This is a genomic window from Pseudomonas sp. RA_15y_Pfl1_P11, from assembly GCF_963970975.1.
Taxonomy (GTDB): Bacteria; Pseudomonadota; Gammaproteobacteria; order Pseudomonadales; family Pseudomonadaceae; genus Aquipseudomonas; species Aquipseudomonas tritici.
Genome location: NZ_CAXAOY010000005.1, coordinates 285485 through 341880, shown reverse-complemented (window position 1 = coordinate 341880; position 56396 = coordinate 285485). Strand labels below are relative to the sequence as shown.

57 protein-coding genes, 1 tRNA gene and 1 pseudogene (2 of these 59 running past the window's edge) are annotated in these 56396 nt (G+C 59.6%); 45 read left to right on the top strand and 14 right to left on the bottom strand.

Annotation, left to right across the window (positions count from 1 at the left end; genetic code table 11):
- The 5 genes from AACY44_RS09075 to AACY44_RS09055 all read right to left on the bottom strand — a co-directional run.
- Positions 1-1706, bottom strand: the 5' portion of a protein-coding gene (locus AACY44_RS09075) for an alkaline phosphatase family protein (protein WP_339496826.1). It extends 187 nt beyond the left edge of the window; the window shows 1706 of its 1893 coding nt (coding positions 1-1706); the start codon lies at positions 1704-1706; its stop codon lies beyond the left edge, outside the window.
- A gap of 112 nt (positions 1707-1818) precedes the next feature.
- Entirely contained in the window at positions 1819-2025 is a 207-nt protein-coding gene (locus AACY44_RS09070) for a hypothetical protein (protein WP_339420667.1), read from the bottom strand.
- A 176-nt stretch (positions 2026-2201) separates the two neighbouring features.
- Positions 2202-4445, bottom strand: coding sequence for an ATP-binding protein (locus AACY44_RS09065; protein ID WP_339530069.1), 2244 nt, complete (start codon positions 4443-4445; stop codon positions 2202-2204).
- Entirely contained in the window at positions 4442-5056 is a 615-nt protein-coding gene (locus tag AACY44_RS09060; RefSeq protein ID WP_339420665.1) for a biliverdin-producing heme oxygenase, read from the bottom strand. Before AACY44_RS09060 ends, AACY44_RS09065 begins: the two co-directional genes overlap by 4 nt.
- Before the next feature lie 195 nt (positions 5057-5251).
- The gene (locus tag AACY44_RS09055; RefSeq protein WP_339420664.1) at positions 5252-5632 is read right to left on the bottom strand and encodes a response regulator; all 381 of its coding nucleotides are present in this window, start codon (positions 5630-5632) and stop codon (positions 5252-5254) included.
- A gap of 178 nt (positions 5633-5810) precedes the next feature.
- On the opposite strand from AACY44_RS09055, the gene AACY44_RS09050 reads away from it, so the two are divergent.
- The 3 genes from AACY44_RS09050 to AACY44_RS09040 all read left to right on the top strand — a co-directional run bounded on the left by AACY44_RS09050 (position 5811) and on the right by AACY44_RS09040 (position 8920).
- Complete coding sequence (locus tag AACY44_RS09050) at positions 5811-6194, top strand: c-type cytochrome (RefSeq protein ID WP_339420663.1); 384 nt, start codon at positions 5811-5813, stop codon at positions 6192-6194.
- A gap of 44 nt (positions 6195-6238) precedes the next feature.
- Complete coding sequence (locus AACY44_RS09045) at positions 6239-8281, top strand: hypothetical protein (RefSeq protein ID WP_339420662.1); 2043 nt, start codon at positions 6239-6241, stop codon at positions 8279-8281.
- Positions 8282-8353: 72 nt separating this feature from the next.
- A complete protein-coding gene (locus AACY44_RS09040; protein WP_339420661.1) occupies positions 8354-8920 on the top strand; it encodes a hypothetical protein in 567 nt (188 codons plus the stop codon).
- Between the two features lie 3 nt (positions 8921-8923).
- Here AACY44_RS09040 and AACY44_RS09035 read toward each other — a convergent pair whose 3' ends face one another.
- Complete coding sequence (locus tag AACY44_RS09035) at positions 8924-9394, bottom strand: hypothetical protein (RefSeq protein WP_339420660.1); 471 nt, start codon at positions 9392-9394, stop codon at positions 8924-8926.
- A gap of 611 nt (positions 9395-10005) precedes the next feature.
- Between AACY44_RS09035 and AACY44_RS09030 the strand changes: the two genes are divergently transcribed.
- The gene (locus AACY44_RS09030; protein ID WP_339420658.1) at positions 10006-10641 is read left to right on the top strand and encodes a LysE family translocator; all 636 of its coding nucleotides are present in this window, start codon (positions 10006-10008) and stop codon (positions 10639-10641) included.
- 6 nt (positions 10642-10647) lie between these two features.
- On the opposite strand, the gene AACY44_RS09025 is transcribed toward AACY44_RS09030, so the two are convergent.
- Entirely contained in the window at positions 10648-10977 is a 330-nt protein-coding gene (locus AACY44_RS09025) for a hypothetical protein (protein ID WP_339435966.1), read from the bottom strand.
- A 147-nt stretch (positions 10978-11124) separates the two neighbouring features.
- Between AACY44_RS09025 and AACY44_RS09020 the strand changes: the two genes are divergently transcribed.
- On the top strand, positions 11125-11559 hold the full coding sequence (locus tag AACY44_RS09020; RefSeq protein ID WP_339420656.1) for a hypothetical protein: 435 nt from the start codon (positions 11125-11127) through the stop codon (positions 11557-11559).
- A gap of 89 nt (positions 11560-11648) precedes the next feature.
- Here AACY44_RS09020 and AACY44_RS09015 read toward each other — a convergent pair whose 3' ends face one another.
- Positions 11649-12029: a cupin domain-containing protein gene (locus AACY44_RS09015; protein ID WP_339420655.1), complete on the bottom strand. Its 381-nt coding sequence runs from the start codon at positions 12027-12029 to the stop codon at positions 11649-11651.
- Between the two features lie 238 nt (positions 12030-12267).
- On the opposite strand from AACY44_RS09015, the gene AACY44_RS09010 reads away from it, so the two are divergent.
- Genes AACY44_RS09010 through AACY44_RS08970 form a run of 9 tightly spaced genes read left to right on the top strand, consistent with a single transcriptional unit; the run spans position 12268 to position 20903 of the window.
- Positions 12268-13479 (top strand): methyl-accepting chemotaxis protein, encoded by a 1212-nt coding sequence (locus AACY44_RS09010; protein WP_339530067.1) that lies wholly within the window; start codon positions 12268-12270, stop codon positions 13477-13479.
- A gap of 9 nt (positions 13480-13488) precedes the next feature.
- Entirely contained in the window at positions 13489-13857 is a 369-nt protein-coding gene (locus AACY44_RS09005) for a response regulator (RefSeq protein WP_058423391.1), read from the top strand.
- Between the two features lie 23 nt (positions 13858-13880).
- On the top strand, positions 13881-14168 hold the full coding sequence (locus AACY44_RS09000; RefSeq protein WP_339456619.1) for an STAS domain-containing protein: 288 nt from the start codon (positions 13881-13883) through the stop codon (positions 14166-14168).
- A 40-nt stretch (positions 14169-14208) separates the two neighbouring features.
- Positions 14209-16248, top strand: coding sequence for a chemotaxis protein CheA (locus AACY44_RS08995; protein WP_339435967.1), 2040 nt, complete (start codon positions 14209-14211; stop codon positions 16246-16248).
- A 29-nt stretch (positions 16249-16277) separates the two neighbouring features.
- Positions 16278-17936, top strand: coding sequence for a methyl-accepting chemotaxis protein (locus AACY44_RS08990; RefSeq protein WP_339530064.1), 1659 nt, complete (start codon positions 16278-16280; stop codon positions 17934-17936).
- Positions 17937-17975: 39 nt separating this feature from the next.
- A complete protein-coding gene (locus AACY44_RS08985; RefSeq protein ID WP_339420649.1) occupies positions 17976-18515 on the top strand; it encodes a chemotaxis protein CheW in 540 nt (179 codons plus the stop codon).
- Between the two features lie 9 nt (positions 18516-18524).
- Complete coding sequence (locus AACY44_RS08980) at positions 18525-19334, top strand: CheR family methyltransferase (protein WP_339470722.1); 810 nt, start codon at positions 18525-18527, stop codon at positions 19332-19334.
- Positions 19331-19864, top strand: a complete 534-nt coding sequence (gene cheD, locus AACY44_RS08975; protein WP_339435968.1) for a chemoreceptor glutamine deamidase CheD — start codon at positions 19331-19333, stop codon at positions 19862-19864. Before AACY44_RS08980 ends, cheD begins: the two co-directional genes overlap by 4 nt.
- Complete coding sequence (locus AACY44_RS08970; RefSeq protein ID WP_339420646.1) at positions 19827-20903, top strand: protein-glutamate methylesterase/protein-glutamine glutaminase; 1077 nt, start codon at positions 19827-19829, stop codon at positions 20901-20903. Before cheD ends, AACY44_RS08970 begins: the two co-directional genes overlap by 38 nt.
- A gap of 194 nt (positions 20904-21097) precedes the next feature.
- Here AACY44_RS08970 and AACY44_RS08965 read toward each other — a convergent pair.
- Positions 21098-21182 (bottom strand) — tRNA-Leu (locus AACY44_RS08965).
- A 108-nt stretch (positions 21183-21290) separates the two neighbouring features.
- On the opposite strand from AACY44_RS08965, the gene queA reads away from it, so the two are divergent.
- The 6 genes from queA to AACY44_RS08935 all read left to right on the top strand — a co-directional run bounded on the left by queA (position 21291) and on the right by AACY44_RS08935 (position 27365).
- The gene (queA, locus tag AACY44_RS08960) at positions 21291-22340 is read left to right on the top strand and encodes a tRNA preQ1(34) S-adenosylmethionine ribosyltransferase-isomerase QueA (protein WP_339496822.1); all 1050 of its coding nucleotides are present in this window, start codon (positions 21291-21293) and stop codon (positions 22338-22340) included.
- A gap of 5 nt (positions 22341-22345) precedes the next feature.
- Positions 22346-23461 (top strand): tRNA guanosine(34) transglycosylase Tgt, encoded by a 1116-nt coding sequence (gene tgt / locus AACY44_RS08955; protein WP_339420694.1) that lies wholly within the window; start codon positions 22346-22348, stop codon positions 23459-23461.
- A 43-nt stretch (positions 23462-23504) separates the two neighbouring features.
- Positions 23505-23843 carry a preprotein translocase subunit YajC gene (gene yajC, locus AACY44_RS08950; RefSeq protein WP_003175975.1) on the top strand — a complete coding sequence of 113 codons (339 nt, stop codon included), beginning with the start codon at positions 23505-23507 and terminating at the stop codon, positions 23841-23843.
- A 62-nt stretch (positions 23844-23905) separates the two neighbouring features.
- The gene (gene secD, locus AACY44_RS08945; protein ID WP_339420644.1) at positions 23906-25774 is read left to right on the top strand and encodes a protein translocase subunit SecD; all 1869 of its coding nucleotides are present in this window, start codon (positions 23906-23908) and stop codon (positions 25772-25774) included.
- Between the two features lie 9 nt (positions 25775-25783).
- On the top strand, positions 25784-26698 hold the full coding sequence (gene secF / locus AACY44_RS08940; RefSeq protein WP_339420643.1) for a protein translocase subunit SecF: 915 nt from the start codon (positions 25784-25786) through the stop codon (positions 26696-26698).
- A gap of 124 nt (positions 26699-26822) precedes the next feature.
- Complete coding sequence (locus AACY44_RS08935) at positions 26823-27365, top strand: glycine zipper 2TM domain-containing protein (protein ID WP_339435979.1); 543 nt, start codon at positions 26823-26825, stop codon at positions 27363-27365.
- Positions 27366-27588: 223 nt separating this feature from the next.
- Here AACY44_RS08935 and suhB read toward each other — a convergent pair whose 3' ends face one another.
- Positions 27589-28404 (bottom strand): type III secretion system regulator SuhB, encoded by an 816-nt coding sequence (gene suhB, locus AACY44_RS08930; RefSeq protein WP_003175971.1) that lies wholly within the window; start codon positions 28402-28404, stop codon positions 27589-27591.
- Between the two features lie 145 nt (positions 28405-28549).
- On the opposite strand from suhB, the gene trmJ reads away from it, so the two are divergent.
- The 21 genes from trmJ to AACY44_RS08825 all read left to right on the top strand — a co-directional run bounded on the left by trmJ (position 28550) and on the right by AACY44_RS08825 (position 47338).
- Positions 28550-29320, top strand: a complete 771-nt coding sequence (gene trmJ / locus AACY44_RS08925; protein WP_065874520.1) for a tRNA (cytosine(32)/uridine(32)-2'-O)-methyltransferase TrmJ — start codon at positions 28550-28552, stop codon at positions 29318-29320.
- 2 nt (positions 29321-29322) lie between these two features.
- Positions 29323-30108 carry a serine O-acetyltransferase gene (cysE, locus tag AACY44_RS08920; RefSeq protein ID WP_339435980.1) on the top strand — a complete coding sequence of 262 codons (786 nt, stop codon included), beginning with the start codon at positions 29323-29325 and terminating at the stop codon, positions 30106-30108.
- Between the two features lie 287 nt (positions 30109-30395).
- Complete coding sequence (iscR, locus tag AACY44_RS08915) at positions 30396-30887, top strand: Fe-S cluster assembly transcriptional regulator IscR (RefSeq protein ID WP_065874522.1); 492 nt, start codon at positions 30396-30398, stop codon at positions 30885-30887.
- A 49-nt stretch (positions 30888-30936) separates the two neighbouring features.
- Positions 30937-32151, top strand: coding sequence for an IscS subfamily cysteine desulfurase (locus AACY44_RS08910; protein ID WP_339420553.1), 1215 nt, complete (start codon positions 30937-30939; stop codon positions 32149-32151).
- 99 nt (positions 32152-32250) lie between these two features.
- Complete coding sequence (gene iscU, locus AACY44_RS08905; protein WP_003175965.1) at positions 32251-32637, top strand: Fe-S cluster assembly scaffold IscU; 387 nt, start codon at positions 32251-32253, stop codon at positions 32635-32637.
- Between the two features lie 28 nt (positions 32638-32665).
- Positions 32666-32989 (top strand): iron-sulfur cluster assembly protein IscA, encoded by a 324-nt coding sequence (gene iscA / locus AACY44_RS08900; protein ID WP_003175963.1) that lies wholly within the window; start codon positions 32666-32668, stop codon positions 32987-32989.
- Between the two features lie 8 nt (positions 32990-32997).
- Positions 32998-33519 (top strand): co-chaperone HscB, encoded by a 522-nt coding sequence (gene hscB, locus AACY44_RS08895; RefSeq protein WP_049711633.1) that lies wholly within the window; start codon positions 32998-33000, stop codon positions 33517-33519.
- Between the two features lie 51 nt (positions 33520-33570).
- Positions 33571-35433 carry a Fe-S protein assembly chaperone HscA gene (gene hscA, locus AACY44_RS08890; RefSeq protein ID WP_339420554.1) on the top strand — a complete coding sequence of 621 codons (1863 nt, stop codon included), beginning with the start codon at positions 33571-33573 and terminating at the stop codon, positions 35431-35433.
- Between the two features lie 3 nt (positions 35434-35436).
- A complete protein-coding gene (fdx, locus tag AACY44_RS08885; protein WP_015885743.1) occupies positions 35437-35778 on the top strand; it encodes an ISC system 2Fe-2S type ferredoxin in 342 nt (113 codons plus the stop codon).
- A gap of 14 nt (positions 35779-35792) precedes the next feature.
- A complete protein-coding gene (gene iscX, locus AACY44_RS08880) occupies positions 35793-35993 on the top strand; it encodes a Fe-S cluster assembly protein IscX (protein WP_032879605.1) in 201 nt (66 codons plus the stop codon).
- 92 nt (positions 35994-36085) lie between these two features.
- The gene (gene ndk, locus AACY44_RS08875; RefSeq protein WP_003175956.1) at positions 36086-36511 is read left to right on the top strand and encodes a nucleoside-diphosphate kinase; all 426 of its coding nucleotides are present in this window, start codon (positions 36086-36088) and stop codon (positions 36509-36511) included.
- Between the two features lie 29 nt (positions 36512-36540).
- Positions 36541-37689, top strand: coding sequence for a 23S rRNA (adenine(2503)-C(2))-methyltransferase RlmN (rlmN, locus tag AACY44_RS08870; RefSeq protein ID WP_049711635.1), 1149 nt, complete (start codon positions 36541-36543; stop codon positions 37687-37689).
- Positions 37690-37701: 12 nt separating this feature from the next.
- Positions 37702-38460, top strand: coding sequence for a type IV pilus biogenesis/stability protein PilW (gene pilW / locus AACY44_RS08865; protein WP_339470735.1), 759 nt, complete (start codon positions 37702-37704; stop codon positions 38458-38460).
- Entirely contained in the window at positions 38460-39440 is a 981-nt protein-coding gene (locus AACY44_RS08860; RefSeq protein ID WP_339435981.1) for a RodZ family helix-turn-helix domain-containing protein, read from the top strand. The genes pilW and AACY44_RS08860 overlap by 1 nt, the downstream gene beginning before the upstream one ends.
- Positions 39441-39442: 2 nt before the next feature.
- Positions 39443-40552 (top strand): flavodoxin-dependent (E)-4-hydroxy-3-methylbut-2-enyl-diphosphate synthase, encoded by a 1110-nt coding sequence (gene ispG / locus AACY44_RS08855; protein ID WP_339435982.1) that lies wholly within the window; start codon positions 39443-39445, stop codon positions 40550-40552.
- Between the two features lie 23 nt (positions 40553-40575).
- Positions 40576-41865: a histidine--tRNA ligase gene (hisS, locus tag AACY44_RS08850; protein ID WP_339530061.1), complete on the top strand. Its 1290-nt coding sequence runs from the start codon at positions 40576-40578 to the stop codon at positions 41863-41865.
- A gap of 41 nt (positions 41866-41906) precedes the next feature.
- Entirely contained in the window at positions 41907-42548 is a 642-nt protein-coding gene (locus AACY44_RS08845) for a YfgM family protein (RefSeq protein ID WP_339420559.1), read from the top strand.
- The gene (gene bamB / locus AACY44_RS08840; protein WP_339420560.1) at positions 42541-43692 is read left to right on the top strand and encodes an outer membrane protein assembly factor BamB; all 1152 of its coding nucleotides are present in this window, start codon (positions 42541-42543) and stop codon (positions 43690-43692) included. Before AACY44_RS08845 ends, bamB begins: the two co-directional genes overlap by 8 nt.
- Before the next feature lie 134 nt (positions 43693-43826).
- The gene (gene der / locus AACY44_RS08835) at positions 43827-45296 is read left to right on the top strand and encodes a ribosome biogenesis GTPase Der (protein WP_049711641.1); all 1470 of its coding nucleotides are present in this window, start codon (positions 43827-43829) and stop codon (positions 45294-45296) included.
- Between the two features lie 114 nt (positions 45297-45410).
- Positions 45411-46559 carry a pyridoxal phosphate-dependent aminotransferase gene (locus AACY44_RS08830; protein WP_339420561.1) on the top strand — a complete coding sequence of 383 codons (1149 nt, stop codon included), beginning with the start codon at positions 45411-45413 and terminating at the stop codon, positions 46557-46559.
- Entirely contained in the window at positions 46547-47338 is a 792-nt protein-coding gene (locus AACY44_RS08825) for an amidohydrolase (RefSeq protein WP_339420562.1), read from the top strand. The genes AACY44_RS08830 and AACY44_RS08825 overlap by 13 nt, the downstream gene beginning before the upstream one ends.
- Before the next feature lie 198 nt (positions 47339-47536).
- Here AACY44_RS08825 and leuA read toward each other — a convergent pair whose 3' ends face one another.
- From leuA to AACY44_RS08805, 4 genes and pseudogenes are all read right to left on the bottom strand, one after another.
- Positions 47537-49216 carry a 2-isopropylmalate synthase gene (gene leuA, locus AACY44_RS08820; protein ID WP_339427489.1) on the bottom strand — a complete coding sequence of 560 codons (1680 nt, stop codon included), beginning with the start codon at positions 49214-49216 and terminating at the stop codon, positions 47537-47539.
- Positions 49217-49540: 324 nt separating this feature from the next.
- Positions 49541-50362 (bottom strand): peptidoglycan DD-metalloendopeptidase family protein, encoded by an 822-nt coding sequence (locus AACY44_RS08815; RefSeq protein WP_339435985.1) that lies wholly within the window; start codon positions 50360-50362, stop codon positions 49541-49543.
- Between the two features lie 3 nt (positions 50363-50365).
- A complete protein-coding gene (gene xseA / locus AACY44_RS08810) occupies positions 50366-51745 on the bottom strand; it encodes an exodeoxyribonuclease VII large subunit (protein WP_339420565.1) in 1380 nt (459 codons plus the stop codon).
- Positions 51746-51755: 10 nt separating this feature from the next.
- A pseudogene (locus tag AACY44_RS08805) lies at positions 51756-52103 on the bottom strand (LysR substrate-binding domain-containing protein); the annotation flags it as partial.
- A 42-nt stretch (positions 52104-52145) separates the two neighbouring features.
- Here AACY44_RS08805 and AACY44_RS08800 point away from each other — a divergent pair.
- From AACY44_RS08800 to guaA, 4 genes are all read left to right on the top strand, one after another.
- Entirely contained in the window at positions 52146-52913 is a 768-nt protein-coding gene (locus AACY44_RS08800; protein ID WP_339420566.1) for a sulfite exporter TauE/SafE family protein, read from the top strand.
- Positions 52914-53057: 144 nt separating this feature from the next.
- Complete coding sequence (locus AACY44_RS08795; RefSeq protein ID WP_339420567.1) at positions 53058-53606, top strand: sugar ABC transporter ATPase; 549 nt, start codon at positions 53058-53060, stop codon at positions 53604-53606.
- Between the two features lie 104 nt (positions 53607-53710).
- Positions 53711-55180, top strand: a complete 1470-nt coding sequence (gene guaB / locus AACY44_RS08790) for an IMP dehydrogenase (protein WP_339420568.1) — start codon at positions 53711-53713, stop codon at positions 55178-55180.
- An 81-nt stretch (positions 55181-55261) separates the two neighbouring features.
- A protein-coding gene (guaA, locus tag AACY44_RS08785) for a glutamine-hydrolyzing GMP synthase (RefSeq protein ID WP_339420569.1) crosses the window boundary here: on the top strand, positions 55262-56396 show its 5' portion. Its footprint extends 443 nt past the window's final position; 1135 of the gene's 1578 nt are visible here — the first part of the coding sequence; it begins with the start codon at positions 55262-55264; its stop codon lies beyond the right edge, outside the window.

Genomic DNA, 56396 nt, shown 5'->3' with positions numbered 1-56396 from the left:
CAGTTGAGCGGCGAGCGCGGCGAGTATAGCCAGCGATTAAGGCGGTCGAACCACTCCAGCAGGCGGGGTGGGAATTCGTTCTTGATACCGCTGCTGGTGATCTGCCAGATCCTGGGGCCGGCGTTGCGATGGCGGATCAGCACTTCGTAGACGAACGAGTAGTGCACGTCACCGGAGAGGATCACGTAGTTACCCGGCGTGCGGGAATGACGGAAGATATTGAGGATTACTTGGGCGGCTCCGCGATGGGCCATCCAGTTTTCAGCATCCACCAGCAAGGGGTGGCCGCACCAACTGAACACCTTCTGCACTGTCTCGATCAACTTGACGCCGAAGATTGGCGCGGGCGAGACGATGATGACCGAGGGGTGATCCAGCAGTTCCTGTTGCAGCTCGCTCAAGGCCTCCCAGTCCAGCAGCCCGGAAGGTTGTTTGAGGGTGAACTCGCTGCGCCAACGGCGAGTGCGGGTGTCGAGCACCACCAGGGCGGGGGTGGTGGGCAGTACGTAATGCCAGCGCTGGAATTTCAGCAACGTTTCGAGCAGTTCATCCTGCGCGCCCGCGTCCAAATGATTGGCTTTGGGCTGAGCCGTGAGGGCTTGGGTTTGGCTGACCAGTTCGCCAAACGCGTCCGGTTGGTTGCCCCAGCCCTGGCACAGCAAATAGGCAAGCAGGGCGTTGCCGATGATGCGCTTGGAGAAAGGGTGGCCGTAGGCAGTCTCCTCCCATTGGGCGCTAAGGTTCCAGTCGTCGGTGATGTCGTGATCGTCAAAAATCATCAAGGTCGACAGGTGGGCGAATACCCGCGCGACGCCCTGTAGGCCGTCGCGAAATTTATTGATCTGTACCTGTTCGCGCGCGTAGCGCTGGTGTCTTTCTACGTTCAGTTGCGCAGGTTGAGGTGCAATCAACGTCCAGGGCGTGGGCGACCATACCAGCAAGTACATTGCGATGACTTCAGCGAATGTCACCAGATGATTGTCGGCGGTGCTGCTGGTGAAGATGGGCTTTTTTACACCACCAAAGAAGCGTTCGCGCAGGGTTTCGTTGCTGTCCAGTGCGGGCAGCAAGTCGGCGCGATGGTAGTAGCTGGCGCTGTGCCTGTAGAGGCTGGCGCTGTCATCGACCACGGCGCCCTCCAGGTATTCATCGAACAGGCCCAGGCGTGCGATCAATGAATGTATTGCCCGCAGCATCGGCCCGGCCACATCATCGGCGTAGACCTGATCGCCGCTCATCATCAGCAAGGCTGGGCGATCGGTTGGGGTGTGGGCGTCTGCCAGCAGGCGGTCGACACACAGCAAACCCTCGTCGGCACTGTGATGGGGTTTGCGGCATGAGCCGTGCACCAACTGGTGGATACGGCTGTGCAACACGAAACTCGGAAGGTGGGCGTTGGCGTACAGCAGGTGCGGTGCCCAGTCAGCAATGCCGGTGCTGTCGAACAACAGGTCGTAGTCGATCGCCACGTCCAGGGGCAGTGCATCGTCCAGTGACACGTCGATCAAATGGATAAATGCCTGGCGCCCTACTGCCACAACCTGGCACTGGTTCAGGGTGATCTCCAGTGTCTGAGTTGGCAGATGCAATTTCAGCGTCAATTCAAGTGCGCGGCTTCCCACCAGCCACAACACCAGGCGACGAGGTTCGAGACGCCGCAGCAGTGGGCCGGCCAGTACGGCGGGCAGTGTGTCGGGATGCGGCATGCAGGCAAGAATTCCATGCAGGGTGAGCCGGCAAGATTAACCCAGTGAATGTCATCGTTTTGTTAAGGGAGAGCGTACGGAGGGCCGTGCACTGCCCTCCGTGTAAGACCGGTTAAAGCAGGCGACCTTGCCCCAGGCTGTCTATCCCACCGCCGTTTTTGCGTCGACGGTCATTGGCTGTCGTACTTGCAGGGTCAGCGGCATGCAGTTGCGTTTGTGTGTCGTCAATACTGCGCTTCCTGCGTTGGGCCTCTGCATCATCCTTCTGCAGCGGTGGGTAGTGAAAGTGGCCCATTGAGTGGTTGATAGCGTTAAGCATGGATGTTTCCTTCTATTGGGTAGAGGATTCTCCGCTTGTGAGAGCGAAGTGAGACCAACCTTATAGAGGGCGAAACGGGCCAGCTATAAACGCGCTGATGCAAGATATGACTGACGTGGGTAAACGCGCTTCAGACGTCATCAGAGGCGCACCGCCGCTCTCACGGTTTTACCGTGTCAGGTTGGCGAGACTTCAATTAACTTCGGCACCGTGAATCGGAACTCACTGCCACGACCCAATTCACTTTCTGCAACGATCCTGCCGCCATGGGCCTGCACGATACCTTGCGTGATGTACAGTCCCAGGCCGCTTCCGGTCGGGTTGTTCTCCGCCTGGGTCCAGTAGCGATCGAACACGTGAGGCAAGTGCTCGGGTGCAATGCCTTCACCGGAGTCGCGCACCGAGAAGACGATGGCGTCGTCGGTGCTCATGGCGCTGATACCGATGTTGCCCTGGCGCGGGGTAAACTTGATGGCGTTGCCGATCAGGTTCGACAGCACCTGAAACAGGCGCTCGGGGTCGCCGTTGATCAGTAGGCCAGACTCGGCGTTGAACGACAGGTCGATGCCTTTTTCCATCGCCAGCGGTGCGAGCAGGGCGTAGGCCTCTTCAAACATCTGGCTCACGTCGAGCACCACCAGCTTGACCACATAGCGTCCGGCCTCGATTTTCGAGGTGTCGAGCAAATCTTCCAGCAGCACATTCATGCGCGCGGTCGCCTGTTGCATGGTGTCGATGGCCGAGGAAATCCGCCGTGAGGTGTGGGGACCATCGGAGCTGAAGGCGTTCTGCATCATGCCGCAGAGCATGGAGATAACCGTCATCGGGTTACGCAAGTCGTGTGACACCACTGCCACCAGCTCATCGCGGGCGCGCACGGCTTGTTGTTCGCGCAGTACCTGGCGAGCCAGGTCGGTTTCCAGGGCCGAGCGACGCAGGTCGTTGGCGGCGAAAAGGTCGCCATGGCTCCATTTGGAGGAGATGCCAGCCATCTCGACTTTCCAGATTTCAAACGAGGTACGTGGGCGAAGGCGTAGGCCTGCGTCGGAATTTTCCAGGTTCAGTGGCTTTTTTGGGTCGCCGCTCCAGTGGATGTTCTCTTTGACTTCCGGGCGAAACCACAGCAAACCGTTGTCCACCGGCTTCGGCAGGCTCAAGGCCAGGACACCGCTGGCCACTTGCTGGTACTCGGAGGCCGGCGGATACACCGACGCCAGGTGATGACTGGCGAACACCGGCTCGCTGCTCATCTGCAACCATTTGTGCAACGCACGGATCTGCGCTGGTTCCGGGCAATTGCCATAGCAGCGCAGTTGCTTGTCTTCGATGATCGCGACGCCGCCGGACACGGTCAGGTCCATCAGCAAGCGCGGTTGCTGGGCCAGGCCCCCGAACACGCTTTCTTGCGACGCTTTCATGGCTTGATCCAGCAGCGTCAGGGTCTCGACTTTCTCTTCACGCTGACGTGTCAGGTCCAAGGCCTCCATGGCGCTGATCTGCAACGACAAGACCTGGCCGATAGTCTGGCAGGCGGTGCGCAGGTCATTCGGCACCATCAGCGGTTCGCGGTTGCCGCAGCTGATCAGCCCCCAAAGCTTGTCGCCTTTCATCAGCGAGATGCTCATGGACGACAGCACGCCCATGTTCTGCATGTACTGGCAGTGAATTGGAGACACGCTGCGCAGGGTGGCGAAACTCAGGTCCAAGGGCTGGTCGGAGTCAGGGCGCAACTTGGGCAACAGCGGCACCGGCTCGTAGGCGGCGTTCGGGATGATGCGCAACCAATTGGTGCGATACAGCTCACGGGCCTGCTCCGGGATGTCGGACGCGGGGAAGAACAGCCCGTTGAACAGCTCCATGGACGGTGCCGACGCTTCGGCGATCACCTGGCCGTGACCTTCGTCTTCGAAGCGGTAGATCAGCACGCGGTCGTAGCCGGTCATGGCCTGGATTTCAGTCACGCTGATTTCGTACAGCGCTTGCAGGGTTTTCGCCGACTGCAAACGCTGCAGCATTTTGCCCAGGTCACTGGTGCGGCCGCTCAGTGCCCGTGGGCGGAAGTCCTTGACCCGTGGTTCGAACTCCAGCACCAGCACATTCTGATGGCGGTGCAGCAGGCCTTCGAACTCCGCGCCGTTGAGCGTGACGTGCAGAGGTGCAGCGTCGAAAAACGTATTGTTTTCGGCCATGGCGCCGACGGCGTTGGCGTGCTCGGTGCCTATCAGCGTGTGCAGCGGCTGGCCCAGCAGCGCTTCGGGTGCGTGCCCGAACAACGTGTCGACGTTGGCACTGACCTGGATGATATTCATCTCCGGCTCGGATAACGTCAGCAGCGCACCGTGGGGTTGGATCGCACCCGGAAAGCGGATGGGCTCGTCGGCACAGTTGGTAAGCAGCTCTTCAAAATCTTCGGTTTTCATAGCAGTACCTCCTGGCTGTCGAGCCATTGCTCAAAGCAGCTGAATGTCGAACGGGCAGCATCCACCGCGCGCTGTTTGGCGCGGGCATCCAGCGGCAGGCGTCCCAGGTAATCGAGAAAGTCTTTCCAGCGCCGACCTGTCTCGGCACCGTATACATCGAGAAACGCGCCACCGTTGTCGGCATTGACGTGCAGACGCTGGGCCATTTCCCGGCGCAGCACTTGGCCGCCGAGGGTCGCGCCTTCCAGCACGTACAGGGCACCGAGGCAGGCGGCGGGGGTGTCGAGGGTCGGGAGTTTGGCGCAGCGGGGCAAGGCGTCAATAGCCTGCTCATCCAAGCCCAGAGCGTTGAGGTCATTCAGTAGCGTCGGCGTTTTCGTACGCAACCCCTGGTCGAAGCCTTCAGGGATCAAATCGCATTCGTACAGCGCCGCTTCCATTGGCCCATAAAACCCGTAATACGCCTGCAATAAGCGCTGATACCAATCGGCATCCATGCGCTCGGAGAAAAATGGCAGGCGCTTTTCCAACGTCATATGCAGCAGGGCTGTCCCTGTGCGCAACGTTTCCAGCAAAGAGGGCGCGCCAACGTCATGGGCCTGTGAATGCATTCAGTGAGCTCGAACTGTGGGCCTCTCGGCCATGAATGACGCATTTAAATGGGCGACAATTCTACACAACTAATGGCGGGCAGATTTACGCGCAAAGCGAACAGGCTGACCAGCGGATCAGAAAAGTCACTGCTTGTTTATTCAGAGACCACAGTGCATACGGTGAAGTTCGGCTGAAATGATGTCGCGACGCCATCAATGCATGGGCAGCCCCTGCTGGGTCAGCGCCGCTTGCACACAGTCGATCAGGTGCTCAGTGCTCCAGGGTTTGGGCAAGAAGCGGACCGACCCACCTAGCTGTGCTGCAATACTGGTGTTTCCGGACGTCAACACCACCGGCACCGTTGGCCACCGATGCGCGACCACTCGGCTCAAGTCATAACCGTTGAGCAAACCTGGCATCTGCACATCGCTGACGATCAGGTGCACCGGGTCATCCTCGCGCTCCAAATAAATCATTCCCTCATCCGCCGAAGGAAATGACGTCACGACCGCCCCAAAATCTTCCAGTACATCCACCATCAACGTCCGAATGATTTCGTCGTCTTCCAATACTAATATCGATGGCTGAGCCATGATCGTTACTCCACCATCAGGGTTCATAAGGTGGAGTGGGTCAGGAATGTAAGAGTTTCGATGCAAAGGTTTTTTGCCGATGGATGGTCATGTTGTGGCACGGTTTGGTGCACTGGGCTGGCTAGCAGGCATAATTGCACCACCGTTGCTGCCAGCAGCACTCGATGTGGAGCACCCTATGAAATATACCGCCTCACTGGCGCTGATTCTTGCCGCTGGTATGTCCAGCCCCCTGACCTATGCTGCGGGCGACGCCGAAGCTGGCGGCAAACTTTTCACCAAGACCTGCGGCGGCTGCCACAGTGTCGGCGAGGGCGCACGCGGTGGTTTCGGCCCTGAACTCAACGGCATCATCGGCCGACCTGCGGGGATTACCACTGACTATCAGTATTCCGATGCGATGAAAAACTCCGGTGTGGTCTGGACCCGGGACAAACTCGCCGCCTACATCGAGGCGCCGAAGAAGGTGGTAAGTGGTACGCGGATGATCTTCTGGGGCATTAGTGATCAGGAAAAAATCGAGAACATCCTGGCGTACCTGGAAACCTTCCAGCCCAAGTGATCGAAGCCTACGGGCGCCACCTTACAAAACCCAGAGGCACGCTGATGGACCGGCAACTGCTCAAGCTCGCCCGCAACAAACAGCTGGCGCACCCCGCGATGCTCGACGAGTTCGACATCAACGATTGGATTGCAAAGTATCAGGCGCTTTATCCAGGGCACAGCCTCGAAAGAGGCTTTCTGGAAGGTGCACGCTGGTTGAACAGCCAATTTAAACGGGTGCAGAGCAGCCGTCTGCACTATTCGTTCAGTACAAATGAGCCGCTGACATATGACGCGCTGATCAGCGCACATATCGGGGCGGCCAATCACTTCTTCTGCGCAATGGCCGCCGAGGCGCTGCAGGCCGTCAAGGCCAACCCGGTAGCGTCCCTTGAAGAGCACCTTTCATTCCGATCTTCGTTGACTAACGGTGAGTCCGGCCTGCCACCGGATCATCTCAATATGTTGCGCCTGGATTCGCTCTGCGGGCCGATCTGGGATCTGTATCAAAACCGCCATGACTTGCGTGTGCTGTTCCCCGACAATTGCCCGCATATGCTCAGTGCTATCAACTTTTTTGCCTATGAAAGCGATTTGGTGCAACTGACCCATAGTTTCAAAAAAATCTGGCAGGAGTTGTTGTACGGCGGCATGGAGTTTTTTGCCGATTCCAAAGGCGTTCTACTCTCGTCTGCGTCGGAGCATCTGGATCTGGTCAAAGTGATTTATGAATACCGCCGTGATCACCACAACGGTACCAACGGTCTGAGAATTTCCGGTGAAATTCAGCAGGGCCGCCAAACCTATGCGCCTCAGCTTGGGGGGCAGCGCTATATCAAATGCGCCGGCACTGGCGCGTTGTCGATCGGCAAGTGGTCTGAATTAAGCGACAGCGTCCAGACAGCCGCGCTTTATGCGTACCTGTCGCCGTATTACATGATCGACGAGTACCTGCATCCTTTGTTCGATGCTTCTCCCGAGCCCGCTATAAAAAGTATCGAGTGCCAGAACCTGCTGCATATCTGGCTGCACCTTTCGGTGATCGCGGCTCAACTTAAAGAACACTATGCTCAGATGTCTGCGCCGCAGCAGTGGGAAGATCTGCTCAAGCTGTGTCCGCGGTTCTCCCGTGAAACGCTTGCGGCGCGGCTTGCAGAGTGCACTGGGCTCGCGTCTGAACAGGTCGATGCGGCCATTGATCTGCTCATTTATGAGGCCAAGAGCCTGCAGCATGACCTGTGGTCGCGACCGTTGGTGAAGGTGGATGACGACGTGCTGATTCCGATCAGTGCGCCGTTGACGGCCAGCATCTCCAGGAATTTTGATATCTGGCTCAACATCATCGACCCCAAAGGCAAGCAGCGCGGACGATTGTTTGAACGTTACCTGCTCGCGGTGTTGGAAGATTGTCGCAGAACCAACCCGATCATGGCGGACTTGAAGTGGTTGGGGGCGGTTAAGTTCAGAGGAACGTCCAACGTTGTCGAGGAGATCGACCTGGTGTTCTCGTTTGGCAGGCTGCTGGTGGTGTGCGAACTGCGCAGTCGGCGAGCACCGATAACGCCGCTGGATTACCACAATGATTTTTCCGATAACAATGGCATCACCCATAAAACCCGGCAGGCGCGCCGAAAAGCCCAACATATTCAGCAAGCACTGGGGGCATTTTGCAGCCAGTATTTTCCTCACCTCAGCGACGCGTCCGCAGTCACTGTGCTGCCGCTGGTGATCGTCAGTGGTCCTTACCACGCCGGTTTTGCATGTGACGACGTGCCCATTCTGGACGCCCACTTGCTCAGGCATTTTCTCAAGGATGGCGAAGTTCGGTTTGGAGGGCGTGCGGACTCCGATACCGCGTACGACTACGGGTATGCCCTGTATAACGATGTCGAAGGCGCACAGCGTGAGTTCGCAGGTTATGCTGCGAGCCCGGCCTTGATCAGGATTTACCGAGCCATGGCCCAGCCCCGTCTGCACCGGTACCCCCTGCGGGGCGAGCAGGCTCAGCCGGTGCGGAGTCTGTTCTACGAGCTTTCAGGTTTCAGCTTCGAGGAACAATTGGCTGTAGCGCAGTCGGTTTCAGGCGGCAAGCTGCGCAAAATTTAAGGTGACAAAGTGTGGAACATTCCCAGTGAACCCTAGTCTCTTCATCACCCTCATTCGATAAGGACATCCCCCGTGAAGCGAGTCGCGCTGCTCTCCATCGCCCTGGCCCTGGGCGCCTGCCAATCCAACCAACGCGACTCATCGCCCAGCCTGCTCAAGGACGGCATTCAGTTTCGCCAGAAAACCGTGGCTGTGGATGCGGAACACGCCAAGGTCATCATGAAGTCCAGTGGCGGCACTCCCGCCGTCGACTTCTCGATCAGCCGCGAAGGCGACCCCGACTCACGCATGGAAGCCCTCGGCAAGGTGATGGACACCGGCGAAGGCAAGGTCTTCAACTGGATCGCCAAGCTCAACCAAACCGTCGCCAGCGCCACGCTCAAGCGTTTTCCACAACTGGAAATCCAGGCCGACCCCGGCAAGAAACTCACTGTATCGGGTTACGCGAACGACACCCGCACCGGTTACTACTACACCTGCGGGCCGGAGATAAATACGTTCCGCCCGGAGAAGGCAAAAGTGTATCTGGTGGAATTCCAATTCAAGGGCTCGGGGTGTGAGCAGCATGTGTATGACGTGACGGATCCGGCGAATCGGGTACCGGTGGCTGAGGCGGGGAGTGGGGTTAAGTCGGGTTGAGGGTTAGCCGTGGTGCGGTAGACCCTGCGGGCATACCACACCGTTGAGGGTGTGGGTGCAGCAGTTGCAGAAGGAGGGCATCTGCTCGGGCGTCAGCTGTGGGTTGACCTTTTGCAGCAGGCCGTCCTCGTCGATATACAAGCCGCTGTAGTAGCTATTCTCATCCGTTCTGACGTAGTCCTGCTTGTCGCTTTCATGTAGCGCGACCATCCAGAACACCGGATCCGGACGATCCAGGCGGGCGTTGGCTTCGCTGAACACCTGATCCCATGGGTGGCCGACTTTGGAGAGGAGAAAGCGGTATAGCGGGGTGTAATCAAAGCCGTGTCGTTGATGGCTGTGCATCGAACCGCGATTTGATGGTTTGTTTTTTTCGCTTTTGGTGTGCCGCTCATACCGGTAGGCGCGACAACTGCCGTGGCGCACGCCATGGGTTCGGGTGTTGACCGAGCGATAGAGGAGGGGCTTTTGCATGGATGGCCTCATTGTTTTCTTTCACTGCCTTAAAGGTTGACCTTTGGAACGGACGGCGGTTAACGGATTGGTTGAGCTATCCGCGTATTCAACTAGGGTTTTCGATTGAAGGGACGTTTTCGGATTATAACGAGTCCAGGGAGATATGGTTTTGGAAGGTCGCCTGAAGGTGGTTAAGGCGTTGATGTTTGTTGTGCTGGTGGTTGCGGTGGCGCTTGGGGTGTTTAACGGGGTGGTAGTGGCTATATCGGCGTATTTTGGGCCGTTTTATGACGGGGATGCGGACCAGAATCGGAATTTTGGAACCTGGTTGGTGGGGAATGGCGTAGTGGTTGTCGGGGCGGTGGTGGGTGGGGTCGGTTGGTATCGCAGGAGACGGGGTGATGAGCTGACTAAGCGGAAGTAGAGGCTGAGTCGGAATCGGTCGATGGCAGTGTTTCGAATATTTCGATTTTCGTTTGTTTCGATCATGTCCTGCCTCGCGGGTGTATGCCGTTTTGCTCACGGATCTGTATCTAACGCGCGCATTTTGAACGCCCTACCATGGCGGCCAAGCCGTCAACCTTGGCCAAATGTTTCGCGTCGACAAACTACACCCCAGGAGCCCAACAATGCCTGAACTGTCCAGTTGGCTGGCCTATGCGCTGATTTCACTCGGCATGGTGCTCACGCCCGGTCCGAACATGATTTACCTCATTTCCCGTTCGATCTGCCAGGGCCGCACGGCCGGGTTGATTTCCCTCGGCGGCGTGGCGTTGGGGTTTCTGGTTTATATGTTGTGCGCCGCCTTGGGCATCACGGCCCTGGTCATGGCAGTGCCGTTTGCCTATGACGCGCTGCGCTTTGGCGGGGCGTTGTACCTGGCCTACATGGCCTGGCAGGCGATCCGGCCGGGTGGGCGTTCGCCGTTCCAGGTGCGGGATCTGCCCAAGGACAGCCCGCGCAAGCTGTTCACCATGGGCCTGGTGACCAACCTGCTCAACCCCAAGGTGGCGGTGATGTATTTGTCGTTGCTGCCGCAGTTCATCGACCCGAACGGTCATGGCAGCGTGTTGATGCAATCCCTGGTACTGGGCTTTACGCAGATTTTTATCAGCGTGAGCGTCAATGCGGCGATTGCGGCCATGGCGGGTTCGATCGCGGTGTTTTTCGTTGCCCGGCCGGGTTGGCAGGTGGTGCAGCGCTGGCTGATGGGATCTGTGCTGATGGGGCTGGCGGTGCGGATGGCGGTTGAAGGGCGGCGGTAGGGTGCCTCACTGGATGTCTTTGAGGTAATCCTGCAGGTGGGTCAGTGGCCCGCGCAGTTCATCCAACTGAGCCGCGTTTTGCACATCACTCGCCAACCGTTGCAGCTCGCGACCCATCACCGTATCGGTCCCGCCCAATGCCTCAAGTGCTTGATCAACACATTCCGCGAGTTTGGATTGAATAACGACCAGATCCCCCTGCCGCACCAACAACCCGAACACTTCCCGGTCATACCGATCCATCACCGGATCATCCCGCAAAACCGGGCTGCCACCGTCCGTCTCGTGCACCAGCTTCAGTGCAAAAAGCGCAACCGCTTCCAGCGTCAATTCCATGGTTTCGGTTCCTCGGTGTTTTTTTGGGGGGACGTGGGGGAGGGCGATGATCACTGTTCTGCGCATGAAAAAAAAGACCCCATGCCGCGAACGAGTCAGGACCCGCCAACGCAATGTCATCCGCCCGAGCAACGATACTAAATGGCTATGTTGCAACTCGCCGTGCCAAATGCACCCGGCCACCAGACGGAGGCGGTGCAAGGCTCAACCCATTACAAGGACGCAAACACGCATGCAGTCACTTCTCACCCGAGCATCCACAGAAACGCGAGCTGGCTTAAGCCGGCCTATGGATCGATGATTTATCGTGGCGCAGGCTGGCTGACGTTGTTTACACCGGTGTCGATGGTGCTGCTATTGATGTGGCTGTGGCCCGACCCCAGCGTCAAACCCGGCAACACATCGCTGATGCAGGTGTTGATCGGCTTCGGGGCGGGGTCGGCGATCAACGCCGTGCTCGGCTTTGCACTGAACCGACAGCCGCACGCCGATGGCGTCCGCCACCACTTCTTTTTCATGCCGATGCAGTGGCCGGCGCTGGTGATCATGGTGGCCTGCACACTGATTGCCTTGCTGAAATAACCCAACCGGCCGCTCGGCCAGGGCGGCCGCGTCTCGACCTGTTCAAGGCGGCCACGGTAAGTGGTGTGAGCGAGCGGGCGAGGCCAGCCTCAGATCCACTGGTCATTCACAGCCGTACGCTCCCCACCTTCATGCCCGGTATTCAAGATGCCCCGTGGCTCGATCATCATCAGCTTGGCCTCGCCTTCGGCGGCGGTGCGGTGCTCTACGCCACGAGGGACCACGTACAGCTCACCTGGTGCGACATAGACCGGGCCGTCTGGCAGGTCGATACGCAGGGTGCCTTCGAGTACCAGAAAGGCTTCGTCGGTTTCGGGGTGGGAGTGCCAGATGAACTCGCCTTCGATGCGTACTACTTTGAACTGGTAGTCGTTCATTTCGGCGACGACGCGTGGGCTCCATTGCTGGTCGATCAGGTCGGCTTTTTGGGTGAGATTTATAGGTTTTGTCGGGGGCTGCGGCTGAGGCATGACGGATACTCTGCTGGATAAGAGTCGTCAGGTTAGCGAACGAGGGGGCGAGGGCGCTTGTACGATCCTGCAAGCAGTCTGAGCGTGTCGGCTGGCGTCGCCTACACTTAACGTCCTGCTCAGTCACACATCGGTCATAAACCAGACGGAAGGCATACACCAGACCTAAAGTTGCGGCGTAAAGAGCGGATAAACTCTATGTCGTTTACAGCCGCAACACTGTTCAAGGATCGAACTCATGCCCCAGCGCTCATCCAGCCGTATGCACCTTCCCGCTTATCCTCGTTTCCGTTGGTTCGCCTTGATCCCAGTCTTGCCGGCCGTTTTGTGGATACTCGTGCAATCCACCTCGACAGCCAATCTGCTGGCCTGCGCGGCACTGGTGATGATGGGCCTGGGGGCCTGTGCGTGGAGCGCGGCTTCACAGCGCAACGCAATAGAGCGCGCGATTGCGCAGGGGCAGGCAGGCCAGCCAAGTTCGGACGCGCCTAACGGCATGGCCTCCCGTGCACAGCTCGATGAGGTGTTGCTGGGCGCCATGCCGATCTGGGCCAAGCAGGTGGAAAGCTCGCGCCATCAGACCGAAGAAGCGATTGTGAGCCTGGCGAATCGTTTCACCGGGATCGCCACGCGCTTGCAAGAAACGGTACAAGCGTCGCAGCACGCGGCCGGTGAGCTGGACGGGCAGGCCGCCGACGGCGCGCTAGAGGTGCTGGCGCGCAGTGACAGCGAGTTGAGCCAGGTGATCAATTCGCTCAAGGCCACTCAAACCAGCCGTGATCAGACCCTGGCTCAGGTGCGCAGCCTGACCGCCTACACGGGCGAACTGCGCACCATGGCCGCTGATGTGGCGGCGATTGCCGCACAAACCAACCTGCTGGCCCTCAACGCGGCCATCGAAGCGGCGCGTGCCGGTGAGGCCGGTCGCGGCTTCGCGGTGGTGGCCGATGCGGTGCGCAGCCTGTCGAGCAAGTCCAGTGAAACGGGCCAGCAGATGTCGGCCAAGGTCGACATCATCAATAACGCCATTACTCAATTGGTGCAGGCAGCGTCCAGCAGCGCCGACCAGGACAGCCATTCTGTGGCCGAGTCCGAAAACAGTATTCAAGTGGTGCTCACACGTTTTCAGAGCATCACTGGGCGCCTGGCCGAATCTGCCGACCTGCTCAAGCAGGAAAGCTACGGCATTCGGGATGAGATGACCGAGGTGTTGGTCAACTTGCAATTCCAGGACCGGGTCAGCCAGATCCTCAGTCACGTGCGCGACAACATGCACGCCCTGCATGACCATCTCGTGCAGGCCAACCAGACCCCGGACCAGCCGCTGGCCATCGACGCCCGCCAATGGCTGGCGCGCATGGAAACCACCTACGCCACCGATGAGCAACGGCGCCTCCATCATGGCGAGGCGGCTGTGCAACAGAATTCTCAAGACATCACTTTCTTTTAGGAGCGCATCATGGCGAAGAATGTATTAGTGGTCGACGACTCCAGCAGCGTGCGGCAAGTGGTTGGCATCGCCTTGAAAAGCGCCGGTTACGACGTGATCGAGGCCAGTGACGGCAAGGACGCCCTGAACAAGCTGACCGGGCAAAAAGTGCACCTGATCATCAGCGACGTGAACATGCCTAACATGGATGGCATCACCTTCGTCAAGGAGGTCAAGAAGCTGGCCAACTACAAGTTCACCCCGATCATCATGCTGACCACCGAGTCTCAGGAATCGAAGAAGGCCGAAGGCCAGGCCGCGGGCGCCAAGGCGTGGGTGGTCAAGCCGTTCCAGCCGGCGCAGATGCTGGCGGCGGTCTCTAAATTGATCTTGCCCTGACACCCGGCGCCAGGGAGGCCTACATGCCGATCACTCACGAAACCATCGACGACACCGCCCACGTGGGCATCGACGGCGAACTCACGATCTACACCGTCGCTGAGCTGGCGGGCGCGTTGTTGCCGCATATGGGCGCCGCGCCGCGCCTGGACCTGGACCTGTCGCAGGTCACGGAGGTGGACGGTGCCGGCCTGCAGTTGCTGGCAGTCATCCAGCGTGAAGCCGGCATTGCCGGCACCGCCTTGAGTGTGACCGGCCAGAGCCAGGCGGTCATGCAGGCGCTCCAACTGTGTCGCAGCGCCGCGCTTTAATCGGCACTGTCCCGTTCATTGATCGACAAGGAAAGTCCAGGTGAGCATCAATCTCGATCAGGCACTGCAGACCTTCATCGTCGAGGCCCGCGAACTGCTGCAGGCCATGGAGCAATCCCTGCTGCAGTTGGAAAGCGACCCCGGCGACCAGGATGCCATCGGCGCGATTTTCCGCGCCGCGCACACCATCAAGGGTTCCGCCGGACTGTTCGGCCTCGCGCCGATCGTGGGGTTCACGCATATCGTCGAAGACGTTCTCGACCGCCTGCGCGACGGCGGTGTGGCGGTGGACGCTGCCTTGATCGCGCTGCTGCTCAAGTGCGGCGACCATATGCTTGAACTGATCGACGTGATTGCCAGCCGCGGTGAGGCGCCGACCCCAGCCGCGCTGGAGCGCGGTGAGACCTTGCGCGAGGCGCTGAGCGACTATCAGCCGCTGCGCACCGCCACTGCCGACGTCGTACCTGCTGCGGTGGACGACGACCCGGGGGCCGAAGTGCTTTGGCATATTTCTCTGCGCTTTGGCGTGGAGGTGTTCCGTAATGGCATGGACCCGCTGTCGTTCCTGCGTTACCTCGATACGCTGGGGCACATGGTGCAGGTCACCACCCTGACCGACAACATCCCCGCCCTGGAGAGCTGGGACCCGGAAAGCTGCTACCTGGGCTTCGAGATCGACCTGCGGTCGACGGCCAGCCATGCCACGCTCAACGAAGTGTTCGACTTCGTGCGCGACGACTGTGACGTGCACATCCGCGCGGTCGACGAAACGCCGGAAAGCAGCGTCGCCATCGGCATTGACTTGATCGCACAAGCCGAGCAAGGTCCGGCTCCCGCCTCGCCCCAGCGCCTGCCGGCGAACAGCGAGGCGAAAACCCGCGACGGCAGTTATGTGCGGGTCAACGCCGACAAGCTCGACGAGTTGATCAACCTGGTCGGCGAATTGGTGATCGCCAGCGCCGGCGCAAGCCTGTTGGCGCGTTCCTGTAACAACGACCCGCTGCAGGAGGCCACCTCGACGGTGTCGGGGCTGGTGGAAGAGATCCTCGATGGCGCCCTGCACCTGCGCATGATACCCATCGGCGACACGTTCAACCGCTTCCGCCGCGTGGTGCGCGATGTCAGCCAGGAACTGGGTAAGGACATCGAGCTGATCATCAGCGGCGCGGAAACCGAGCTGGACAAGACCGTGGTAGAGAAGATCGGCGACCCGCTGATGCACCTGCTGCGCAACGCCATGGACCACGGTATCGAAAGCGCCGATGTGCGACGTTCGGCGGGCAAGTCGAGCAAGGGCCATCTGAGCCTCAATGCTTACCACGACTCCGGAAGCATCGTCATCGAAATCGCCGATGACGGCGCCGGGCTCAACCGCGACCGCATTCTGGAAAAAGCCCAGGAACGCGGGCTGGTGGCCAGCGGCGCTGTGCTCACCGACCAGGAGATCTACAACCTGATCTTCGAAGCGGGGTTCTCCACCGCCGAGGCCGTGACCAACCTGTCCGGGCGCGGCGTCGGCATGGACGTGGTCAAGCGCAATATCACCTTGTTGCGCGGCACCGTCGACCTCGACAGCCGTCCCGGCCAGGGCACCGTGGTGCGCATTCGCTTGCCGCTGACCCTGGCGATCATCAATGGGTTCCTGGTCGGCATCGACCAATCCACCTACGTGATTCCCCTGGACATGGTCCAGGAATGTATCGAGCTGGATGAACACCAGCGCCAGTCCAGCCGCGACACGGGCTATCTGGACCTGCGTGGCGAGGTGTTGCCGTTGGTGCACCTGCGTGACCACTTCAGCCATGAAGGCCCCGTTGCCCGACGCCAGAATGTGGTGGTGGTGCGCTACGCCGAGCATAAGGCCGGGCTGGTGGTGGATGACCTGCTCGGTGAGTTTCAGACCGTGATCAAACCCCTGGGCAAGCTATTCGGCGCACTGCGCGGTATCAGTGGCTCGACCATCCTGGGCAGCGGCGCGGTGGCCCTGATCCTGGATGTACCGGCACTGCTCAATCAAATCGTACAAGTGGAAGCCCGCACGTCCCTGGCGCCTCAGTCGCCACCGGTCGTCGCCCGCTGATGTCTTTGCAATTCCATGGAGGTTCTCCGATGAAATGGTTCTACGATCTTAAAATTTCCACCAAGCTGATCAGTTCGTTCCTGGCGGTACTGGCGCTCACCGGGGCCATGGGCGGCTTCGCTATCCTTCAACTCGGTGCCGTCAACCATGCCGCCCAGGACATCAAGAGCAACTGGATGCCCTCCATGCGCGCAGCGGCAGGCATGCGTTTTTATGCCGCCAACTATCGCTTGAAAGAATACCGCCACATCGGTAACGAGATGGCCGAAGAAAAGGCCCAGGCCGAACGCGAAGCCAGCGAGGCGCGCCAGCAGTTCGAAACCCGCATGCAGACCTACGAGCAATTGGTGTCGAACGATAACGATCGTCAACTGCTGCTCAGCGTGAAAAGCGCATGGGACACCTACATTGCGACCAGCAAGCAGGTCCTGGAGTTTTCCCGCCAGAACCAGGAGGCTCAGGCGCGCAGTTTGCTCATGGGGGAATCCAAAGGGCATTTCGATGAGGTGACCAACCGCCTGCAGAAAATGGTCGAACTCAATGACGCAGGCGCGACTGCCGCGGGTGACACGGGCACGGTGCTGTATGAAAGCTCACGCGTGTCGATCATCGCGGTACTGGTCGCGTCCCTGTTGATAGGTCTGGGCCTGGCGATATTCATCGCGCGGATCATTTCCCGCCCATTGCGCCAGGCGGCGAGTGCCGCCGAGCAATTGGCCGAAGGCAACCTTAACGCGCACATCGAGCCAGGTGGCAAAGATGAAACCGGTATGGTGCTCAACGCCATGCGCAACATGGTCGGCAAGCTGGCACATATCATCGGCGAAGTGCGTAACGCCTCCGATAACCTCGCCAGCGCCTCCGAGCAGGTCAGCGCCACCGCGCAATCGATGAGCCAGGCCACCAGTGAGCAGGCCGCCAGTGTCGAGGAAACCAGTGCGTCGGTCGAGCAGATGAGCGCCAGCATCAACCAAAACACCGAAAACGCCAAGGTCACCGATGGCATGGCCAGCAAAGCTGCCAAGGAAGCCACCGAGGGCGGCGAATCGGTACAGCAGACGGTGGTGGCGATGAAGAAAATCGCCCAGCGCATCAGCATCATCGATGACATCGCCTACCAGACCAATCTGCTCGCGCTCAATGCCGCCATCGAGGCCGCCCGCGCCGGCGAGCACGGCAAGGGGTTCGCCGTGGTAGCCGCCGAAGTGCGCAAGCTGGCCGAACGCAGCCAGGTGGCCGCCCAGGAAATCGGGGAACTGTCTTCCAGCAGCGTGGACATGGCCGAGAAAGCCGGCAAGTTGCTCGACGAAATGGTGCCTTCCATCAACAAGACGTCCGACCTTGTGCAGGAAATCAGTGCGGCGTCCGAAGAGCAGGCCGCCGGTGTCGCCCAGATCAACACGGCGATGACCCAGCTCAACCAAGTGACCCAGCAAAACGCCTCGAGCAGCGAGGAACTGGCGGCCACGGCCGAAGAAATGAGCAGCCAGGCCGAGCAACTGCAACAGGCCATGAGTTTCTTCGTGCTGGATTCAGCGTCCAAGGCCGCGGTGCAAAGCAACAGCGTGGACGGCCCCGGCAGCACGCCCAACCGTCAGCCGCCACGCACTAAACCAACGGCGCCGCGCAAGGCCTTCGCCTACACCATGGCCAGTGCCCCGGACGAATCGGATTTCACCCGCTTCTGATCGCACGATCGATGCGGGCCTACAAGGGAGAGTAGTGACATGGGCGCAGTAATGACGACTCGGCAGACCGCGGTGGCGGTCGATGAGGATGCGCAGTACCTGACCTTCATGCTGGGCGGCGAAATGTTCGCCATCGGCATCCTGGGGATCAAGGAAATTATCGAATACGGTAGCCTGACCGTGGTGCCGATGATGCCCGCTTTCGTGCGCGGGGTAATCAACCTGCGCGGCGCAGTGGTGCCGGTGGTGGACTTGTCGGCGCGCTTTGGTCGGGCCAACTCAGCGATCACCCGGCGCTCCTGCGTGATCATCATCGAGGCGAGTACCGAGGACGGCCAGCCACAGGACATCGGGCTGCTGGTCGATACGGTGTCTGCCGTGCAGGAGATCCCGACCACGCAGATCGAACCGCCACCGAGCTTCGGTGCGCGAATTCGCGCGGATTTCATCAGTGGCATGGCCAAGGTCGACGGCAAATTCGTGATCGTGCTGGAAGTGGACAAGGTGCTGTCCATCGACGAGATGTCCAGCCTCGCCGAGGCCGGCCAGGCGCCAGCCCCTGACCTCGACCCGCGTTGAGGCTCGATCATGTCAGACACCGTCTCCATCGACGATCGTGAATTCGGTCAGTTCCAGACCTGGCTGTACCGCGCGGCCGGCATCAACCTGTCGCCGGCCAAGAAAGCCTTGGTGGCCGGTCGCCTGTTCAAGCGCCTCAAGCACTATGAGCTGCAGAGCTATGGTGAGTATTTCAAGCTGATCATGAATGACCAGCGCAAGGGCGAACTGCAGGTTGCGCTGGATTTGCTGACCACCAACGAAACCTATTTTTTTCGCGAGCCCAAGCACTTCGACTTCCTGCGTCAGCACGTGCTACCCCAGGCCACTCCGGGCCGGATGTTTCGCGTGTGGAGCGCGGCCAGTTCCACAGGTGAAGAGCCCTACAGCCTGGCGATGACCCTGGCCGAAAGTCTCGGCACCACGCCCTGGGAAGTGATCGGCTCGGACATCAGCTCCCAGGTGCTGGCCAAGGCCCGCACAGGGCATTACTCAATGGAACGCATCGAGACCTTGCCCCAGCCGCTGCTGGTCAAGTACTGCCTCAAGGGCATGGGGCGCCAGGAGGGCACCGTCTTGATCGACAAGGCCTTGCGCAGCCGCGTCAATTTTGTCCAGGTCAACCTTAACGAAGCGCTGCCGGCCCTGGGGGAGTTCGAGGTGATCTTCCTGCGCAACGTGATGATTTATTTCGATCAGCAGACCAAGCGCCAGGTGGTCGCGCGCCTGCTGCCGCTGCTCAAACCCGGTGGTTACTTGATCATCAGTCACTCCGAAAGCCTCCACGGTGTCAATGACACCTTGAAGCTGGTGGCGCCATCGATTTACCGCAAGCCATGAAAAAGCCTGTCGGTACGACCGAAGTGGTATTGGCACCTGGCCAAGTCAGCTTTGCGACGCAGCCGACGCGCCTGCGTACCTTGCTCGGCTCCTGCGTGGCGATCACCTTTTGGCATCCGCAACTGCGGATCGGCGGCATGTGTCACTTCATGCTGCCGGGGCGCCTGCGCAATCATCAGCCCCTGGATGGCAGGTACGCCGACGAAGCCCTGGAACTGCTGCTGCGCCACGCAAAGATCAATGGCACGCATGCACGTGATTACCAGGTCAAGTTGTTCGGCGGCGGCGAGATGTTTCCTGATTTGCAGCGCCGCCTGCCGACGCAGGACGTGGCCAGCCTGAATATTCGCGCGGCACTGGCCCTGGCCGAGCGCTATCACCTGCACCTGACCGCCCAGGACATGGGCAGTACCGGTTACCGCACGATCATGTTCGACCTGTGGAACGGCAACGTCTGGGTTCGGCACCAACCAATGGGAATAGTTAAAGAAGATGCCTACCAAAAAAATCAGTGTGTTGCTGGTCGATGATTCGGCCGTGGTGCGCCAGGTACTGCTGGCGATTCTCAGCGACACGCCGGATATCCACGTCATGGGGGCGGCTTCCGACCCGATTTTCGCCATGGACAAACTCGCCCGGGAATGGCCGGATGTGATCGTGCTGGACGTCGAAATGCCGCGCATGGACGGCATCACGTTTCTCAAGAAAATCATGAGCGAGCGGCCGACGCCGGTGGTGATCTGTTCGTCGCTGACCCAGAAAGGCGCGGAAACCTCCCTGCAGGCGCTGTCGGCGGGTGCGGTGGAAATCATCACCAAGCCCTCAACCGGCTTAAAGAGTTTCCTGATTGAGTCGGCGGCCGAGTTGGTGGCAGCGATCCGGGCCGCAGCGAACTCCAACGTCAGGAACCTGGGAAAGCGCAGCGTCAGTCCGCCAATGACCCCACCCAGCAAGCTCAGTGCCGATGCGATCCTGCCCGCCGCCAATGGCCATGCCATGGCCCAGACCACCGAGCGTATCGTCGCCATCGGCACCTCCACCGGCGGCACTCAAGCGCTGGAAGCCGTGCTGACGGCACTGCCGCGAGTGTGCCCGGGTATGGTGATCGTGCAGCACATGCCCGAGAAGTTCACCGCTTCGTTCGCCGAGCGTCTCAACAGCGTGTGCGAGATCGAGGTGCGCGAAGCGCGCAACAACGACCGTATCCTGCCTGGCCTGGCCCTGATCGCCCCTGGCGGCAAGCACCTGATGGTCACCCGCAGCGGTGCCTATTATCACGCTCAGGTTATCGATGGACCGCTGGTCAACCGCCATCGGCCTTCCGTGGATGTGCTATTTCGTTCAGTGGCCCGGTTCGCCGGCAGGAATGCCACCGGCATCATCATGACGGGCATGGGCGACGACGGCGCGCGCGGGCTCAAGGAAATGCTCGAGGCCGGGGCCGCCACGGTCGCCCAGGATGAAGCCAGTTGCGTGGTGTTCGGCATGCCCAAGGAAGCCATCAAGCTCAACGCCGCTCAGCGCATCATGGCGCTGGAGGATATTTATCGGGCGATCCTGCATAAGTGAGGGGGCAGGGTGACGTGGCGGGTGTGTAGGCAGGTGGTTTGAGGATGTTGGCGCTATCGCTATCGCAGGCAAGCCAGCGCCCACAGTGGACCGTGTTTCAGGTGTGGGATGGGAGGTGAGTCGTTATTCCGCCGACAAGCCACTTTTCTACAGGCGAAAAAAAAGACCTTGAATTTCAAGGTCTTTTTTTAAGATGGTGCCCCGAGGGAGAATCGAACTCCCACTTCTTTCGAAAACGGATTTTGAATCCGCCGCGTCTACCAATTCCGCCATCAGGGCTCAATGGCGGCGAAGTATAGAGATGAGATTACCGTTGGTCAATCACGTTTCATGGTCAATTTTCACTATTTCCGCTAGACTTCCCGGCCCTGCTAGACGAACCCCATCATGCGCGTTGCTGACTTTACTTTTGAGCTCCCTGATTCGCTGATCGCTCGCCACCCTTTGGCCGAGCGTCGCGCCAGTCGACTGCTGACCCTGGACGGGGTGAGCGGTGCCCTCGCACACCGTCAATTCACTGATTTGCTTGAGCATTTGCGCCCAGGCGATCTGATGGTGTTCAACAATACCCGGGTAATTCCGGCGCGGCTGTTTGGCCAGAAAGCTTCCGGCGGCAAGCTGGAAATTCTGGTGGAGCGGGTGCTGGACAGCCATCGTGTGCTGGCCCATGTGCGCTCCAGCAAGTCGCCGAAACCGGGCTCGGTCATCTTGATCGATGGCGGTGGCGAAGCCGAGATGGTGGCGCGTCATGATGCGCTGTTCGAGCTCAGGTTTGCCGAAGAAGTGTTGCCATTGCTGGAGCGCGTCGGCCATATGCCGTTGCCGCCTTATATAGATCGCCCCGACGAAGACGCGGACCGCGAGCGCTATCAGACGGTGTACTCCCAACGCCCTGGCGCCGTGGCTGCGCCGACGGCCGGGCTGCATTTCGACCAGCCGCTGCTGGATGCGATTGCCGCCAAGGGCGTCGAGACGGCTTATGTGACCCTGCACGTGGGGGCCGGTACGTTTCAGCCGGTGCGTGTGGATAACATCGAAGACCACCATATGCACAGCGAGTGGCTGGAAGTCAGCCAAGGCGTCGTCGACGCGGTTAACGCGTGCAAGGCGCGCGGCGGGCGAGTGGTGGCGGTGGGTACCACCAGCGTGCGTTCGCTGGAGAGTGCGGCGCGTGGTGGCGTGCTCAAGCCGTTCAGTGGCGACACCGATATCTTTATTTACCCAGGCCGGCCGTTCCATGTGGTCGATTGCCTGGTGACCAACTTTCATTTGCCGGAATCCACGCTGTTGATGCTGGTGTCGGCATTTGCCGGTTACCCGGAAGCCATGGCCGCTTATCAAGCCGCCATCGCTAACGAGTACCGTTTTTTCAGCTACGGTGATGCGATGTTTATCACCCGCAATCCGGCGCCGCGCGGCCCAGAGGAACAATCATGAGTCGTATGTCGTTTGAATTGTTGGCCACCGATGGCAAGGCCCGTCGTGGTCGCCTGACCTTCCCGCGTGGCACCGTGGAGACCCCAGCTTTCATGCCGGTTGGTACCTACGGCACCGTTAAAGGCATGATGCCGCGCGACATCGTCGCCACCGGCGCCGAGATCATCCTCGGCAACACCTTTCACCTGTGGCTGCGCCCGGGCACGGAAGTGATCAAGAAGCATGGCGACCTGCATGACTTCATGAAGTGGCAAGGCCCGATCCTCACTGACTCCGGTGGTTTCCAGGTGTTCAGCCTGGGCGCCATGCGCAAGATCAAGGAGGAGGGTGTGACCTTCGCCTCGCCGGTGGACGGTTCCAAGGTGTTCATGGGGCCGGAAGAGTCGATGCAGGTGCAGCGCGACCTGGGCTCCGACATCGTGATGATTTTTGACGAGTGCACGCCGTACCCGGCTGATGAAGACGTCGCGCGGACCTCCATGGAGTTGTCGTTGCGTTGGGCCCAGCGTTCGAAGAATGCCCACGGCGACAACACGGCGGCGCTGTTCGGTATCGTCCAGGGCGGTATGCATGAAAGCTTGCGCAAACGCTCGCTGGAAGGCCTCGACAAGATCGGCTTTGACGGCCTGGCAATCGGCGGTTTGTCGGTGGGCGAGCCCAAGCACGAGATGATCAAGGTACTGGATTACCTGCCGGGCCTGATGCCCGCTGAAAAACCTCGTTACCTTATGGGCGTTGGCAAACCGGAAGATCTCGTAGAGGGTGTGCGCCGCGGTGTGGACATGTTCGATTGCGTGATGCCAACCCGAAATGCCCGCAATGGGCATCTGTTCATTGATACAGGCGTGCTGAAGATCCGTAACGCGTTCCATCGCCATGATGATTCGCCGCTGGATCCCACCTGTGATTGCTACACCTGCCAGAACTTCTCCCGGGCTTATCTGCACCATCTGGACAAGTGCGGGGAAATGCTGGGTAGCATGTTGAATACCATCCACAATTTGCGTCACTACCAAGTCCTGATGGCTGGTTTGCGCGAGGCTATTCAACAGGGTACATTGGCCGCCTTCGTCGATGCCTTCTATGCCAAGCGCGGGCTCCCTGTGCCGCCTTTGGACTGAGTTTTCCGATCCTAAGATTCACTATTTGCAACTGGAGTGCTAAATGAGCTTTTTTATCTCTAACGCCATGGCTGACGCCGCTGCGCCTGCTGCTGCCGGCCCTATGGGCGGTGGTTTCGAGTGGATTTTCCTGGTCGGCTTCCTGGTCATCTTCTACCTGATGATCTGGCGTCCACAGGCCAAGCGCGCCAAAGAGCAGAAGAACCTGCTGGGCAGCCTGCAGAAAGGTGACGAAGTTGTGACCACCGGCGGCATCGCTGGCAAGATCACCAAGGTTTCCGATGCTTTCGTGGTTCTGGAAGTCTCCGACACCGTAGAAATGAAGTTCCAGAAGGGCGCCATCGCTGCCACGCTGCCAAAAGGCACGCTCAAAGCGATCTAAGTAACAACCTTTACCAATCGACGGGGCGCGCAAGGCGCCCCGCGTTATAAGCGGGCGGCGTGATGCTGAACAAATACCCTCTGTGGAAATACGTACTGATCCTGGCGGTGCTGGCGATCGGGTTTATTTATTCCGCTCCCAATCTCTATCCTGATGACCCTGCGATCCAGATCTCTGGCGCCAGCACTTCGCTGCAGGTCAATCAGGCTGATCTGGACCGTGCGAGCAAAGCGCTGACTGACGCGGGCATTCAGGTTAAAGCGGCAACTTTGGCGGCTGGTTCGAAAGGCGGCTTGTTGCGCCTGACCAAGCAAGAAGACCAATTGCCGGCTAAAGATGTCGTGCGCAAGGCCATGGGTGACGACTACGTCGTTGCACTAAACCTGGCACAGACCACGCCACAATGGCTGCGCAGCATTGGCGCGCACCCGATGAAGCTGGGTCTGGACTTGTCCGGTGGTGTGCACTTCCTGCTGGAAGTCGACATGGACAAAGCCCTCGACGCCCGCCTGAAAGTCTACGAAGGCGACGTGAAGAGCCTGCTGCGTAAAGAGCGCCTGCGTTATCGCAGCCTGCCGCAGCTCAACGGTGCCATCCAGCTGGGCTTCTCTGACGAGGCTTCCCGTGAACAGGCCCGTGCGCTGATCCGCAAGAACTTCAACGATTTCGATATCGTACCGGCTGACCTCAATGGCCAGGCTGTACTGCGTCTGGCGATGAGCCCGGCCAAGATCGCGGAAATCCGCGAATACTCCATCAAACAGAACTTGACCACGGTACGTAACCGCGTCAACGAGCTGGGTGTGGCTGAGCCGATCGTTCAGCGCCAGGGTGCCAACCGCATTGTGGTTGAGCTGCCCGGCGTGCAGGACACCGCTGAAGCCAAGCGTATCCTGGGTAAAACCGCCAACCTGGAGTTCCGCCTCGCGGCTGAGTCGGGTGCTACCCGCGCCACTTCCGAAGAGTTCGAGTTCCGCGAAGGCAATCGTCCTCCAGCGCTGATCGAGCGTGGCTTGATCATCACCGGTGATCAGGTGACCGACGCCAAGGCGGGTTTTGGCGAGCACGGTACCCCTGAAGTGAATATCCACCTGGATGGCCACGGCGGCGAACTGATGAGCCGCGCCACGCGCAGCAACGTCGGTCGCAGCATGGCGGTGATCTTCATCGAGCAACGCCCGGTTACCACCTATACCAAGCAAATGGTCAACGGCGTCGAGAAAGACGTGCCGGTACAGACCTTCAAGGAAGAAAAGAAGATCATCAGCCTGGCGACCATCCAGTCGCCGCTGGGTGCTCAATTCCGCATCACCGGCCTGAACGGTCAGGGTGAATCCTCGGAACTGGCCCTGTTGCTGCGTGCCGGTGGCCTGGCTGCGCCGATGTACTTCGCTGAAGAACGTACCATCGGCCCGAGCCTGGGTGCCGACAACATCGCCAAGGGTGTCGACGCGGCGTTGTGGGGCATGCTGTTTGTCTCGCTGTTCATCATCGCCATCTACCGTTTCTTCGGCGTCATCGCCACGGTGGCCCTGGCGGGCAACATGGTCATGCTGCTGGCGCTGATGTCGCTGCTGGGTGCTACGCTGACCTTGCCAGGTATCGCCGGTATCGTGCTCACCATGGGTATGGCGGTAGACGCCAACGTGCTGATCTTCTCGCGGATTCGTGAAGAGATCGCCAATGGCATGACCGTACAGCGTGCAATCAACGAAGGCTTCGGCCGGGCATTTACCGCGATTCTCGACTCCAACCTGACCACATTGTTGGTAGGTGGGATTCTCTTTGCCATGGGTACCGGCCCGGTCAAGGGTTTTGCGGTGACCATGTCCCTCGGTATCTTTACCTCGATGTTCACGGCCATCATGGTGACCCGCGCAATGGTCAACCTGATCTATGGCGGGCGTGACTTCAAGAAGTTGTGGATTTAAGGGGCTGCCATGTTACGTACAATCAACTTCATGGGCGTTCGCAAGATTGCGTTCGGCGCCACTGTGCTCCTTACCGTTCTGGCGCTGTTCAGCTGGTTCCACAAGGGCCTCAACTACGGTCTGGACTTCACCGGCGGTACGCTCATTGAGCTGACCTACGAGAAGCCGGCCGACGTTACCGTGGTGCGCAACGAGCTGGTCAAGGCCGGCTATCACGAAGCCGTCGTGCAAAGCTTCGGTGCCACCACCGATCTGCTGGTGCGTATGCCAGGCGAAGACCCGCAACTGGGTCACCAGGTAGCTGAAGCCTTGCAGAAGGTCGGCGGCGATAACCCGGCATCGGTCAAGCGCGTCGAATTCGTCGGCCCACAAGTCGGTGAAGAGCTGCGTGACCAGGGCGGCCTCGGCATGCTGATGGCGCTGGCGGGTATCATGATTTACCTGGCGTTCCGCTTTCAGTGGAAGTTCGGTGTCGGCGCCATTGTGTCGCTGATCCACGACGTGATCGTGACCGTGGGTATCCTGGCGTACTTCCAGATCACCTTCGACCTGACCGTTCTGGCGGCCGTGCTGGCGATCATTGGTTACTCGCTCAACGACACCATCGTGGTATTCGACCGGGTTCGTGAGAACTTCCGCGTACTGCGCAAAGCGACGTTGATCGAGAACATCAATATCTCCACCACGCAGACCCTGCTGCGGACCATGGCGACGTCGATCTCCACCTTGCTGGCGATTGGCGCGCTGATGATCTTTGGCGGCGACAACCTGTGGGGCTTCTCCCTGGCGCTGTTCATCGGCGTGCTGGCGGGTACCTACTCGTCGATCTACATCGCCAACGTGGTGCTGATCTGGCTGAACCTCAACAGCGAAGACTTGATCCCTCCTGCCGCTACCGGCAAGGAGGTCGACGACCGCCCTTGATGGGGTGTCGTTGACTTGCTGTTAGAAAGAAGGCACGAGTATTGAACTCGTGCCTTTTTTTTTGCTCCAAGGCTGGGTGTAGCGCGGATCGTTCGGTCCGTTTGTGATGGTCAGGAGGTTCAACGTGAACAAGTCGTTACTGGTTGGTGCGGTATTGGGTGCTGTCGGTGTGACTGCCGGGGGTGCTGTCGCCACCTACAGCCTGGTAAAAAGCGGCCCTGAGTATGCGCAAGTGCTGGCGGTGCAGCCGGTGAAAACCCAGATCAAAACCCCGCGTGAGGTCTGCAAGGACGTCGCGGTAACCCGGCAGAAGCCGGTGCAGGATCAGCATCAGGTCGTCGGTACCGTGGTCGGTGCGCTCGCTGGTGGCCTGCTGGGCAATCAGGTCGGTGGCGGCAATGGTAAGAAGCTGGCTACCGTAGCCGGCGCGGTCGGCGGTGGTTATGCCGGTAACAAGGTTCAGGAAGGCATGCAGAACCGCGATACCTACACCACTACCCAGACTCGCTGTAACACCGTCAACGACATCAGCGACAAGGTTGTCGGCTATGACGTGCGTTACACCTTGGATGGCAAGGAAGGCTCGGTGCGTATGGATCGTGATCCAGGCGGCCAGATTCCAGTCGACAAGGAAGGGCGTTTGGTGCTGGGCCAGAACCAGCAGTAATGCCAAGCCTGGTACAGATGCAAAAATGTGTGTGGGTTCAAAAATGTGGGAAGGGGCTTGCCTCCCGATAGCGGTGGTTCAGTCAGCTTATTAGGTGCTGGCCCCTGCAATTGGGGTCAGACCCCCTCCCACAATTGATTTGTGTTGTTGCTGTAGTTGCGGCAAGCCTCAAATCCCAGGCATAAAAAAGCACCCATAAGGGTGCTTTTTTGTGCCTGCTCGCTTAACGCTTCAGCGAAGCCGGCAGGTGCGGCTGGATCGCGGTCAGCACTGCCTTGAAGCATTTGGTGTTGCCGGCAACCACGTGGCCTTTCTCCAGGAAGTCGTGACCACCGGTGAAGTCGCTCACCAGGCCGCCAGCTTCTTGAATCAGCAGGGCGCCTGCCGCCATGTCCCATTCGGACAGGCCCGACTCCCAGAACGCATCAAAACGACCGGCGGCCACATAAGCCAAGTCCAGGCTAGCTGCGCCAGCGCGACGGATACCAGCGGTCTGGCCAACCAGGGCGCGGAACATGCCCAGGTAGTTTTCCAGGTTGTCCATCTGGTCGTCACGGAACGGGAAGCCGGTACCCAGCAGGGCGCCGTCGAGGCTGGTGCGACCGCTGACGCGCAGGCGACGACCGTTCAGTTGGGCGCCACGGCCACGGCTGGCGGTGAATTCTTCCTGGCGGACCGGGTCCAGCACAACAGCGTGTTCCAGGCGGCCACGGTATTTGCACGCGATGCTCACGGCAAAGTGCGGGATGCCACGCAGGAAGTTCGTGGTGCCATCCAGTGGGTCGATGATCCACAGGTAGTCTTCGCCTTCGCCGCTACCTTTGTGCAGGCCGGTTTCTTCACCGAGAATGCCGTGGGTAGGGTAGGCCTTGCGCAGAGCGTCGATGATTTTCTGTTCGGCGGCGCGATCCACCTCGGATACATAATCCTTGGCGTCTTTTTCGTCGACCTTGATGGTATCCAGGCGCTCGATGGAGCGGAAGATCAATTCACTGGCGCTGCGGGCGGCGCGCAGCGCGATATTCAGCATGGGCTGCATGGATAGGTCACCTAAGGTTGTTAAAGAAAGCCGGGCAGTTTAGCAGAAACTTTCTTCAGGTGAAGGACGACGTTAGCTTTCATGGCATAACCTTAGGCTGTTCTGTAAGATTTGCTCCCCTTTCCCGTGTCCGAGAGCGCCTCCCTTGCTGCAAAACATTCGTGTCGTCTTGGTCAATACCAGTCATCCCGGCAACATCGGTGGGGTGGCGCGAGCCATGAAAAACATGGGGCTGACGCGCCTGGTGCTGGTCGAGCCGCGCCTGTTCCCGCACCACGAGGCCGATGCTCGCGCGTCCGGCGCCAATGATCTCCTGGAAAAAGCCCAGGTCGTTGCCACCTTGGAAGACGCCTTGGTTGGCTGCAACCTGGTGCTCGGCACCAGCGCCCGCGACCGTCGCATCCCTTGGCCGCTGCTGGATCCACGCGAGTGCGGCACCAAAGTGGTGGAAGAGGCCGCTGGCGGCGCTGAAATCGCCTTGGTATTCGGGCGTGAAGATTCCGGCCTGACCAATGAAGAGCTGCAGCGATGTCATTACCATGTGCACATTCCATCAGATCCTGAGTTCAGCTCGCTGAATCTCGGGGCAGCGGTGCAGGTGTTAACTTACGAAGTGCGCATGGCCTGGCTGGCTGCTGAGGGGCAGCCGAGCAAAGTGGAAAAGGATGAAGTCGCATCGACCAAAAGTGGCGAGTTGGCCACCATGGACGAGTTGGAGCGATTCTATGAGCACCTGGAGCAAACCCTGGTGGCCATCGAATTTCTCGATCCGGACAAGCCCCGGCACTTGATGGCGCGCCTGCGTCGCCTGTACGGACGCAGTTCCGTGAGTCGAGCCGAAATGAATATATTGCGTGGAATCCTCACGGAAACCCAGAAAGCGGCCCGTGGCGAGCTTCTTAAGCGGAAGGATTAAAAATGTTCGAGCGTTTGCGAGAAGATATCCAGAGTGTTTTCCATCGTGACCCGGCGGCGCGCAACGCCTTTGAAGTGCTGACCTGCTACCCCGGCATGCACGCGATTTGGATTCACCGCCTGTCCGGCGCGTTGTGGGGCATGGGCTGGAAATGGCTGGCGCGGTTGGTGTCGAACTTTGGGCGCTGGCTGACCGGGATTGAGATTCATCCGGGTGCCAAAGTGGGCCGCCGCTTCTTCATCGACCATGGCATGGGCATCGTGATTGGCGAGACTGCCGAGATCGGCGATGACGTGACGCTCTATCAAGGCGTGACCTTGGGTGGCACAAGCTGGAACAAAGGCAAGCGCCACCCGACACTGGGTGATGGCGTGGTGGTAGGGGCGGGCGCCAAGGTACTCGGCCCGTTCACCGTCGGCGCCGGTGCCAAGGTGGGTTCCAATGCTGTGGTGACCAAGGCCGTGCCGCCTGGCGCGACCGTTGTTGGCATTCCTGGTCGCATCATCGTCAAGCCGGAAGTCGGCGACGAGCAGGAAGCCAAGCGCAAGGCCATGGCCGAGAAGATCGGTTTCGATGCCTATGGTGTCAGCGAAGACATGCCCGACCCGGTGGCGCGCGCCATTGGCCAGTTGCTTGACCACCTACAAGCGGTGGACGGCAAGCTGGAGGGTATGTGCGGTGCGTTGAAGGATCTGGGTAGCCCTTACTGCGCGAAGGATCTGCCTGAGTTGCGCGAGGAAGACTTTGCCGAGATCAAGGACGAAACCGCCGCCACCAAGGCTGGCTGAACGCGTTCCCCTGTGGGGCCTGGCTTGCCGGCGATAGCGGTATGCCAGCTACCCCATGTGGTGCTGATACACCGCTATCGCAGTCAAGCTAGCTCCCCTATTTGATATCCTCTGGCCTTGCAATTTCCGTTCGACCTTGTTGCTGCTGTTCGTCCCCACCCCATCCTGCTATGATTCGCGCGCCGTTTTTACGGCTAATCCTGACTAAAGTACTAGGTCTTATAGTTGACTTAAATACTCGGGAATCGCATACTTGCTCCCATTCTGAAACACCTTGGTACTTGTCCATGAGACTGACTACAAAAGGCCGATACGCGGTGACCGCCATGCTTGACTTGGCCTTGCACGCGCAAACTGGGCCTGTGTCCCTGGCCGATATCTCCGAGCGACAAGGCATTTCCCTGTCCTACCTCGAGCAGCTGTTCGCCAAGTTGCGCCGTAGCAATCTGGTTTCCAGTGTGCGTGGTCCGGGTGGCGGCTATCAACTGTCCCGCGACATGCAGGGCATCCAGGTGGCTCAGGTGATCGACGCGGTCAACGAATCCGTCGACGCGACCAAATGCCAGGGCCAGGGTGATTGCCACGCCGGCGACACCTGTCTGACGCACCACTTGTGGTGCGATCTGAGCCTGCAGATCCATGAGTTTTTGAGTGGTATCAGCTTGGCTGATCTTGTGACTCGCCGTGAGGTGCAAGAAGTAGCCCAGCGTCAGGACCAGCGCCGTTGCAACACCAAGGCGCCGCGTCTGGACAAGATTGAAGCGTCCGCCGTCGAGTGACAGCCGAAGAGCTAACGGCACGCCAGCCAGCCTGATTAGGAGAAAGTCCATGAAATTGCCGATTTACCTTGATTACTCAGCGACCACCCCGGTTGACCCGCGTGTCGCGCAAAAGATGAGCGAGTGCCTGCTGGTTGACGGAAACTTCGGCAACCCTGCCTCCCGTTCCCACGTATTCGGCTGGAAAGCTGAGGAAGCGGTCGAGAACGCCCGTCGCCAGGTCGCCGACCTGGTTGGCGCAGACCCGCGTGAAATCGTCTGGACCTCCGGTGCCACCGAGTCCGACAACCTGGCAATCAAGGGTGCGGCGCATTTCTACGCGACCAAAGGCAAGCACCTGATCACCACCAAGATTGAGCACAAGGCTGTCCTCGACACCATGCGCCAACTGGAGCGTGAAGGTTTCGAGGTGACCTACCTTGAGCCAACCACCGACGGTATCGTCACCCCAGCGATGATCGACGCCGCGATGCGTGAAGACACCATCCTGGTTTCCGTGATCCACGTGAACAACGAAATCGGCACCATCAACGACATCGCGGCCATCGGCGAGTTGACCCGTTCCAAGGGCATCCTGCTGCACGTCGACGCTGCTCAGTCCACCGGCAAGGTCGACATCGATCTGTCGAAACTGAAAGTCGACTTGATGTCGTTCTCTGCCCACAAGACCTACGGCCCGAAAGGCATCGGCGCCCTGTACGTGAGCCGTAAGCCACGTGTGCGCATCGAAGCCGCCATGCACGGCGGCGGTCACGAGCGCGGCATGCGTTCTGGCACTTTGGCGACCCACCAGATCGTTGGCATGGGCGAAGCCTTTCGCGTAGCCAAGGAAGACATGGCTGCCGAAAACGTGCGCATCAAGGCACTCAGCGATCGCTTCTATAAGCAGGTCGAGAACCTTGAAGAGCTGTACGTCAACGGCAGCATGACCGCCCGCGTACCGCACAACCTGAATTTGAGCTTCAACTATGTCGAAGGCGAGTCGCTGATCATGGCGCTCAAGGACCTGGCGGTTTCGTCCGGTTCGGCCTGCACCTCGGCCTCGCTTGAGCCTTCGTATGTTTTGCGCGCCCTGGGCCGCAACGACGAACTGGCGCACAGCTCTATCCGCTTTACGTTCGGCCGCTTCACCACCGAAGAGCAAATCGACTACGCCGCGCAGAAAGTTTGCGAAGCCGTCAACAAGCTGCGCGTTCTGTCGCCGCTGTGGGACATGTACAAAGACGGTGTCGATATTTCCAAGATCGAGTGGGCGGCACACTAACTATAGAAGCCGCCACCCCAGCTCTGTAGGAACGTGGCGGAAAACGCAGGCGTTTCTACAGGGTTCCAGAGCGGCCCTGATGAGTGAGGATTCAGTACCATGGCTTACAGCGAAAAGGTCATCGACCACTACGAAAACCCGCGCAACGTCGGCAAGATGAACGCGGAAGACCCTGATGTCGGCACCGGCATGGTTGGCGCTCCGGCGTGCGGCGATGTGATGCGCCTGCAAATCAAGGTTAACGACGCTGGCGTTATCGAAGACGCTAAGTTCAAGACTTACGGCTGCGGTTCGGCCATCGCCTCCAGCTCCCTGGCGACCGAATGGATGAAAGGCAAGACCCTGGATGAGGCTGTCACTATCAGCAACACCCAGCTGGCCGAAGAACTGGCGTTGCCGCCCGTGAAAATCCACTGCTCGGTACTCGCAGAAGACGCCATCAAGGCGGCCGTTCGCGACTACAAGCAGAAGAAAGGCTTGATCTAAGCATTTGGCGACAGGTAAGGAGTCAACGATGGCTATCAGCATGACAGAAGCGGCTGCGCAGCACATTCGCCGCTCCCTGAATGGGCGCGGTAAAGGTGAGGGGATTCGTCTGGGTGTTCGCACCACGGGCTGTTCCGGCCTTGCCTACGTGCTGGAGTTTGTCGACGAGGTGGTTGCGGAAGACCAGGTGTTCGAAAGTCACGGCGAGAAAGTGATCATCGACCCTAAAAGCCTGACCTACCTGGACGGCACCGAGCTCGATTTCGTCAAGGAAGGGTTGAACGAAGGCTTCAAGTTCAACAACCCCAACGTACGCGGTGAATGTGGCTGCGGCGAAAGCTTCAACATCTGAGGCTATTCGTGGGCACTCCTTGTCATTTCGCTTTATTCGAGCTGCAGCCGAGCTTTCGGCTGGATCTTGAGCAGCTTGCTACGCGCTACCGCGAATTGGCGCGTAGCGTGCATCCGGACCGCTTCGCTGACGCTTCCGAGCGTGAGCAACGCCTGGCGCTGGAGCAATCGGCCAGCCTCAACGAAGCCTATCAGACGCTGAAAAACCCACCCAAGCGCGCGCGTTACCTGCTCGCGATGAACGGTGGCGAGTTGCCGCTTGAAGTCACGGTGCACGACCCCGACTTCCTGATGCAGCAGATGCAGTGGCGCGAAGAGCTCGAAGACTTGCAGGACGAAGCCGATGTGGCTGGCGTCGCGGTCTTCAAGCGTCGTCTGAAAGTGGCCCAGGATGAGCTCAACGAAAGCTTCGCAGCTTGTTGGAATGATGCAGCGCAACGTGAACAGGCCGAACGCCTGATGCGGCGCATGCAGTTCCTCGACAAGCTCACCTACGAAGTGCGCCAGCTAGAAGAGCGCCTCGACGATTAACCCAGTGCTGCCCGTGATGCACGCCTGATAGACAGATAAGACCTGATTACCATGGCCCTACTGCAAATCGCCGAACCCGGCCAAAGCCCCCAACCGCACCAGCGTCGCCTGGCGGTCGGGATTGACCTGGGCACCACCAATTCCCTGGTTGCTGCCTTGCGCAGCGGCCTGTCCGAACCGCTACCCGACGCCGATGGCCAGGTTATCTTGCCGTCCGCCGTGCGCTATCACGCTGATCGCACCGAAGTCGGTGAGTCGGCTAAGTTGGCAGCGTCTACCGATCCGTTGAACACCGTGCTATCGGTCAAGCGCTTGATGGGGCGTGGTCTGTCCGACGTCAAGCAATTGGGCGACCAGCTACCGTATCGCTTTGTCGGCGGCGAATCCCACATGCCGTTTATCGACACCGTCCAGGGCCTGAAAAGCCCGGTGGAAGTGTCGGCCGATATCCTCAAGGTGCTGCGCCAGCGTGCAGAAACCACCTTGGGCGGCGAACTCGTAGGGGCGGTGATCACCGTGCCGGCCTATTTCGATGACGCCCAGCGCCAAGCCACCAAGGACGCGGCGAAACTTGCCGGCCTAAACGTGCTGCGCCTGCTCAATGAGCCCACCGCAGCCGCTGTGGCCTACGGTTTGGACCAGCATGCCGAAGGCCTGGTTGCCATTTACGACCTGGGCGGCGGCACCTTTGATATCTCGATCCTGCGCCTGACTGGCGGTGTCTTCGAAGTCCTGGCCACCGGTGGTGATACCGCCTTGGGCGGAGATGACTTCGATCACGCCATCGCGGGCTGGATCATCACCAGCGCCGGCTTGTCTGCCGACCTCGACCCGGGCGAGCAGCGCAACCTGCTGCAAACCGCCTGCGCCGCCAAGGAAGCGCTGACGGAGGCTGCATTTGTTGAAGTGTCCTACGGCACTTGGTCGGCCCAACTGACGCGCGAAGCCTTCGATGCGTTGATCGAGCCGATGGTCGCCCGCAGCCTGAAAGCCTGCCGCCGCGCCGTGCGTGATTCCGGTATCGAGCTGGAAGATGTCGGTGCCGTGGTCATGGTCGGTGGTTCCACCCGTGTGCCGCGCGTTCGTGACGCTGTCGCTGAAGCCTTTGGTCGCCAGCCGCTGACTGAAATCGACCCGGATCAAGTGGTCGCCATTGGTGCCGCGATCCAGGCCGATACCCTGGCCGGCAACAAGCGCGATGGCGGCGAGCTGCTGCTGCTTGACGTGATTCCGTTGTCCCTGGGGCTGGAAACCATGGGCGGTTTGATGGAGAAGGTGATTCCACGTAACACCACCATTCCTGTCGCCCGCGCCCAAGACTTTACTACTTACAAAGATGGCCAGACGGCCATGATGATCCATGTGTTGCAAGGCGAGCGCGAGCTGATCAGCGATTGCCGCTCCCTGGCGCGTTTTGAATTGCGCGGTATTCCGGCGATGGTGGCGGGTGCGGCGAAGATTCGCGTCACGTACCAGGTGGATGCTGACGGCCTGCTCAGCGTGGCCGCCCGTGAACTGGCGTCCGGCGTTGAAGCCAGCATCCAGGTAAAGCCGTCCTACGGCCTCACCGATGGCGAAATCGCAAAGATGCTCAAGGACTCGTTCCAGTATGCCGGTGACGACAAGGTCGCCCGCGTGTTGCGCGAGCAACAGGTCGACGCCCAGCGTCTGCTCGAAGCGGTGCAGGGCGCCCTGGATGCTGACGGCGAGCGCCTGTTGGACGCCGAAGAGCGCATGGTCATCGACCTGCAGATGCAGGAGTTGGCCGAACTGATGAAAGGCACCGATGGTTACGCCATCGAGCAGCAGACCAAGCGTCTGTCACAAGTGACCGATGCCTTTGCCGCCCGCCGCATGGACCAGTCGGTAAAAGCTGCCCTGGCGGGACGCAACCTGAATGAAATCGAGGAATAATTAATGCCGCAGGTCATTTTTCTGCCACACGCCGAGCACTGTCCGGACGGTATGGTCGTGGAGGCTGAGACCGGCAAGTCCATCCTCGAAGTTGCCCATGACAACCACATCGAGATCGAAAGCGCCTGCGGCGGTGTGTGCGCCTGCACCACGTGCCACTGCGTGATCCGCGAGGGCTTCAACAGCCTTGAAGAGGCTGATGAGCTGGAAGAGGACTTTCTTGACCGCGCGTGGGGCCTGGAAGCGACTTCGCGTCTAAGCTGTCAGGCAAAGGTCGGGACGGAAGACATTACCGTCGAAATTCCGAAATATTCCCTCAACCATGCAGCCGAAGCGCCGCATTGATTCAAGGAAATGTCATGAGCCTGAAATGGGTTGATGTACAAGAAATCGCTATACAACTTGCTGAAGCTCATCCTGAGGTCAATCCTCTTACGGTCAACTTCGTCAAGCTGCGCAATCTGGTAATGGCGCTGCCGGACTTCGACGACATCCCTGACCGGGGTGGCGAAAAGGTCCTGGAGGCGATTCAAGGCCTGTGGATCGAAGAAGCAGACTGAACCGCCTTTTTACGCAGTTAGGCAATACCCAATAACCCGCGTATAATTCGCGGGTTTAATTTTTCGTAAATTACCGTTTCTGGAGTTACACCATGGCTGTTCAACGTACTTTCTCCATCATCAAGCCTGACGCTGTTGCAAAAAACGTCATCGGCGAGATCACCACTCGTTTCGAAAAAGCCGGCCTGAAGGTTGTAGCTTCGAAACTCAAGCAACTGTCCAAAGCTGAAGCTGAAGGCTTCTACGCTGAGCACAGCGCTCGTGGCTTCTTCGGCGACCTGGTGGCCTTCATGATCTCCGGTCCTGTTGTTGTTCAGGTTCTGGAAGGCGAAAATGCTATCGCTCTGAACCGTGAGCTGATGGGCGCTACCAACCCTAAAGAAGCAGCTGCCGGCACTATCCGTGCTGACTTCGCTGAATCCATCGACGCCAACGCTGTACACGGTTCGGACTCCGAAGCCGCTGCTGCTCGCGAAATCTCGTACTTTTTCGCTGCTACTGAAGTAACCGCTCGCTAAGCATTGGCTTAAAGAGTGAGGGTGAATCCATGACTACATCGACTGTGAAAACCAACCTGCTGGGTCTGACTCAGCCGGAAATGGAGAAATTCTTCGACTCAATCGGGGAGAAGCGCTTCCGTGCCGGTCAGGTAATGAAATGGATTCACCACTTTGGCGTCGACGATTTCGACGCCATGACTAACGTCAGCAAGGCCCTGCGCGACAAGCTCAAGGCCATTGCTGAGGTCCGTGGTCCCGAGGTTGTCAGCGAGGACATCTCCACCGACGGCACCCGTAAATGGGTGGTGCGTGTGGCGTCCGGCAGTTGCGTCGAGACCGTTTACATTCCCCAGGGCAAACGTGGCACTTTGTGCGTTTCGTCCCAGGCAGGCTGTGCCCTGGACTGCAGTTTCTGCTCCACCGGCAAGCAAGGCTTCAATAGCAACCTCACCGCCGCTGAAGTCATCGGCCAGGTGTGGATTGCCAACAAATCCTTTGGCAGCGTCCCGGCGACCGTCGACCGTGCCATCACCAATGTGGTGATGATGGGCATGGGTGAGCCGCTGCTGAACTTCGACAACGTGATCGCGGCCATGCACCTGATGATGGACGACCTGGGCTACGGCATCTCCAAGCGCCGTGTGACCCTGTCGACCTCTGGCGTGGTGCCGATGATCGATGAGCTGGCCAAGCACATCGACGTCTCCCTGGCGTTGTCGCTGCACGCACCGAATGACGCATTGCGTAACCAATTGGTGCCAATCAACAAGAAGTATCCGCTTAAGATGCTGCTCGAATCTTGCCAGCGCTACATGGCAACGTTGGGCGAGAAGCGCGTCTTGACCATTGAGTACACCATGCTCAAGGACATCAATGACAAGGTCGAGCACGCGGTCGAGATGATCGAACTGCTCAAGAACACCCCGTGCAAGATCAACCTGATTCCGTTTAACCCGTTTCCTCATTCTGGCTACGAGCGGCCGAGCAACAACGCCATCCGTCGTTTCCAGGATCAACTGCACCAGGCCGGTTACAACGTCACCGTGCGCACCACCCGTGGTGAAGACATCGACGCCGCCTGTGGCCAATTAGTAGGGCAGGTGATGGACCGCACCCGCCGCAGCGAACGTTATATCGCCGGACGCGAACTGAACGCCGCCGACGATTTGCCGCTGATTGCTGTGAATCGAATCTGAGAGAGGATCTCTATGCCCTTGCGCCTTGCGCTGCTTTTGCTTGTTACCGGTCTCGCGGCCGGTTGTGTTTCATCGGGTTATGACAGCCCTATGCACACGGGTAAAGGCCGTGATGAGGCGCGAGTTGCCTATGTGCAATTGGGCATGGGTTACCTGCAGCAAGGCATGAACGAGCAGGCCAAGGTGCCTTTGAAGAAGGCCCTTGAGCTGGACAGCGACGATGCTGACGCCAATGGCGCGTTGGCACTGGTGTTCCAGGCCCAGGCCGAGCCTGAACTGGCTGAGCAGTATTTCCTCAAGGCACTCGCCTCAAAACCCGCAGGCCCGCGGCTGCTGAACAATTACGGCAGCTTCCTGTTTGCGCAGAAACGTTATGACCAGGCCGCTCGTTATTTCCAGCAAGCCAGCGCCGATACCCTTTATCCTGAGCGTTCGCGGGTGTTCGAGAACCTTGGGGTGACTTCCATGCGTCTCGGCCAACGCGACAGCGCCCGCCAACAACTGGAAAAAGCCCTGCATTTGAATGGTCGCCAGCCTCGAGCATTGCTCGAAATGGCTGAGTTGTCCTACGAAGACAGGCATTATGTGCCGGCACGTGACTATTACGAGCGTTTTAGCCTGCTCAGCGGGCAAAATGCACGTAGTCTATTGCTCGGTGTGCGCTTGGCAACGGTTCATGAAGAACGCGACACAGCCGCACGTTTTGGCCAGCAACTCGAACGACTCTATCCCGGTACGCCGGAATATCAGCAATACCTGTCGGAGCAATGATGAAAGCGTCGCACCCGGAAGTTGTAGCAGCTAATCGCGTAAACCCAGGCGACACCTTGCGTCAGGCCCGCGAAAGCAATGGTTGGTCGCTGGCGGAAGTGGCCCTCAAGCTCAATTTGACCACGACGTCCCTGGGCAATCTGGAAGCCGGCGCCTTCGATAAGCTGCCTGGGCATACCTTTGCCCGTGGCTATATCCGTGCCTATGCCAAATTGCTGGGTATTGACCAGGCCATATTGGTCCAGCAATTCGATCAATTCACCGGTACCGACTCCCAAGGCAGCAATGTGCATGGCTTGGGTCGAATCGAAGAGCCGGTGCGGGTTTCCCACACTATTTTGCGAATTGTCAGCCTGTTGTTGCTGATTGCTGTCATTGGCGGCGGTTTCTTCTGGTGGCAAGACCAGGCCGCCCAGCGCACCAAGGACATGACCAGCAACGCCATGGAGCACGTCGAAGTCGAAAGCGCCGACGGCACCACTCAGATTCATCCGTTGGATGAGCCCGAAGACCAGGCTGTTGCCGAGGGCCAGGCCGCGCCTGAAGCACCCGTCGCCGCGCAACCCGTACCGGAAGCCGCGCCAGCCGCGACCGCCGACGTACCTGCGACGCCAGATGCGCCGGCTCACACTCCGGCTGCCCAGCCCCATACATCGACCGCCCCAGTGCAAGCGCCAGCGACTACCACACCAGCTGCCCCTGCGATTTCGCCGCCCACCACCCCAGCGCTGATCGCCGGTGATGGCCGCGTGCAGATCACCTTCGTCGCTGATTGCTGGACGCAACTCACCGATGGCAATGGCAAAGTGCTGTTCAGCGGTCTGAAGCGTAAGGGAGATACCCTTGATCAGGGCGGCAAGCCTCCTTTGACGCTGCGTCTGGGCTTCGCCCGGGGCGCGCAGGTGGTCTATAACGGCCAGCCTGTAGACGTGGCGCCGTTCACCAGTGGCGAGACAGCTCGCCTGAAGTTGGGACAATAGTCATGCACGGCGAATCTCCAATCAAACGTCGCGTATCGCGCAAGATCTGGGTCGGCTCGGTGCCGGTGGGCGGCGATGCCCCCATCGCAGTACAAAGCATGACCAACAGCGACACCAATGACGTGGCCGCCACCGTTGCACAGATCAACCGTCTGGAAGCCGCCGGTGTGGACATCGTGCGCGTATCCGTGCCGGACATGGACGCTGCCGAAGCTTTCGGGCGCATCAAGCAACTGGTCAAGGTGCCGTTGGTTGCCGACATTCACTTCGACTACAAGATCGCCCTGCGCGTAGCCGAACTGGGTGTGGATTGCCTGCGTATCAACCCGGGCAACATTGGTCGCGAAGACCGTGTGCGCGCCGTGGTGGACGCTGCCCGTGATCGCGGGATTCCAATCCGTATCGGCGTCAACGCCGGCTCCCTGGAAAAAGACCTGCAAAAGAAGTACGGCGAGCCGACCCCGGCGGCGCTGGTTGAGTCGGCACTGCGCCACGTTGAGCACCTTGAGCGCCTGAATTTTCAGGACTTCAAGGTCAGCGTAAAGGCCTCCGACGTGTTCATGGCGGTCGAAGCCTATCGCCTGCTGGCCAAGGAAATCGCACAGCCACTGCACTTGGGTATCACTGAAGCGGGTGGTTTACGCTCAGGCACAGTGAAATCTGCGGTGGGTCTCGGTATGCTGCTCGCCGAAGGGATTGGCGATACTATCCGCATCTCGCTGGCGGCAGACCCCGTAGAGGAAGTGAAAGTCGGTTACGACATTCTCAAATCCCTGCGTTTGCGTTCCCGTGGCATCAATTTCATTGCCTGCCCGAGCTGCTCGCGGCAGAACTTCGACGTGGTGAAAACCATGAACGATCTGGAATTGCGCCTCGAAGACCTGCTGGTGCCGCTGGATGTTGCAGTGATCGGTTGCGTGGTCAACGGGCCGGGCGAAGCCAAGGAAGCCCATGTGGGCCTGACTGGCGGTACCCCTAACCTGATCTACATCGACGGCAAGCCGGCGCAGAAGTTAACGAATGACAATCTGGTGGATGAGCTCGAAAGACTGATCCGCGAGAAAGCGGCCGAAAAGGTCGCCGCTGACGCAGCGCTGATCGCGCGCGGCTGATTGAACGAATTTAAGGATTTGATGTGAGCAAGTCTCTGCAAGCCATTCGTGGCATGAACGACATCCTGCCGGAGCAGACGCCGCTGTGGCGCTACTTCGAGAGCACTGTCGCGCGCCTGCTGGATAACTACGGTTACAAGCAGATCCGCATGCCGATCGTCGAGTTCACCGAGCTGTTCAAACGCTCCATCGGTGAAGTGACCGACATCGTCGAAAAAGAGATGTACACCTTTGAAGACCGCAACGGCGACTCCCTGACCCTGCGTCCCGAAGGCACTGCTGCATGCGTGCGTGCCGTGCTTGAGCATGGTCTCACCGGTGCTGGCCAGCCTCAGAAGTTGTGGTACATCGGCCCGATGTTCCGCCACGAACGTCCGCAAAAAGGTCGTTATCGCCAGTTCCACCAGATTGGCCTGGAAGTGTTCAACATCGATGGCCCAGACATTGATGCCGAGCTGATCGTATTGACCTGGCGCCTGTGGGGCCTGCTGGGCATCCGCGACGCGGTCAAGCTTGAGCTCAACAGCCTGGGCACCAGCGAATCCCGCGGCCGCTACAAGGTCGCCTTGGTCGAGTACCTGTCGGCCCACCTGGACAAGTTGGACGAAGACAGCCAGCGCCGCCTGAAGACCAACCCGCTGCGCGTGCTGGACACCAAGAACGCCGATACCCAGGCTGTATTGGTCAATGCGCCGAAAATGGCCGATTACCTGGACGACGAATCTCGTATCCACTTCGAGGGCCTCAAGGCTCGCCTGGATGCGGCCGGTATTCCGTTCGTGATCAACACCAAGCTGGTGCGTGGCCTCGATTACTACAGCAAGACCGTGTTCGAGTGGGTCACCAACAAACTCGGCGCCCAGGGCACTGTGTGTGCCGGTGGCCGCTACGACGGCCTGGTCGAGCAGATGGGCGGCAAGCCGACCACGGGTGTGGGCTTCGCCATGGGCATCGAGCGGCTGATCCTGCTGCTGGAAACGCTGGAGCAAGTCCCTGAAGAGATTTCCCGTCAGGTGGACGTGTACCTCTGCGCCTTTGGCGAGGCTGCCGAACTGGCGGCCCTGGCCCTGAGCGAAAAAGTGCGCGACCAACTGCCGAACCTGCGCCTGCAGGTTAATGCCGGCGCTGGCAGCTTCAAGAGCCAATTCAAGAAGGCCGACAAGAGCGGTGCGCTGTATGCATTGATCCTCGGCGATGATGAGTTGGCGCAGCAAGTGATAGGTTTTAAACCCCTGCGTGGCCAGGGCGAGCAACAGAACATTGCCTTTGATGCGCTCGCTGCGCACTTGGCCACCTGCGTCGTGCAGGGTTGAAGCTGTCGAACAGCCGAATTTAGCGATTAAGGAGTACTGGGGTGTCGAGTTCTGATGATGATCAACTGGCCGATTTCAAGGACTGGTGGCAGCGTAATGGCAAGCCCCTGGTTACTGGCGGTCTGCTGGCTTTAGTGGTGGTGTTCGGCTGGCAAGCCTGGACCAAATATCAGGCCAACCAGTCCCAAGGCGCCTCGATCCTCTATCAGCAGTTGCTGGAAACCACGCTGACGCCGGACGGCAAGCCTGACCCGGCGCAGGTCGCCGATTTGGCCGGCAAGCTGAAGAGCGAATTCGGCGGTAGCACCTACGCCCAATACGGCAGCCTGTTCGTCGCGAAAGTCGCAGTCGACACTGGCAAGCTGGACGACGCCGCCGCAGAGCTGAAGGCTGTCGCTGACAAGCCGACCAACCCGACCCTGGGTGAAATCGCACGTCAGCGTCTGGCTCAGGTTCTCGCGGCACAGAACAAGGCTGACGAAGCACTCAAACTGCTCGACGGCGATGCTGACAAGGCATTTGTAGCCACTCGCGAAGAGCTCAAGGGCGACCTGTTGGTCCAATTGGGTCGTACCGACGAAGCCAATGCTGCGTACAAAAAAGCCAAGGCGGCGCTGTCTGATGAAGCAGCGGTCGGTGGCTTACAAATCAAGCTGGACGACTTGGCCAAAGGGGATGCGTGACGTGATCCGTTGGAAACATGCAGCATTGCTGGCTCTGGCCGTTCTGGCCGCGGGTTGCAGCAGCAACAGTAAAAAAGAACTGCCTCCTGCCGAGCTGACCAGCTTCAAGGAAGAAGTGGTCCTGCAAAAGCAGTGGAGCCGCTCCATTGGTGATGGTCAGGGCGACACCTACAACATGTTGGTACCGGCAATCGACGGTGACAACATTGTGGCCGCTGACGTGACCGGCGTTGTGACCTCCATGGACCGCATGAACGGCGACGTGAAGTGGTCCAAGGATCTCGAATTGCCTGTCTCCGGCGCCGTTGGCGTGGGTTATGGCATGGTGTTGCTCGGCACGCTCAAGGGCGAAGTCGTGGCGCTGGATTCCAGCACCGGTGAAGAGAAGTGGCGCGCTCGCGTGAGCAGTGAAGTACTCGCACCGCCTGCTACCAACGGCGATATCGTCGTGGTACAGACGCAGGAGGACCGCCTCATCGGCCTCGACGCCAGCACTGGCGAACAGCGCTGGTTGTATGACAGCACCCCTGCGGTGCTGACGTTGCGTGGTACCAGTGGTCCGATTGTGACCAACAATCTGGCCGTTGCGGGCCTGTCGACCGGTAAAGTGGTCGCCCTGAACACTCAGAACGGCGTGCCGGTCTGGGAAACCCGTGTGGCCATTCCGCAAGGTCGTTCCGAGCTGGAGCGCGTAGTGGACATCGACGGCGGCTTACTGCTGTCCGGTGAAACCCTCTATGTCGCCACTTACCAGGGCCGTGTTGCCGCACTGGACCTGCAGAGCGGCCGCGTTAACTGGCAGCGTGATGCTTCCAGCTACGCAGGTGTCGCCCAAGGGTTTGGCAGCGTCTACGTAAGCCTTGCGTCCGGCACCGTTGAAAGTGTCGACGAGCGTTCCACCACCTCACTGTGGAGCAACGACTCCCTGGCTCGCCGCCAACTGTCGGCACCGGAAGTGTTCTCCAGCTACGTCGCGGTCGGTGACTTCGAAGGCTACCTGCACCTGCTGAGCCAGGTAGACGGTCGCTTCGTGGGTCGCGAGCGTATCGACAGCGACGGCCTGCGTGCGCGTCCGCTGGTGGTGGGTAACATGCTTTATGTGTATGGCAACAGCGGCAAGCTGGAAGCCCTGACCATCAAGTAAGAACTATGCTTGGGGTAACACCCAGGCGGCCCCGCTTCGGCGGGGCATGCGGCATTTTATTATGCTGCCCCGAGCACCAGCCGCTGCCTTGCAGCGGCTTTTGTATTTTCTGAAATAACGAAGTGGAGAGCCGCATGGTTCCCGTAATCGCCCTGGTGGGCCGACCTAACGTCGGCAAGTCCACCTTGTTCAACCGCCTGACCAGGACTCGCGACGCCATCGTCGGCGACTTGTCCGGTCTGACCCGTGATCGCCAATACGGTGAGGCAAAGTGGCAAGGGCGCTCCTACATTATTGTCGACACCGGTGGTATCTCCGGTGACGAGCATGGCATGGACGAAAAGATGGCCGAGCAGTCGCTGCTGGCCATTGAAGAAGCCGATGTTGTGTTGTTCCTGGTGGATGCCCGCGCGGGCTATACCGCTGCCGACCAAATGATTGGCGAGCACCTGCGCAAGCGTAACAAGCGTTCCTATTTGGTCGCCAACAAGATCGACAACATCGATCCTGAGCAGGCCCGTGCCGAATTCAGCCCGATGGGCCTGGGCGACGCGATCCCGGTCGCCGGTGCCCACGGTCGCGGCATCACCCAGATGCTGGAAATTGCTCTCAGCACCTTCCCCAAGGATGACGCTGAGGAAGAAGAGGGTGAAGAAGAGATCGTCGCCGAAGGTGAGGAAGCCAAGCGCATTCCTGGCCCGAGTGAAAAAGACGGTATCAAGATCGCCATCATCGGTCGCCCCAACGTCGGCAAGTCGACCCTGGTCAACCGCATGCTCGGTGAAGACCGGGTAATCGTCTATGACGAGCCCGGCACCACCCGCGACAGTATCTACATCCCGTTCGAACGTAACGAAGAAAAGTACACGCTGATCGACACCGCCGGTGTGCGCAAGCGCGGCAAGATCCACGAGGAAGTTGAAAAGTTCTCGGTGGTGAAAACCCTGCAGGCGATCAAAGACGCCAACGTTGTGATCTTCGTGATGGACGCCCGCGAAGGCGTGGTCGACCACGACCTGAACTTGCTGGGCTTTGCCCTGGAAGCCGGTCGGGCACTGGTGATCGCGATCAACAAGTGGGACGGCATGACGCCGAGCGAGCGCGACTTCGTCAAGATCGAGCTGCAGCGTCGCTTGTTCTTCGTCGAGTTCGCCGATATCCACTTTATCTCGGCACTGCACGGCACCGGCGTAGGCAACCTCTACGCCTCCGTACAGAACTCGTTCAAGTCCGCGGTCACCCGCTGGCCGACCAACCGCCTCACCCAGATCCTGGAAGATGCCGTTGGCGAGCACGCGCCGCCGATGGTTAACAACCGCCGGATCAAGCTGCGTTACGCCCACTTGGGTGGTGCCAACCCGCCGATTATCGTGATTCACGGTAACCAGATCGAGAAGGTGCCGAAGTCCTACGTGCGTTACCTGGAAAACACTTACCGCCGCGTCTTGAAGCTGGTCGGTACGCCGATCCGTATCGAGTTCAAGGGTGGCGAGAACCCGTACGAAGGTAACAAGAACAGCCTCACCGACCGCCAAGTGAATAAAAAACGCCGGATGATGACGCACCACAAGAAAGCCGACAAAAAGCGTCGCGACAAACGCTGATATCGACGTGTCAAAAAAGGGCTCATTGCGAGCCCTTTTTTGTGTGCGGCGGTTTGTGCCTTGACCCGCTGCAATTGGCAGCTTAAAACTTGGGCTCACCTGCAGGGGGCTCCGATGATCACCAGCAAGCTGCCGAATGTCGGCACCACCATTTTTACCACCATGTCGCAACTCGCTGCCGAAACCGGTGCGCTCAACCTGTCCCAGGGCTTCCCGGACTTCAATGGCCCCCAAGGTTTGCTCGATGCCGTGGGCAAGCACGTTGCCAGCGGACACAACCAATATTCACCGATGACTGGCCTGCCAGCCCTGCGCCAGCAAGTGGCGGCCAAGATCGCTCGCAGTTATGGCGCCACGGTGGATGCCGACAGCGAAGTGACCATTACCCCTGGGGCTACTGCTGCGATCTTCTGCGCGATCCAGGCGGTGATTCGCAGTGGCGATGAAGTCATTGTGTTCGACCCTTGCTATGACAGCTATGAGCCCGCGGTCGAACTGGCAGGTGGCCGTTGCGTGCATGTGCAACTGAGCCTGCAAGGCTTTGCTCTCGACTTCGAAAAGATCAAGGCCGCGCTGTCGCCGCGCACGCGCATGATCATCCTCAACACGCCGCACAATCCCACTGGCGCCTTGGTCTGCCGCGCCGAGTTGGACCAGTTGGCGGAGTTGATCCGCGACCGCGATATCTACCTGGTCAGCGACGAGGTCTACGAACACCTGGTATTCGACGGTGTGCCCCATGTCAGCGTGCTGGCCCACGAAGAACTGTATCAGCGCGCGTTCGTGGTCAGTTCCTTCGGCAAGACCTACCATGTCACCGGCTGGAAAACCGGCTACGTCATCGCGCCATCGGCCCTCACGGCCGAACTGCGCAAGGTGCACCAGTACGTTAATTTTTGCGGCGTGACGCCGCTCCAGTTCGCATTGGCCGATTTTATGGCCGAACACCCAGAGCACGTCGATGAACTGCCGGCGTTCTACCAGGCCAAGCGCGACCTGTTCTGTAACCTGCTGGCTCCGTCACGTTTCAGCTTTACCCGCGTCACCGGCACCTACTTTCAGTTGGTCGATTACTCACAGATCCGCCCGGACCTGGACGACGTCGCCATGTCCCTGTGGATGACCCGCGAACACGGCGTGGCAACCATCCCGGTCTCGGTGTTCTACCAGACCCCACCCCAAAGCCAGCGCCTGGTGCGCCTGTGCTTTGCCAAGCGCGAGGAAACGCTGCAACAAGCAGCCGAGAAACTATGCGTGATTTGACTGCGTTACCGAACCTGAACCTCGCCCTGGTCCAGACCACCCTGGCCTGGCATGACCGGCAGGCCAACCTGGAACATTTCGAACTGCTGCTGGACCAGGCCAGGGGCGCCGATCTGATCGTGCTGCCGGAGATGTTCACCACCGGTTTCTCCATGGAGTCAGGCTCCTTGGCCGAACCGGAGAGCGGCCCGACCCGTCGATGGCTCCAGGCCCAGGCAGCGAAGTACAACGCGGTGATCACCGGCAGCGTGATCATCCAGGCCGCCGACGGCAGCCACCGCAACCGCCTGCTCTGGGCGCGGCCGGATGGCGATGTGCTGCATTACGACAAGCGCCACCTGTTCCGCATGGCCGGCGAGCACGATCACTACACCCCCGGCGAGCGGCAGGTGCAATTTGAGTTGAAGGGCTGGCGTATCCGCCCGTTGATTTGCTACGACCTGCGCTTTCCGGTGTGGAGCCGCGATGCTCAGGACACCGACCTGCTGCTGTACACGGCCAACTGGCCGGGCGCTCGGCGCCAGCATTGGAATCGGCTGCTGCCGGCGCGGGCGATTGAAAACCTGTGCTATGTGGCGGCCGTGAATCGGGTGGGGACGGACGGGAAGGGGTTTGCCTACACCGGTGATAGTCAGGTGTTGGACTTCCAGGGTGAGACCTTGCTGAGTGCGGGGGAGGCGGATGGGGTGTTTCAGGTGTGCCTGGAGGCAGCTGAGCTGGCGGCGTATCGCACCCGGTTTCCGGCGAACCTGGATGCCGATAGCTTTCAGTTTGTCTGACGGGTTTGCGGTGTCTGGGAGATTGTATTCGCGAGCAAGCCCGCTCCCACATTTCGAGCGCATTCATACAGGAAACACGCGGTTCAATGTGTGCGGGCTTGCTCGCGAAGAGGTCCTCACCGACGCTACAAATCTCAAGCCTAACAAAAAGGCCCCTGGATTCTCATCCAAGGGCCTTTTGTATTGACGCGATAAAACTTACGCCGCTTTCGCTTCCATCTGACTCAACGAGCGGTTCAACGCACTGAACAACGCCTTGAAGCTCGCAGTGGTGATGTTTTCATCAATACCCACACCATGCACCGGACGCTCACCGTTCACACGCAACTCGATGTAGGCCGCCGCCTTGGCATTGGTTCCTGCACCGATTGCATGTTCGTTGTAGTCCATGATTTCCACGGCAATCGGCAGGCCGGCTACCAGTGCTTCCAGCGCACCGTTGCCCTTGCCTTTCCAGTGCAGGTTGGTTTCACCCTGGCCCTTGCCCGAGACTTCCACCTCGACATAGCTGTTGCCGTTCTCTTCCTGCAGGCGATGGCTGACCAGCGCGTACGGGGTGTTGGCTTGCAGGTATTCACGCTGCAGCAACGCGTAGATCTGCGGTGCGGTCATCTCGAGGCCGACGCGGTCGGTCTCGGCCTGTACCACTTGGCTGAACTCGATCTGCATGCGACGCGGCAAGCTGATGTCGTATTCCTGCTCCAGCAAGTAGGCGATGCCGCCTTTGCCCGACTGGCTGTTTACACGGATCACCGCTTCGTAGCTGCGGCCAATGTCCGCTGGGTCGATCGGCAAATACGGCACTTCCCAGAGCGCATCGTCTTTCTGCTGGGAGAAACCTTTGCGGATCGCATCCTGGTGAGAGCCGGAGAACGCGGTGTGCACCAGGTCGCCAACGTACGGGTGACGTGGGTGCACCTGGATCTGGTTGCACTCTTCGACGACTTTGCGCACACCGTCGATGTCGGAGAAATCCAGCTGCGGGTCGAGGCCCTGGGTGTACATGTTCAGTGCCACGGTGACGAGGTCGACGTTACCGGTACGCTCGCCGTTGCCGAACAGGCAGCCTTCGACACGATCGGCGCCGGCCATCAGGCCCAGCTCAGTGGCGGCCACGCCGGTGCCACGGTCGTTGTGGGTGTGCAGGCTGATGATCACGCTGTCACGACGGTTGATATGGCGACCGAACCACTCGATCTGGTCGGCATAAATGTTTGGCGTGGCGCATTCCACGGTGGCCGGCAGGTTGAGGATCATCTTGTGCTCAGGCGTCGGGTTCCACACTTCGATCACCGCGTCACACACTTCCTTGGCGAACTCCAGCTCAGTCGCGCTGAAGGTCTCCGGGGAGTATTCGAAGGTCCACTGGGTCTCCGGCTGCAGCGCGGCGTATTTGACGAACAGCTTGGCCGCGTTGACCGCGATTGCCTTGATGCCGTCCTTGTCCTGGTTGAACACGATGCGGCGGAACGACGGCGACGTAGCGTTGTACAAGTGCACGATGGCTTTCTTGGCGCCGCGCAGGGATTCGAACGTGCGCGCGATCAAGTCTTCACGGCCCTGGGTCAGCACCTGGATGGTGGTGTCCTCGGGGATGTGGTTGTCTTCGATCAGGGTGCGTACGAAGTCGAAGTCGGTTTGCGACGCAGCCGGGAACGAGGCTTCGATTTCTTTAACGCCTACCGCTACCAGGGTCTTCCAGAAGCGCAGCTTTTTTGCGGCGTCCATTGGTTCGATCAGCGACTGGTTGCCATCACGCAGGTCCGAGCTGCACCAGATCGGCGCTTCGGTGATGGTCTTCGATGGCCAGGTGCGGTCCGGGATATCGATGGTCGGAAACGCGCGGTACTTCGAAGACGGGTCTTTGAGCATGCTCATCGGGAAATCCTTTGTAGTAGGGGCCGAAAAAAGGCGGCCTGCCGTAGAACTGTTTTTAGGGATAAAACGTATAGACGAGGCAGATCGATTCAGCTTGGCAGTCGTGCGCTGACGAGGCACAAACTGCGGTGCTGGCGGAGCTGAATGAGGGTGTGAGAGGTTTTCATAAGCTCAACCCTAACCGCCGGGGTGAAAGATGGCAAGCAGTCGAGAAAAATTGAGATAATTTCTGTTATCTGCGTGGGGAGCGAGATTTTATGCTTGTTTATAAGGTGAAGGCTGGTTTTAATTGCGCGCCCATTATCGAGCGCGCAATCGGACGTTTCAGGGTTGGAACGCGCCGATAAAGATCGCCGGGTCTACCCTTGCATCGTTAAGGCTGACATTCCAGTGCATGTGCGGTCCGGTCGCACGGCCCGTTGAACCGACCTTGCCGACCACTGCGCCGCGCTTGAGTTGATCGCCCACTTTTACGTCGATCTTCGACATGTGGCAGAACATGCTGATAAAGCCCTGGCCGTGGTCGACGAACACCGTGTTGCCGTTGAAAAAGTAGTTACCGATGAGAATCACCTTGCCGTTCGCCGGGGTCTTGATCGGCGTGCCCGCGGGCACGGCGAAATCCAGGCCCGAATGCGGATTGCGTTCTTCACCGTTGAAGAAGCGGCGTACGCCAAACTTGCTCGACAGCGGCCCGTTCACCGGTTTATCCAGCACCAGGTTGCTCGGCAGGTTCGGGCTGAAACTGCGGTAGGCCTTGAGCTGCACCGCCAGTTCGCCTTCGATGCGCTTGAGTTGCGCCGGCTTAGGGTTTACCTGGCTTTTGTTTTTCAGGGTGATGCGCTGTTCTGGGTACTTCTTGTAACCGACGATAAACGGCAGGCTGCGCCCGCCGCTGCTGAGGCGCTCGTTGCCGGGTTTAACGGTCAATGGGATGCCGACAATCGCCAGCCAGTTGTCCGCCTCCTTCACCACCAGCACCGGTTTGCCTTGGTAGGTGGCTTTCGGTGCTGCCGCCGAGGGGCCGAGTTCTACGACTGCAACGCCACCCGGCACGGGTTTGTTCAGGGTGCGCGTTATATAGCTGTCGGCATGGGCATTAACGGCGAGGCACAGCAGCATCAACAGACTAAAGAGACGTGACATTAATCAATCCAATAACGAAAGGGTGACGGGTGTCAGGTGGTTGTCTTCCACCCGCACTTGTAATTTGCCTTCACCGAGACGCGCGGTGAGGCGCTGGCCGGTGTGGGTTTGAGCGGCGTCGCGAATGGCCTGGCCGCGTTCGTCCAGCAGGATGCTGTAGCCACGGCCCAGGGTCGCCAGCGGGCTGACCACCTGCAGCGTCTGCACCTGGCTTTGCAGTTGCAGGCGCCGAGCCTTGAGGCCTTCACGCATGGCGCGGGGCAGGCGTTCGGCAAGGCTGTCCAAGCGCTGACGCAGCAGGGCCAGTTGCCGGCCGGGGTGTTGGCCGGCAAGACGGGTTTCCAGGCGGATCAGGCGTTCGCGCCGGGTATTGAGGCTGCGCTCGAACGCACGGCGCAGGCGCATGTCCAGGTCATCCAGGCGCTGGGCCTGTTGGCGCAGACGCTCGCCAGGGTGACGCAGACGTCGGGCCATGCCCTCCAGGCGCAGGCGGTCATGGCTCAGGCGATTGCGCATCAGCATCACCAGGCGACGGTGCAGGTTTTCGACTTGGCGTACCAGGTGGCTGGCGTCCGGCGCGAGCAATTCCGCCGCAGCGGATGGGGTAGGGGCGCGGACATCGGCGACGAAATCGCTGATGGACACATCGGTCTCATGGCCAACGGCGCTGACGATTGGTGTGACGCAGGCTTCTACCGCGCGTGCTACGGCCTCTTCGTTAAAGCACCAGAGGTCTTCCAGCGAACCGCCACCACGCGCCAGGATCAGCGCATCAAAGCCCCGGGCGTCGGCCAGTTTCAGCGCACGTACAAGCTGCGGGATGGCTTCGCGGCCTTGCACGGCTGTCGGGATCAATGTCAGCTCAACGTTCGGTGCCCTGCGGCGGAACACGCTGATGATGTCGCGGATCACTGCGCCGGTTGGCGAGCTGATAATGCCGATGCGCCGAGGATGCGCCGGCAGCGGCACTTTACGTTCAGCGCTGAATAGACCTTCGGCGCTGAGCTTTTCTTTCAGCGCATCGAACGCCAGGCGCAGCGCGCCATCACCGGCCGGTTCCACGGTATCGAGGATCAGTTGGTAATCACCCCGGCCTTCGAACAGCGAGACCTTGCCGCGCACTTTCACCGCCAGGCCATCCTTCAGCGCCTGGCGAACCCGCGCGGCGTTATTGCGAAACAGCGCGCAACGCACCTGGGCGCCGCTGTCCTTGAGGGTGAAATACACATGGCCGGAGGCCGGGCGGGCGAGGTTGGAGATCTCGCCTTCGACCCAGATATTGGTGAACACGTCTTCCAGCAACACCCGCGCGCGGCCGTTGAGCTGGCTGACAGTCAGGACTTCGCGGTCCAGGCCCAGTCGGGCAAAAGGATCTTTAATCATGGGCGGCAGTTTATAGGCATTCGCGCAGTGTTTGACAGAATTGCTCCACCAGCGCACTTGGCGCCTGCGCGCAGGCGAGGGCCACGGTGCTGAGGCAGTCCGGCTCGGCCAGGGGCAGAAAGTGCAGGTTAGCCGGGGCGATGTCCTGCATGGATTTTGGTAACAAGGCAATACCGAAGCCGGCCTGGATCAGCTGCAACTGGGTGGTCTTAGGGGACATCACCCGCGCGGCCTTGGGGAAAAATCCCGCACGCATGCGCAACTCGGCTGACAGATAACTCAGGCCGCCGCGTTGCGGATGGGGGATCGAGATAAACGCTTCGTCCTTCAATTGCGCCAGTTCGATAGGCGCATCGCTCACCGATGGCTAAAGTGATCTCTCTCTCGTAAGGAATTTTCCATGAGCCCGGTTGAGCTGATGAGCCAGTGGTCGTTTGTTGGTGTGGATTGGCTGGTCATCGGTCTGGGCATCGTTGTGGCCTATATCGTGTTTGGCATCGCCGGCTTTGGAACGGCGTTGGTGGCGGGGCCACTGCTGATTATGTTTATGCCTCTGTCGAAAATCATCCCGCTGCTGGTGCTGCTGGATTTTGTCGCGGCCTTTGGCAACCTGCTGCAAGCGCGGCGTGATGTGAACAAGCCGGAACTGCTGCGGTTGCTGCCGTGCATGGCGATAGGTTGCACGCTTGGCGTGGTGTTTTTGCTCAACTTGCATTCCGACCTGTTGCTGTTGTTGATGGGCCTGTTTATCAGCGCCTACGCGATCTACAGCCTGACGGTAAAGGCGCGGCCGACACAGCTGGCGGCGGGCTGGTCGATTCCCGTGGGTACGGTTGGCGGGCTGTTTGGTGCGCTGTTTGGCAGTGGTGGCTTTTTATATGCGATCTACCTGAACAGCCGCCTGCCCAAGGATGCGGCGCGCGCGACGCAGAGCGCGTTGATCAGTTGCAGCACGGTGGTGCGCTTGAGCCTGTTCCTGGTCGCCGGGGTGTATGCAGATTTGCCGTTGTTGATGTTGGCGCTGTGCCTGCTGCCAGCGATGGCCCTGGGGCTGTGGTGTGGGCGCAGGCTGACGATGCGTATGTCGCGTGAGGCGTTTGTGCGGTTGGTGACCTGGTTGGTGCTGGCCAGCGGGATGGCGTTGATTGGGCGGTACTTGAGTACTTGACCTGAGTGGGGCAGGGATTAAGCTGCCAGCCTTCAGGGCGTCATCGCGGGCAAGCCCGGCTCCCACAGTTGATCGCGTTCCAATGTGGGAGCCGGGCTTGCCCGCGATGGCGCCAGTAGCCACACCGCAGGACTCTCAGGTCTCATGAACTCCCAAAGCATCCTTGTCCCCAAAATCTCCACCTTGCCCGTCCACGAACCCCGCGCCCGGGCGATCGTGCGCTGGCTGGTGCGCAAGAACATTATCAAGGAAGAGCTGACCACCTGTGGCCGCACCGGCAACCGCATGGCCTACGCCCTGGCCGATGGGGCCCGCGCCGTGGTGCTGCACCCCCAGGCGCTTCCGTTCAACGAGCCGATCAACGGCCTGGAAATCATCTACAAACGCTGCATCTACACGCCGGCCAAGGGCTTTCTCGAAGAAGCCGGCTGCCCGGAATGCCGCAAGGAAGTCGGCGAAGCATTGTTTGACAGCCTGGAAGACTGGATGCCCGGTCACACCGATAACTTCACCTGCCCGCTGTGTGGGCATGAAGACGACATCAATGGGTTCCTGTTCCTACAGGAATGCGGGTTTTCCAACCTGGGGTTCATTTTCAACAACTGGGCGGAGGCGGGGTTCAAGCAGAGCTTTATCGACGAATTTGCCGATTGGTTGGACCAGAAGATGAGTTGGGTCAAAGTCGAGCTTTAACCCTTCTATCAGTATTACCAAGTTTGTCAGAGTTTTACATTGAGCCCGAGAGGGTGCATGTATATAATGGCGCGCTTCCATTTTCCCGCTCGGGAGCCCCCGCGATGCTGCGTATCAGCCAAGAAGCTCTGACATTCGACGACATTCTCCTAGTGCCCGGTTATTCCGAGGTACTTCCTAACGAAGTCAGTCTCAAGACCCGCCTAACCCGTGGCATCGAGCTGAATATTCCCCTGGTTTCCGCTGCCATGGACACCGTCACTGAAGCCCGTTTGGCAATCGCCATGGCTCAGGAAGGCGGCATCGGCATCATCCACAAGAACATGACCATCGAGCAGCAAGCTGCCGAAGTGCGCAAGGTCAAGCGTTACGAAGCCGGTGTGGTGAAAGATCCCATTACCATCGAAGCCGACGCTACCGTGCGTGAACTGTTCGAACTGACCCGCCTGCACAACATCTCCGGCGTTCCGGTGTTGCACGATGGCGACCTGGTCGGCATCGTCACTTCCCGCGACGTGCGTTTTGAAAACCGCATGGAAGTCACCGTCCGCGACGTGATGACGCCTAAAGAGCGCCTGGTCACTGTCCGCGAAGGTGCCGACAAGAATGATGTGCGCGAACTACTGCATAAAAACCGCATCGAGCGCGTGCTGATCGTCGACGACAAATTCGCCCTTAAGGGCATGATGACCGTCAACGACATCGAAAAAGCCAAGGCTTACCCGCTGGCCAGCAAGGATGATCAAGGTCGTCTGCGCGTTGGCGCCGCCGTCGGTACCGGTAAAGACACCGGTGACCGCGTTTCGGCCTTGGTCGCTGCCGGCGTTGACGTGGTGGTGGTCGACACCGCCCACGGTCACTCCAAAGGCGTGATCGACCGCGTGCGTTGGGTCAAACAGAACTTCCCTGATGTGCAAGTGATCGGCGGCAACATCGCCACCGGCGCAGCGGCCAAGGCCCTGGCTGAAGCGGGCGCCGATGCAGTCAAGGTCGGTATCGGCCCTGGCTCGATCTGCACCACCCGTATCGTTGCCGGTGTGGGCGTGCCGCAAATCAGCGCCATCGCCAACGTCGCCGCCGCCCTTGAAGGCACCGGCGTTCCGTTGATCGCCGACGGCGGCATCCGTTTCTCCGGTGACCTGTCCAAGGCCATCGTTGCCGGTGCTTCCTGCGTGATGATGGGCTCGATGTTCGCCGGCACTGAAGAAGCGCCAGGCGAGATCGAACTGTTCCAGGGCCGTTCCTACAAGGCTTACCGCGGCATGGGTTCGCTGGGCGCCATGTCCCAGGCGCAAGGTTCTTCCGACCGTTACTTCCAGGACTCCTCGGCAGGCGCCGAGAAACTCGTCCCGGAAGGCATCGAAGGCCGTGTGCCGTACAAAGGCACACTGAGCGCGATCATCCATCAACTGATGGGCGGCCTGCGTTCTTCGATGGGCTACACCGGCAGCGCCGACATCGAAGAAATGCGCACCAAGCCAGAGTTCGTGCGGATCACCGGCGCCGGCATGGCTGAATCCCATGTCCACGACGTGCAGATCACCAAGGAAGCGCCAAACTACCGCGTAGGTTGATGCTTCCAGCAAAATGTTAAGTAACCGGGGCTGTTCTTTCAGCCCCGAGTTGTTTCTGATTCATTAGACGAGACTGACTTCATGGCCCTCGACATTCACGCCCACCGCATCCTGATCCTCGACTTCGGTTCCCAGTACACCCAGCTGATCGCCCGCCGCGTGCGTGAAATCGGCGTGTACTGCGAACTGCATCCGTTCGACATGGACGACGAAGCGATCCGCGAATTCGCACCTAAAGGCGTCATCCTCGCCGGTGGCCCCGAGTCCGTGCACGAAGCCAACAGCCCGCGTTGCCCGCAGGCCGTATTCGATCTGGGCGTGCCGGTCTTCGGTATTTGCTACGGCATGCAGACCATGGCCGAGCAACTGGGCGGCAAGGTTGAAGGTTCCGAGCTGCGTGAATTCGGTTATGCCCGTGTCGACGTGGTCGGCAAGAGCCGCCTGCTGGACGGCATCGAAGACCACATCGACGCCGACGGCCTGTTCGGCCTCGACGTGTGGATGAGCCACGGTGACAAAGTCACCAAGATGCCGGAAGACTTCCACATCCTGGCCAGCACCCCGAGCTGCCCGGTCGCCGGCATGTTCAGCGACGAGCGCCGTTACTACGGCGTGCAGTTCCACCCGGAAGTGACCCACACCAAACAAGGCGGCCGCATCCTGTCGCGTTTCATCCTCGACATCTGCGAGTGTGAAGCCCTGTGGACGCCGTCGAAGATCGCTGAAGACGCCATCGCCAACGTGCGTGCCCAAGTCGGCACCGACAACGTGCTGCTCGGCCTGTCCGGTGGCGTTGACTCCTCTGTGGTTGCTGCGCTGCTGCACAAAGCCATCGGCGACCAACTGACCTGCGTCTTCGTCGACAACGGCCTGCTGCGATTGCACGAAGGCGAGCAAGTGATGGCCATGTTCGCCGAGAACATGGGCGTCAAAGTTATTCGTGCCAACGCCGAGGAGCAGTTCCTCAACAACCTGGCCGGCGAGTCCGACCCAGAGAAAAAGCGCAAGATCATCGGTCGCACCTTCATCGACGTCTTCGATGCCCAGGCCAAACACCTGGACAACATCAAGTACCTCGCCCAGGGCACCATCTACCCCGACGTGATCGAGTCGGCCGGCGCCAAGAGCGGCAAGGCCCACGTGATCAAGTCCCACCACAACGTGGGTGGCCTGCCTGAGGAAATGAACCTCAAGCTGGTAGAACCGCTGCGCGAAC

Excerpts from the sequence above, each read along its gene's own strand:
- AACY44_RS09020 (WP_339420656.1), top strand. The coding sequence starts at position 11,125 with ATGTTGCAACTCGCCGTGCCAAATGCACCCGGCCACCAGACGGAGGCG.
- AACY44_RS08800 (WP_339420566.1), top strand. The coding sequence starts at position 52,146 with ATGAGCCCGGTTGAGCTGATGAGCCAGTGGTCGTTTGTTGGTGTGGAT.
- AACY44_RS08910 (WP_339420553.1), top strand. The coding sequence starts at position 30,937 with ATGAAATTGCCGATTTACCTTGATTACTCAGCGACCACCCCGGTTGAC.
- yajC (WP_003175975.1), top strand. The coding sequence starts at position 23,505 with ATGAGCTTTTTTATCTCTAACGCCATGGCTGACGCCGCTGCGCCTGCT.
- AACY44_RS08985 (WP_339420649.1), top strand. The coding sequence starts at position 17,976 with ATGGGCGCAGTAATGACGACTCGGCAGACCGCGGTGGCGGTCGATGAG.
- bamB (WP_339420560.1), top strand. The coding sequence starts at position 42,541 with ATGCGTGACGTGATCCGTTGGAAACATGCAGCATTGCTGGCTCTGGCC.
- AACY44_RS09060 (WP_339420665.1), bottom strand. The coding sequence starts at position 5,056 with ATGCATTCACAGGCCCATGACGTTGGCGCGCCCTCTTTGCTGGAAACG.
- AACY44_RS09025 (WP_339435966.1), bottom strand. The coding sequence starts at position 10,977 with ATGGAATTGACGCTGGAAGCGGTTGCGCTTTTTGCACTGAAGCTGGTG.
- pilW (WP_339470735.1), top strand. The coding sequence starts at position 37,702 with ATGCCCTTGCGCCTTGCGCTGCTTTTGCTTGTTACCGGTCTCGCGGCC.
- rlmN (WP_049711635.1), top strand. The coding sequence starts at position 36,541 with ATGACTACATCGACTGTGAAAACCAACCTGCTGGGTCTGACTCAGCCG.
- AACY44_RS09055 (WP_339420664.1), bottom strand. The coding sequence starts at position 5,632 with ATGGCTCAGCCATCGATATTAGTATTGGAAGACGACGAAATCATTCGG.
- secD (WP_339420644.1), top strand. The coding sequence starts at position 23,906 with ATGCTGAACAAATACCCTCTGTGGAAATACGTACTGATCCTGGCGGTG.
- AACY44_RS08980 (WP_339470722.1), top strand. The coding sequence starts at position 18,525 with ATGTCAGACACCGTCTCCATCGACGATCGTGAATTCGGTCAGTTCCAG.
- AACY44_RS08990 (WP_339530064.1), top strand. The coding sequence starts at position 16,278 with ATGAAATGGTTCTACGATCTTAAAATTTCCACCAAGCTGATCAGTTCG.
- iscU (WP_003175965.1), top strand. The coding sequence starts at position 32,251 with ATGGCTTACAGCGAAAAGGTCATCGACCACTACGAAAACCCGCGCAAC.
- AACY44_RS09010 (WP_339530067.1), top strand. The coding sequence starts at position 12,268 with ATGCCCCAGCGCTCATCCAGCCGTATGCACCTTCCCGCTTATCCTCGT.
- tgt (WP_339420694.1), top strand. The coding sequence starts at position 22,346 with ATGTCGTTTGAATTGTTGGCCACCGATGGCAAGGCCCGTCGTGGTCGC.
- AACY44_RS09030 (WP_339420658.1), top strand. The coding sequence starts at position 10,006 with ATGCCTGAACTGTCCAGTTGGCTGGCCTATGCGCTGATTTCACTCGGC.
- AACY44_RS08970 (WP_339420646.1), top strand. The coding sequence starts at position 19,827 with ATGCCTACCAAAAAAATCAGTGTGTTGCTGGTCGATGATTCGGCCGTG.
- xseA (WP_339420565.1), bottom strand. The coding sequence starts at position 51,745 with ATGATTAAAGATCCTTTTGCCCGACTGGGCCTGGACCGCGAAGTCCTG.
- AACY44_RS08795 (WP_339420567.1), top strand. The coding sequence starts at position 53,058 with ATGAACTCCCAAAGCATCCTTGTCCCCAAAATCTCCACCTTGCCCGTC.
- AACY44_RS09045 (WP_339420662.1), top strand. The coding sequence starts at position 6,239 with ATGGACCGGCAACTGCTCAAGCTCGCCCGCAACAAACAGCTGGCGCAC.
- iscR (WP_065874522.1), top strand. The coding sequence starts at position 30,396 with ATGAGACTGACTACAAAAGGCCGATACGCGGTGACCGCCATGCTTGAC.
- guaB (WP_339420568.1), top strand. The coding sequence starts at position 53,711 with ATGCTGCGTATCAGCCAAGAAGCTCTGACATTCGACGACATTCTCCTA.
- suhB (WP_003175971.1), bottom strand. The coding sequence starts at position 28,404 with ATGCAGCCCATGCTGAATATCGCGCTGCGCGCCGCCCGCAGCGCCAGT.
- ndk (WP_003175956.1), top strand. The coding sequence starts at position 36,086 with ATGGCTGTTCAACGTACTTTCTCCATCATCAAGCCTGACGCTGTTGCA.
- fdx (WP_015885743.1), top strand. The coding sequence starts at position 35,437 with ATGCCGCAGGTCATTTTTCTGCCACACGCCGAGCACTGTCCGGACGGT.
- AACY44_RS08860 (WP_339435981.1), top strand. The coding sequence starts at position 38,460 with ATGAAAGCGTCGCACCCGGAAGTTGTAGCAGCTAATCGCGTAAACCCA.
- queA (WP_339496822.1), top strand. The coding sequence starts at position 21,291 with ATGCGCGTTGCTGACTTTACTTTTGAGCTCCCTGATTCGCTGATCGCT.
- secF (WP_339420643.1), top strand. The coding sequence starts at position 25,784 with ATGTTACGTACAATCAACTTCATGGGCGTTCGCAAGATTGCGTTCGGC.
- der (WP_049711641.1), top strand. The coding sequence starts at position 43,827 with ATGGTTCCCGTAATCGCCCTGGTGGGCCGACCTAACGTCGGCAAGTCC.
- AACY44_RS09050 (WP_339420663.1), top strand. The coding sequence starts at position 5,811 with ATGAAATATACCGCCTCACTGGCGCTGATTCTTGCCGCTGGTATGTCC.
- AACY44_RS09035 (WP_339420660.1), bottom strand. The coding sequence starts at position 9,394 with ATGCAAAAGCCCCTCCTCTATCGCTCGGTCAACACCCGAACCCATGGC.
- AACY44_RS09070 (WP_339420667.1), bottom strand. The coding sequence starts at position 2,025 with ATGCTTAACGCTATCAACCACTCAATGGGCCACTTTCACTACCCACCG.
- leuA (WP_339427489.1), bottom strand. The coding sequence starts at position 49,216 with ATGAGCATGCTCAAAGACCCGTCTTCGAAGTACCGCGCGTTTCCGACC.
- AACY44_RS09005 (WP_058423391.1), top strand. The coding sequence starts at position 13,489 with ATGGCGAAGAATGTATTAGTGGTCGACGACTCCAGCAGCGTGCGGCAA.
- iscX (WP_032879605.1), top strand. The coding sequence starts at position 35,793 with ATGAGCCTGAAATGGGTTGATGTACAAGAAATCGCTATACAACTTGCT.
- hscA (WP_339420554.1), top strand. The coding sequence starts at position 33,571 with ATGGCCCTACTGCAAATCGCCGAACCCGGCCAAAGCCCCCAACCGCAC.
- AACY44_RS09000 (WP_339456619.1), top strand. The coding sequence starts at position 13,881 with ATGCCGATCACTCACGAAACCATCGACGACACCGCCCACGTGGGCATC.
- cysE (WP_339435980.1), top strand. The coding sequence starts at position 29,323 with ATGTTCGAGCGTTTGCGAGAAGATATCCAGAGTGTTTTCCATCGTGAC.
- AACY44_RS08825 (WP_339420562.1), top strand. The coding sequence starts at position 46,547 with ATGCGTGATTTGACTGCGTTACCGAACCTGAACCTCGCCCTGGTCCAG.
- iscA (WP_003175963.1), top strand. The coding sequence starts at position 32,666 with ATGGCTATCAGCATGACAGAAGCGGCTGCGCAGCACATTCGCCGCTCC.
- AACY44_RS09015 (WP_339420655.1), bottom strand. The coding sequence starts at position 12,029 with ATGCCTCAGCCGCAGCCCCCGACAAAACCTATAAATCTCACCCAAAAA.
- AACY44_RS09065 (WP_339530069.1), bottom strand. The coding sequence starts at position 4,445 with ATGAAAACCGAAGATTTTGAAGAGCTGCTTACCAACTGTGCCGACGAG.
- ispG (WP_339435982.1), top strand. The coding sequence starts at position 39,443 with ATGCACGGCGAATCTCCAATCAAACGTCGCGTATCGCGCAAGATCTGG.
- cheD (WP_339435968.1), top strand. The coding sequence starts at position 19,331 with ATGAAAAAGCCTGTCGGTACGACCGAAGTGGTATTGGCACCTGGCCAA.
- AACY44_RS08830 (WP_339420561.1), top strand. The coding sequence starts at position 45,411 with ATGATCACCAGCAAGCTGCCGAATGTCGGCACCACCATTTTTACCACC.
- AACY44_RS08815 (WP_339435985.1), bottom strand. The coding sequence starts at position 50,362 with ATGTCACGTCTCTTTAGTCTGTTGATGCTGCTGTGCCTCGCCGTTAAT.